Source organism: Allobosea sp. P4_E12, assembly GCF_056401655.1.
On sequence record NZ_JBFUIY010000016.1, the window covers coordinates 56,592 to 113,023 of the forward strand.

At 64.4% G+C, this 56,432-nt stretch carries 52 protein-coding genes (1 of these 52 only partly in view); 24 read left to right on the top strand and 28 right to left on the bottom strand.

The window, feature by feature from the left end; translation table 11 throughout:
- The first annotated feature begins 311 nt into the window (after positions 1 to 311).
- On the top strand, positions 312 to 776 hold the full coding sequence (locus tag AC1DW9_RS20500; protein ID WP_441491071.1) for a L,D-transpeptidase: 465 nt from the start codon (positions 312 to 314) through the stop codon (positions 774 to 776).
- Between the two features lie 83 nt (positions 777 to 859).
- Here the strand turns inward: AC1DW9_RS20500 and AC1DW9_RS20505 are convergent, their stop codons facing one another.
- The 9 genes from AC1DW9_RS20505 to AC1DW9_RS20545 all read right to left on the bottom strand — a co-directional run bounded on the left by AC1DW9_RS20505 (position 860) and on the right by AC1DW9_RS20545 (position 12,153).
- A complete protein-coding gene (locus tag AC1DW9_RS20505; RefSeq protein WP_476776365.1) occupies positions 860 to 1,570 on the bottom strand; it encodes a hypothetical protein in 711 nt (236 codons plus the stop codon).
- 871 nt (positions 1,571 to 2,441) lie between these two features.
- Positions 2,442 to 3,029 carry a protein-S-isoprenylcysteine O-methyltransferase gene (locus AC1DW9_RS20510; RefSeq protein WP_476776366.1) on the bottom strand — a complete coding sequence of 196 codons (588 nt, stop codon included), beginning with the start codon at positions 3,027 to 3,029 and terminating at the stop codon, positions 2,442 to 2,444.
- Positions 3,026 to 4,255 carry a hypothetical protein gene (locus tag AC1DW9_RS20515; protein WP_476776367.1) on the bottom strand — a complete coding sequence of 410 codons (1,230 nt, stop codon included), beginning with the start codon at positions 4,253 to 4,255 and terminating at the stop codon, positions 3,026 to 3,028. The genes AC1DW9_RS20510 and AC1DW9_RS20515 overlap by 4 nt, the downstream gene beginning before the upstream one ends.
- 335 nt (positions 4,256 to 4,590) lie before the next feature.
- The gene (locus tag AC1DW9_RS20520) at positions 4,591 to 5,319 is read right to left on the bottom strand and encodes an IclR family transcriptional regulator (protein WP_441507052.1); all 729 of its coding nucleotides are present in this window, start codon (positions 5,317 to 5,319) and stop codon (positions 4,591 to 4,593) included.
- 346 nt (positions 5,320 to 5,665) lie between these two features.
- Positions 5,666 to 7,864 (bottom strand): glycoside hydrolase, encoded by a 2,199-nt coding sequence (locus tag AC1DW9_RS20525; protein ID WP_476776368.1) that lies wholly within the window; start codon positions 7,862 to 7,864, stop codon positions 5,666 to 5,668.
- A 48-nt stretch (positions 7,865 to 7,912) separates the two neighbouring features.
- A complete protein-coding gene (locus AC1DW9_RS20530; RefSeq protein WP_476776369.1) occupies positions 7,913 to 8,596 on the bottom strand; it encodes a class I SAM-dependent methyltransferase in 684 nt (227 codons plus the stop codon).
- Between the two features lie 42 nt (positions 8,597 to 8,638).
- The gene (locus AC1DW9_RS20535; protein WP_441507055.1) at positions 8,639 to 9,649 is read right to left on the bottom strand and encodes a glycosyltransferase family 2 protein; all 1,011 of its coding nucleotides are present in this window, start codon (positions 9,647 to 9,649) and stop codon (positions 8,639 to 8,641) included.
- Positions 9,650 to 9,683: 34 nt separating this feature from the next.
- On the bottom strand, positions 9,684 to 10,754 hold the full coding sequence (locus tag AC1DW9_RS20540) for a GNAT family N-acetyltransferase (RefSeq protein ID WP_441507056.1): 1,071 nt from the start codon (positions 10,752 to 10,754) through the stop codon (positions 9,684 to 9,686).
- Between the two features lie 76 nt (positions 10,755 to 10,830).
- Positions 10,831 to 12,153 (bottom strand): lipopolysaccharide biosynthesis protein, encoded by a 1,323-nt coding sequence (locus tag AC1DW9_RS20545; RefSeq protein ID WP_441507057.1) that lies wholly within the window; start codon positions 12,151 to 12,153, stop codon positions 10,831 to 10,833.
- A 189-nt stretch (positions 12,154 to 12,342) separates the two neighbouring features.
- Between AC1DW9_RS20545 and AC1DW9_RS20550 the strand changes: the two genes are divergently transcribed.
- Together AC1DW9_RS20550 and AC1DW9_RS20555 are read left to right on the top strand one after the other, a co-directional pair.
- Positions 12,343 to 13,074 (top strand): N5-glutamine methyltransferase family protein, encoded by a 732-nt coding sequence (locus tag AC1DW9_RS20550; RefSeq protein ID WP_441507058.1) that lies wholly within the window; start codon positions 12,343 to 12,345, stop codon positions 13,072 to 13,074.
- Positions 13,071 to 14,186 (top strand): hypothetical protein, encoded by a 1,116-nt coding sequence (locus AC1DW9_RS20555; protein ID WP_476776370.1) that lies wholly within the window; start codon positions 13,071 to 13,073, stop codon positions 14,184 to 14,186. The genes AC1DW9_RS20550 and AC1DW9_RS20555 overlap by 4 nt, the downstream gene beginning before the upstream one ends.
- 45 nt (positions 14,187 to 14,231) lie before the next feature.
- Here the strand turns inward: AC1DW9_RS20555 and nadE are convergent, their stop codons facing one another.
- From nadE to asnB, 4 genes are read right to left on the bottom strand one after another with little or no spacing between them, the layout of a single operon-like run.
- Positions 14,232 to 15,239 carry an NAD(+) synthase gene (gene nadE / locus AC1DW9_RS20560; RefSeq protein WP_476776371.1) on the bottom strand — a complete coding sequence of 336 codons (1,008 nt, stop codon included), beginning with the start codon at positions 15,237 to 15,239 and terminating at the stop codon, positions 14,232 to 14,234.
- Positions 15,236 to 16,783: a class I adenylate-forming enzyme family protein gene (locus tag AC1DW9_RS20565; protein ID WP_441507061.1), complete on the bottom strand. Its 1,548-nt coding sequence runs from the start codon at positions 16,781 to 16,783 to the stop codon at positions 15,236 to 15,238. The genes nadE and AC1DW9_RS20565 overlap by 4 nt, the downstream gene beginning before the upstream one ends.
- A 25-nt stretch (positions 16,784 to 16,808) precedes the next feature.
- The gene (locus tag AC1DW9_RS20570; RefSeq protein ID WP_441507062.1) at positions 16,809 to 17,075 is read right to left on the bottom strand and encodes an acyl carrier protein; all 267 of its coding nucleotides are present in this window, start codon (positions 17,073 to 17,075) and stop codon (positions 16,809 to 16,811) included.
- Between the two features lie 23 nt (positions 17,076 to 17,098).
- Positions 17,099 to 19,036: an asparagine synthase (glutamine-hydrolyzing) gene (asnB, locus tag AC1DW9_RS20575; protein WP_441490892.1), complete on the bottom strand. Its 1,938-nt coding sequence runs from the start codon at positions 19,034 to 19,036 to the stop codon at positions 17,099 to 17,101.
- Between the two features lie 345 nt (positions 19,037 to 19,381).
- On the opposite strand from asnB, the gene AC1DW9_RS20580 reads away from it, so the two are divergent.
- The 8 genes from AC1DW9_RS20580 (at position 19,382) to AC1DW9_RS20615 (ending at position 27,432) form a co-directional block, all read left to right on the top strand.
- A complete protein-coding gene (locus tag AC1DW9_RS20580; RefSeq protein ID WP_441507063.1) occupies positions 19,382 to 20,935 on the top strand; it encodes a GumC family protein in 1,554 nt (517 codons plus the stop codon).
- Positions 20,936 to 20,944: 9 nt separating this feature from the next.
- Positions 20,945 to 22,276: an O-antigen ligase family protein gene (locus tag AC1DW9_RS20585; protein ID WP_441507064.1), complete on the top strand. Its 1,332-nt coding sequence runs from the start codon at positions 20,945 to 20,947 to the stop codon at positions 22,274 to 22,276.
- Complete coding sequence (locus tag AC1DW9_RS20590; protein WP_441507065.1) at positions 22,269 to 23,030, top strand: polysaccharide deacetylase family protein; 762 nt, start codon at positions 22,269 to 22,271, stop codon at positions 23,028 to 23,030. Before AC1DW9_RS20585 ends, AC1DW9_RS20590 begins: the two co-directional genes overlap by 8 nt.
- Positions 23,031 to 23,041: 11 nt before the next feature.
- The gene (locus AC1DW9_RS20595) at positions 23,042 to 24,286 is read left to right on the top strand and encodes a glycosyltransferase family 4 protein (RefSeq protein ID WP_441507066.1); all 1,245 of its coding nucleotides are present in this window, start codon (positions 23,042 to 23,044) and stop codon (positions 24,284 to 24,286) included.
- 299 nt (positions 24,287 to 24,585) lie between these two features.
- Complete coding sequence (locus AC1DW9_RS20600) at positions 24,586 to 25,713, top strand: glycosyltransferase family 4 protein (RefSeq protein ID WP_441491070.1); 1,128 nt, start codon at positions 24,586 to 24,588, stop codon at positions 25,711 to 25,713.
- A gap of 77 nt (positions 25,714 to 25,790) precedes the next feature.
- Complete coding sequence (locus AC1DW9_RS20605; RefSeq protein ID WP_441490887.1) at positions 25,791 to 26,168, top strand: VanZ family protein; 378 nt, start codon at positions 25,791 to 25,793, stop codon at positions 26,166 to 26,168.
- 69 nt (positions 26,169 to 26,237) lie between these two features.
- On the top strand, positions 26,238 to 27,014 hold the full coding sequence (locus AC1DW9_RS20610) for a bestrophin-like domain (protein WP_441490886.1): 777 nt from the start codon (positions 26,238 to 26,240) through the stop codon (positions 27,012 to 27,014).
- 127 nt (positions 27,015 to 27,141) lie between these two features.
- Positions 27,142 to 27,432, top strand: coding sequence for a GYD domain-containing protein (locus AC1DW9_RS20615; RefSeq protein WP_069881005.1), 291 nt, complete (start codon positions 27,142 to 27,144; stop codon positions 27,430 to 27,432).
- Between the two features lie 23 nt (positions 27,433 to 27,455).
- Here the strand turns inward: AC1DW9_RS20615 and hpaR are convergent, their stop codons facing one another.
- A complete protein-coding gene (gene hpaR / locus AC1DW9_RS20620) occupies positions 27,456 to 27,953 on the bottom strand; it encodes a homoprotocatechuate degradation operon regulator HpaR (protein ID WP_441507067.1) in 498 nt (165 codons plus the stop codon).
- A 213-nt stretch (positions 27,954 to 28,166) separates the two neighbouring features.
- Between hpaR and AC1DW9_RS20625 the strand changes: the two genes are divergently transcribed.
- The 6 genes from AC1DW9_RS20625 to AC1DW9_RS20650 all read left to right on the top strand — a co-directional run bounded on the left by AC1DW9_RS20625 (position 28,167) and on the right by AC1DW9_RS20650 (position 33,634).
- Positions 28,167 to 28,565, top strand: a complete 399-nt coding sequence (locus tag AC1DW9_RS20625) for a 5-carboxymethyl-2-hydroxymuconate Delta-isomerase (protein WP_441490884.1) — start codon at positions 28,167 to 28,169, stop codon at positions 28,563 to 28,565.
- Positions 28,562 to 30,112: a 5-carboxymethyl-2-hydroxymuconate semialdehyde dehydrogenase gene (gene hpaE, locus AC1DW9_RS20630; RefSeq protein WP_441490883.1), complete on the top strand. Its 1,551-nt coding sequence runs from the start codon at positions 28,562 to 28,564 to the stop codon at positions 30,110 to 30,112. Before AC1DW9_RS20625 ends, hpaE begins: the two co-directional genes overlap by 4 nt.
- A 124-nt stretch (positions 30,113 to 30,236) precedes the next feature.
- The gene (gene hpaD / locus AC1DW9_RS20635) at positions 30,237 to 31,217 is read left to right on the top strand and encodes a 3,4-dihydroxyphenylacetate 2,3-dioxygenase (protein ID WP_441507068.1); all 981 of its coding nucleotides are present in this window, start codon (positions 30,237 to 30,239) and stop codon (positions 31,215 to 31,217) included.
- Between the two features lie 79 nt (positions 31,218 to 31,296).
- Complete coding sequence (locus tag AC1DW9_RS20640; protein WP_441507069.1) at positions 31,297 to 32,931, top strand: thiamine pyrophosphate-dependent enzyme; 1,635 nt, start codon at positions 31,297 to 31,299, stop codon at positions 32,929 to 32,931.
- A gap of 132 nt (positions 32,932 to 33,063) precedes the next feature.
- The gene (locus AC1DW9_RS20645; RefSeq protein WP_441507070.1) at positions 33,064 to 33,387 is read left to right on the top strand and encodes a c-type cytochrome; all 324 of its coding nucleotides are present in this window, start codon (positions 33,064 to 33,066) and stop codon (positions 33,385 to 33,387) included.
- A 79-nt stretch (positions 33,388 to 33,466) separates the two neighbouring features.
- Positions 33,467 to 33,634, top strand: coding sequence for a hypothetical protein (locus AC1DW9_RS20650; RefSeq protein WP_441490879.1), 168 nt, complete (start codon positions 33,467 to 33,469; stop codon positions 33,632 to 33,634).
- A gap of 145 nt (positions 33,635 to 33,779) precedes the next feature.
- Here AC1DW9_RS20650 and AC1DW9_RS20655 read toward each other — a convergent pair whose 3' ends face one another.
- The gene (locus AC1DW9_RS20655) at positions 33,780 to 34,964 is read right to left on the bottom strand and encodes an ROK family protein (RefSeq protein WP_476776373.1); all 1,185 of its coding nucleotides are present in this window, start codon (positions 34,962 to 34,964) and stop codon (positions 33,780 to 33,782) included.
- Between the two features lie 118 nt (positions 34,965 to 35,082).
- On the opposite strand from AC1DW9_RS20655, the gene AC1DW9_RS20660 reads away from it, so the two are divergent.
- From AC1DW9_RS20660 to AC1DW9_RS20670, 3 genes are read left to right on the top strand one after another with little or no spacing between them, the layout of a single operon-like run.
- Positions 35,083 to 35,826, top strand: a complete 744-nt coding sequence (locus AC1DW9_RS20660) for a glucosamine-6-phosphate deaminase (protein WP_476776374.1) — start codon at positions 35,083 to 35,085, stop codon at positions 35,824 to 35,826.
- A gap of 20 nt (positions 35,827 to 35,846) precedes the next feature.
- Positions 35,847 to 36,878: an N-acetylglucosamine-6-phosphate deacetylase gene (locus AC1DW9_RS20665; RefSeq protein ID WP_441507073.1), complete on the top strand. Its 1,032-nt coding sequence runs from the start codon at positions 35,847 to 35,849 to the stop codon at positions 36,876 to 36,878.
- 38 nt (positions 36,879 to 36,916) lie between these two features.
- Positions 36,917 to 38,110 (top strand): ABC transporter substrate-binding protein, encoded by a 1,194-nt coding sequence (locus AC1DW9_RS20670; RefSeq protein WP_441507074.1) that lies wholly within the window; start codon positions 36,917 to 36,919, stop codon positions 38,108 to 38,110.
- A 107-nt stretch (positions 38,111 to 38,217) separates the two neighbouring features.
- On the opposite strand, the gene AC1DW9_RS20675 is transcribed toward AC1DW9_RS20670, so the two are convergent.
- The 13 genes from AC1DW9_RS20675 to AC1DW9_RS20735 form a co-directional block, all read right to left on the bottom strand.
- The gene (locus tag AC1DW9_RS20675) at positions 38,218 to 39,222 is read right to left on the bottom strand and encodes a Gfo/Idh/MocA family protein (RefSeq protein WP_476776375.1); all 1,005 of its coding nucleotides are present in this window, start codon (positions 39,220 to 39,222) and stop codon (positions 38,218 to 38,220) included.
- On the bottom strand, positions 39,219 to 40,247 hold the full coding sequence (locus AC1DW9_RS20680) for a Gfo/Idh/MocA family protein (protein ID WP_476776387.1): 1,029 nt from the start codon (positions 40,245 to 40,247) through the stop codon (positions 39,219 to 39,221). Before AC1DW9_RS20680 ends, AC1DW9_RS20675 begins: the two co-directional genes overlap by 4 nt.
- 1 nt (position 40,248) lies before the next feature.
- Positions 40,249 to 41,439: an extracellular solute-binding protein gene (locus tag AC1DW9_RS20685; protein WP_441507076.1), complete on the bottom strand. Its 1,191-nt coding sequence runs from the start codon at positions 41,437 to 41,439 to the stop codon at positions 40,249 to 40,251.
- A 266-nt stretch (positions 41,440 to 41,705) separates the two neighbouring features.
- On the bottom strand, positions 41,706 to 42,608 hold the full coding sequence (locus AC1DW9_RS20690) for a TIGR01459 family HAD-type hydrolase (RefSeq protein ID WP_441490872.1): 903 nt from the start codon (positions 42,606 to 42,608) through the stop codon (positions 41,706 to 41,708).
- Entirely contained in the window at positions 42,586 to 43,425 is an 840-nt protein-coding gene (gene phnE, locus AC1DW9_RS20695; protein WP_244523542.1) for a phosphonate ABC transporter, permease protein PhnE, read from the bottom strand. Before phnE (AC1DW9_RS20695) ends, AC1DW9_RS20690 begins: the two co-directional genes overlap by 23 nt.
- On the bottom strand, positions 43,422 to 44,231 hold the full coding sequence (gene phnE / locus AC1DW9_RS20700) for a phosphonate ABC transporter, permease protein PhnE (RefSeq protein ID WP_441490871.1): 810 nt from the start codon (positions 44,229 to 44,231) through the stop codon (positions 43,422 to 43,424). The genes phnE (AC1DW9_RS20695) and phnE (AC1DW9_RS20700) overlap by 4 nt, the downstream gene beginning before the upstream one ends.
- Complete coding sequence (gene phnC / locus AC1DW9_RS20705; RefSeq protein WP_441507123.1) at positions 44,228 to 45,025, bottom strand: phosphonate ABC transporter ATP-binding protein; 798 nt, start codon at positions 45,023 to 45,025, stop codon at positions 44,228 to 44,230. Before phnC ends, phnE (AC1DW9_RS20700) begins: the two co-directional genes overlap by 4 nt.
- A gap of 23 nt (positions 45,026 to 45,048) precedes the next feature.
- On the bottom strand, positions 45,049 to 46,038 hold the full coding sequence (phnD, locus tag AC1DW9_RS20710) for a phosphate/phosphite/phosphonate ABC transporter substrate-binding protein (RefSeq protein WP_441507078.1): 990 nt from the start codon (positions 46,036 to 46,038) through the stop codon (positions 45,049 to 45,051).
- A gap of 131 nt (positions 46,039 to 46,169) precedes the next feature.
- Positions 46,170 to 46,961 (bottom strand): DeoR/GlpR family DNA-binding transcription regulator, encoded by a 792-nt coding sequence (locus AC1DW9_RS20715; protein WP_069880992.1) that lies wholly within the window; start codon positions 46,959 to 46,961, stop codon positions 46,170 to 46,172.
- Between the two features lie 111 nt (positions 46,962 to 47,072).
- Entirely contained in the window at positions 47,073 to 48,566 is a 1,494-nt protein-coding gene (locus AC1DW9_RS20720; RefSeq protein WP_476776376.1) for a carboxypeptidase M32, read from the bottom strand.
- A 123-nt stretch (positions 48,567 to 48,689) separates the two neighbouring features.
- Positions 48,690 to 50,234: a glycerol-3-phosphate dehydrogenase gene (glpD, locus tag AC1DW9_RS20725; RefSeq protein WP_476776377.1), complete on the bottom strand. Its 1,545-nt coding sequence runs from the start codon at positions 50,232 to 50,234 to the stop codon at positions 48,690 to 48,692.
- Positions 50,235 to 50,372: 138 nt separating this feature from the next.
- Positions 50,373 to 51,149 carry a DeoR/GlpR family DNA-binding transcription regulator gene (locus AC1DW9_RS20730; RefSeq protein WP_441507082.1) on the bottom strand — a complete coding sequence of 259 codons (777 nt, stop codon included), beginning with the start codon at positions 51,147 to 51,149 and terminating at the stop codon, positions 50,373 to 50,375.
- Between the two features lie 247 nt (positions 51,150 to 51,396).
- On the bottom strand, positions 51,397 to 52,662 hold the full coding sequence (locus tag AC1DW9_RS20735; RefSeq protein ID WP_441507083.1) for an NAD(P)/FAD-dependent oxidoreductase: 1,266 nt from the start codon (positions 52,660 to 52,662) through the stop codon (positions 51,397 to 51,399).
- A 153-nt stretch (positions 52,663 to 52,815) separates the two neighbouring features.
- On the opposite strand from AC1DW9_RS20735, the gene AC1DW9_RS20740 reads away from it, so the two are divergent.
- The 4 genes in view from AC1DW9_RS20740 to AC1DW9_RS20755 are tightly spaced (at most 41 nt apart) and all read left to right on the top strand, a layout consistent with a single transcriptional unit that may run on beyond the window.
- Positions 52,816 to 53,694 (top strand): MurR/RpiR family transcriptional regulator, encoded by an 879-nt coding sequence (locus AC1DW9_RS20740; protein ID WP_113519031.1) that lies wholly within the window; start codon positions 52,816 to 52,818, stop codon positions 53,692 to 53,694.
- 41 nt (positions 53,695 to 53,735) lie between these two features.
- On the top strand, positions 53,736 to 55,319 hold the full coding sequence (locus AC1DW9_RS20745; protein WP_441507084.1) for an ABC transporter substrate-binding protein: 1,584 nt from the start codon (positions 53,736 to 53,738) through the stop codon (positions 55,317 to 55,319).
- 36 nt (positions 55,320 to 55,355) lie between these two features.
- Positions 55,356 to 56,288 carry an ABC transporter permease gene (locus AC1DW9_RS20750; protein WP_441490864.1) on the top strand — a complete coding sequence of 311 codons (933 nt, stop codon included), beginning with the start codon at positions 55,356 to 55,358 and terminating at the stop codon, positions 56,286 to 56,288.
- A protein-coding gene (locus AC1DW9_RS20755; RefSeq protein ID WP_069880984.1) for an ABC transporter permease crosses the window boundary here: on the top strand, positions 56,285 to 56,432 show its beginning. It continues 698 nt past the right edge of the window; only the first 148 of its 846 coding nucleotides appear in the window; its start codon is at positions 56,285 to 56,287; its stop codon lies beyond the right edge, outside the window. Before AC1DW9_RS20750 ends, AC1DW9_RS20755 begins: the two co-directional genes overlap by 4 nt.

Below are 56,432 nucleotides of genomic sequence, written 5' to 3' on the forward strand. Positions count from 1 at the left end.
TCGTCCTGGCTCCGCCGCCGGGGGCGCTGCCCTGGCATCGAAAACAATGTAGAATGCGACCGTGTCCACCCCGGCATGACACTCTTAACTGTCATCATGCCGCGCATGGGTGAGAGCCCGTCACTCCGACCTCATTGGTTCCCGGGAGCGTGCGTAAAACTGCGCGTTACACTTCCTCTGGAGTAAACCCAAATCATGCACTAATAATCAACCAGACCTTGGTATGAACCGATCGTTGAAGTCGTCGCGACGCAGACGATCTGAGTGCAGGAAGCTTGGCAGTGCTCCGGACATGCATCGTACTCGCGGCCATGATGGTCGCAATCCCAGTCAGTGCTCGCGAAACCGTTACATATAAGGGAGATGGGACGCCAGGCGCCATCGTCATCAAGACAAAGGAACGGCGGCTTTACCTGGTGCAGGGAGACGGAACCGCCATTCGCTACAAGGTAGCGGTCGGGAAGTCATCCAAGCAATGGCTCGGAGCGGTCGAGGTCGAGGGTAAGCATGTTGCGCCTGCCTGGTCGCCTCCCGATGAGATCAAGCGGGACAACCCAAGTCTGCCGGACGTCATCCCGGGAGGCTCCCCACGAAATCCGATGGGAGCGCGCGCGCTCACATTGTCCGGCGGAGGTCAGTACGCGATTCACGGCACTAACAGGCCGGATTCCATAGGCACCTTCGCGTCCTATGGCTGCTTTCGCATGTTCAATGACGACATCGTCGATCTGTTCGACCGCGTCGCCGTCGGTACGCCGGTTATCGTCCTGCGCTGACAGGCACGCGCGCAGCGCTTTTCGGCGTTGCCACCCGCTGCTCGTCGCGCATATGCGAATGAACAGCGGGATGACCTCGCGGCTTACTGCTGAAGGGATGCCGGCATTGCGTCGTCTCTGGCGCGCCCGGCGTTGACCGCGCGCAGGCTGGCGATGTACTCAGCCGGGTAGAGCATTGTATTGTCAGGGGCCTTCAGGCCCATGTACTGCGCAACTTCGCCAACCCATCTGTTGCAGTTATAGAGCACGGCATGCCAAGCCGTCGGCTTCCGCTGCTTCTGCCTGATATAGGCCGCTACCCGTTGATACTGGGCTTCGGTCAACAGAACCCGGTACCGCGCCGAGATGTATTCATCCTCCAGGTCGCCGTCGCTGGGGCCTGTCTCCGCTGGAACGGGAAGGACGTGCCCGACAGACCAGAGCTGCGGGCCTTCGCCGGCCGGATGCAGGCCGGCAACCTGATCTGCCCGAACCTGGCCGACTTCGCCCCGTGCGTTCAGCCGGCCATAGACGAGAAAGGTATGGCCGTAGCTCAGTGCATAGCGCGACCGAAACTCGACGAAGTACTGACCGCTTCGCTGGTCAGCCTGCCGTCGGGAGTGCCGGGATGTCGTCCTGCCGACCGAGCCGGTCGCCCGTGGGTCGGGCGCGATAGCCTCATCGCTGGCCTCGGGAGGAGGCAGGTAGCGATCCTCCTGGGCACTGGCAGGAGCCAGCCAGAGAGGCAAAGAAATGGCAGCAGCACAAGCAAAGAGAATGCTGGCGCGCGCCAGATTGTTTGATTTGTTCCGCATCGCAGAGCTCCGGTTTCCGGAAGAAGAACAGCCTCGGCGATAGGCACGACAACAGCAGTAGCCGTGTCATCAAACTCCCGGAAGAGTTTCTAATCAAATGAAGAAAACGGCCGGATTGTTCCGGCCGTTTTCAGAATATCGAGCGTCAGCCCTTCGTAACGATCGGAGAAGCAACTGGAGGGGGAGCCTTCCCCTTGCCCTTGCCAATACCATAAGTGGTGCAGCCACCAACGCCCACCAACGCAACGGATACAGCCAAGATCATAAGCTTTTTCATTGATTCGCCCTCGTTGAGAACATTGCAACTATGACTGAAACAAGTTCGGCTACTAGTGCGGATGCGCAACACCAAACCCACTTCCTTGCCCCGGATCGCGGCAGTGCGGCACAACGTCGAGTATTCCAAATATCCTCAGCACTTTCAATCGGCTAAGGCCGGGTTTTGCTGGAGCGAAGACGTTCGTGGTTTCCGGGGGCTGAACCGTCCGAAGGTGCTCTAGCGTCCTCGATGCTTCGCTCATTGTTCCCGAGCAACGCCCTTAACCGCTGGAGTTCATTCTTCGTCCAGGCGAAGTCGAGTCATGCAAAGTCGAAGCTAGAGAACTCTTAGCCCGCCGCCAGAATAGACATGGATCCTTCGCCGCACAGCGTACTGGTAGCGATAATATCGCCACCAACGCGCGACGAGCGCATCGGTATGTCACCTGACCTTCATCACTCGGTTGACCGGGCCGATCGCAAAGGTGGTTCCCTTGCGGAGTACTCGGCAAAATGCCTGGGCAGATCCGGCGTTCTCCGCCGCTTCACCCTCTTGGGAGCCAGAGCGACGGAGCCCTCTGCGCGCGCAGGTCGCGAGACTGTGACCTTGCCCTCAGGCGTGGAACCTTGGCATGACGCGCCCGGTCCGCGCCATGTAGTCGCCATATTCCGCACCGAACGCATCGAGCATCAGGCGCTCTTCCTGGCCGACGCGGAAGAAGTACAACGTTCCAAAGCCGACCAGGCCGGACAGCCCGGCGATAAAGTTGGGCAGCAGGAGAGCCTGGGCAATCGCCCACAGCCAGAACGCCGAATACATGGGGTGCCGGACATAGCGGTACACGCCCTCCGTCACGAGCCGATGGCTCTCGCGGAGATCCAGAGACACGGACCAGTTGCGGCCGAGAGCCCGGTGCGTGAGGTGGAACAGGATGAGCGCCGCGATCGTGGCGAAGGCTCCGAGCCAGGCGAGAGCCGGCTGGAACGGGTAGTTCGCAAAGCGCGGGAATCCGGTCGCGACATAGATGAACGGCAAGAGTCCAAGGCCCGTGAACGAAATGCTCAGCAGGATGATTTCCCGCAACCCGCGAGCGCTCCGGGAAACCGGGGTCCGGCGGGCGCGTCGCTCATGCGGAATGCGGATGATGTACCAGCCAACGGCAAGCAGGGCGTAGATCGCCTTGGCGATGCTCAGGGTCATCGCTTGGCGACCTCGGTGCTGTGATCGCCCGTCAGGGCCGGGGAGGGGGAAACGAGAAATCGACCGTCGGCATCGAGTGCTTGCATGGCACCTTCCTTGGCATTGACCTGTTGTTCTGCAAAGAGCGGCCCGCAGACGAACATGAAATAATCATACGGCGCGCGCCGATCATTGCCCCTGACGAACTGGCAATGCATCCGGTACCAGTTCTTGCGAATGCGGGGATAGCGGGCCGGATCAATCATGCGCCTGATGCTGACGCTGCGAATGATCGGTGAGCCCGTGGCGGCCAGACCCATCAGCGGCAGAGGATCGGCCCGGTAGAAATTCATCACGTCCGAGCGCGCCTGGTAGTCGGCCCAGAACACGGCGCGGCAGGCGCTCACGCGCTCGACCGCGGCGCGGAAACGACGGGCGGCGCGATGAAGCCCGATCTTGAGGGTCGACGATCCTACGGACAGAAACGTGAGGCGAGGACGATCGTCCTGCTCCTCGAGACCGAGCTCGATGGCGTGGTCGATGAGATCGATCGCAAGCACGGCTCCAAGGCTATGTCCGACGACGAGAATCTCGTCCACCGAGCCGCTGCCCCTGGCCTCGACAATATCGGCAGCAACGCGTCGCAGGCGCCCTTCGAGGATCGGATCGCCCCGCCGGATGTACTGGCGGGCAAAGATCCAGTCGTCAAAGAGAAGCCCCAGATAAACCCAACGATCGGCGGCGAGAAACCAGAGGAGGAAGGCGCCGATTGCTGCCAGTGCTCCAATCGCGCTGGAGTCGGTGGCTCGCGCCAGGGCCACCCCGCCAGCAAGCGAAAACGCAACAATGATCGCCAGAATCAAGAATGGATAGAGGAAGAACATCGCGTAGCGCCAACTGGCGCGCAGATAGCCCCAGAGCGCTCCGGCCACGATAAAATCGACGAAGGCGAGGAGGCCCTGAGGAATGCGCCACCATATCGGGCGCCTGTTCGTGGCCTCCACCACATCGTCCCATCTGATTGCGCAATACTCGGTTTCGACCCGCCAGTTGGGGCCGGTCGTGAGCACTTGCCAGGTCGAGACGTCATCGCTGTTGGTAGGCTCCGACGAAACCACGGCGGCCGCCCACGCACGCTCAAAACGTCGCGTTTCCCTGACAAAGCGACCATGCACGACCGCGGGCTGCGCATGATCGTAGCCGCCGATGTGATACACGCGACGCCTGAAAACATTCGAATCCGCCATCGCCGGCTATCCTGCTCCCAATGCGTGGCCTGCGCTGTTTGTTAGTGGATCGCCGGCACTTGCGCCAGCGAGCAGCGATTCAACCGAGGGCGCATGTGGACTACTCAGACGACGTCACTTTGTGCTCGCGAAAGGCGATCGGCCCCTTCGTACGAGCAGAAGCTCCCATTTCTCAGGACGTAGAGGCTCTCCGCCGGGGGTATTGGCCTATGGAATGAGTGACCACGGATGAAGTGCTCGGCGAGGGCGTGCCGTCATGAGGCGGGCATGATCGGGCAGACAGTCGCGGTCCTTCTGCCTGATTCGCTCGAACAGTGTCCGCTGCGTATAGGGTGCTACCGCCCGGTCCCAGCATAGCCGAGCCCGCGCGATATCTCGTCTGCGGCCTCCATGACCTGCTCCGCCATGAGCTTGATCATCTCGGGTGTCAGCCGGGCCGATGGCCCCGATACGCCAACCGCAGCCTCGACCACGCCGTCGGCGCGCCTGATCGGGGCCGCCAATCCATAGACGGCGCCGCGCCATTCGCCGAGGTTGACGGCATAGCCTTGCGAGCGGACCGCTGACAGTTCGGGCTCGAGCCCTTCAAGGCTATTGATGGTCCTTGGCGTGAAGGCGAGAAGATTTCGCCCAATCTCTTCGATGACATGCGAGGGTTGAAACGCGAGAATCGCCTTTCCGATCGCAACCGCGTGGGCCGGAGCCTTGCCGCCAACATCGGAGCTGGCATGAAGCGGCTCGGGGCTATCGATTTTATCGATATAGATCACATCGGCCCCAGCGAGGACCGACAGGTGTACGGTTTCGCGCGTGCGCAGGGCGAGTTCGGAGAGGTGGCGCTGCGCTTCCCGCTTCAGCTCAAGTCGGGCGAACAGGCCGACCCCCAGCCCCCACAATTTCAGTGATAGCCCACACCGCCCTGTGTCGGGCTCGCGGGCGAGATAGCCCGCATGCTCAAAGACGGCCAAAGCGCTTTGAACGTGGCTTTCGCCCAGTTCGGTCTGCTCCGCCAGATCACGAACGCTCCTCGGCTGATCGCTCTTGGCCAAGGCTTCAAGAATCATCAGGCCGTCTTGAAGTGTTCTGTCCATAGGGCGGGGCACCAGTCTCCCAGATCCGAACGGCATTCCAGACGTCAGGGCGCGTGTCGTTCACGCTCTCCTGCCGATTTCAACCAGTATTCATGTCTGCAACAGCATGAAACCTGCCCGAAACAACAGTGAAGAGCAAGGGCAGCGACGGACCGCGCGAGCCTGCCGTTGCGAGGACCGGACGGTGCTTGTACGGCCGGTGCGTCAGGATGTCGTGGCCGGCTAAGTTAAGCCCGGCGAAGAGCGGTTTCAGGTCCGGGCGCCACTCTCGAACCAGAGAGGGGGCCGGCATCGAGCGCCAGCGGGCTCGGCAGCGCCATCAGCTTTCCAGGAGCTCCAGCAGGAAATAAGTCGTCGGGCCGGTCGGGAGATCGTTCGACAGGCGAAAGGAAACCGGGCCTGCGCCACGGGTGATCGGCGGTTTCACCGTTCCGTCGAGAGAGACAGGTGAGAGCTGCCATCGCGGCGCCGTCCTGTTGATCCGCAGATCGACCTGCCCTTTGCGGATCAGGACCGGAAGCCGCCCGAAATCCTCGATGACCTTCTCCTGCCGGTCGCGGAAGGTCATGCCGGTGTTGCGGGCATCGGTGGCGAAGATCAGCAGGAAGCGGCTGCCCTTTGCGAGGGAGGCCGGCCTGTCGAGCGAGGCCAGGGCGACGAGGCCATCACCCTCCGCGGTTTCGACGCTCATCGTTCCCAGCCTGGCCGGCAGGCTCTGCGCGGAGAAGGCGAGGGCCTCCGTCGCGGGCGTCGAAACGCGCAACTGCCGGCTTGGGCGGTTCAGGACGATCTCGCCGGTGTCGCTCTGGTAGAGCCCCGCCGCGATATCGGTGGCATTTCCGTGCGGGAGCGCGCCGCTCTTCTTCAGCCTGTCGATGATCGCAGCCGTGCGATTGGCGTCGCGAGGCTGAAGAACGGCGATCTGTTCGCCGATGCGGTCGGCAGCCTGCAATCCGATCCGCCCGACCAGAGCCAGATCCGTCAGATTCTCAGGCTCGCGGGCCTGCATGTCCGGGCCGAGATCATCCTCGCCGCGAACCGCGAACGGGATCCTGATCCGGGAGGTGGAGACATCGCCGCGCCTGAACAGGAGTGCGGAGAGGGTCTCGCCGGCGCGGGCCACGGGGTCGAGTGCGATCGCGTAGGGCAGCATGGCCCGCTTGTGCGGATACGGCTCGCCATAGGCGAGGATGATCGGGCCGTGGGCGTGCCGGCAGAGCACGTCCCAGCCCTGCAGTGCGGCGTAGGCCGGAAAGACGAGCCCGCCCTCGTAGCGATAGCGATTCCAGAACAGGTGATCGTATTCGCTGACGATGAAGGGTTTTCCGAGCCAGCGCGCCGCCGCGATCATGCGCATCGCATTGGCTCCGTCGCCGACCGAGCTCTGCTGGAGCAGCTTGCTGCCGGGCGCATAGCCCCCGATCCAGTCGTGATAGGTATTCATCGTCACGGCTTCGAGGCCACGCCTGCTGAGGGCGGTCTGGATCGTCGGCCAGTTATTGTAGGTGCTGATCAGGCCCTTGTAGCCAAGCGTGCGTAGCGCCTGGCTCATCCTTGCGGCGGATTCGGTCTCGACCTCGATGAAGAAGGCCTGCAGGTCGCGCATGCGCGCGCTATCTGCGTAACGGTTGCCGGGCAGTGCGATCGAGCCATTCTCCAGTCGCTCGGTCCAGCCGAGCCCGCCCCAGGCCCTCGAAAGAGCAGCCGTCGACGCATAGCGCTTCGCCAGCCAGCGATTGAAGGGGGCCGCGAGCATCGCGTCATACGGTGGCTTGCCGGGCCGGTCCTGCACGACGCCCTCGAACTCGATGCCGTTCTCATTGACCAGGATGACCAGCGCCAGCGCATCGTCATGGATCGGCGCGATGCCGGTATGGGGATTGACCCGTGCGAGGAATTTTTCGGTGAAGGTCTTCCAATGGGCGAAGGCTGCGGCGTCGAGATGCAGCGCGAGCTTGAGGTTGCCGGCTGGATCCCAGCGGTCGTCATGGCCGCCATAGGCGCCGCGCCACGAGGTCATTCCGTCGATGATCCAGTAGATGCCATTCCGCTTCAGCGCGGCGAGCAGATAATGGATGCGGTCGAGCGTGTCGGGGTCGAAATCGAAATCCTTGCCCCGGCCAGACATCAGCGATGCGTCAAGGAAGGTTAGCCGGGCGATGTTGTAGCCGTGGCGCGCGAGCTGCTCTGCGTAGCGGTCGGCCCCGGCGCGATCAGGGAAGCCGCCCGAGGCAGGGCTCCATGCCAGAGAGGCGCAGAACAGGCGTTCCGGTTCTTCGGGCGCCTGGGCGAGGGCGAGACGGCCGTCCTGCCGCGCCACCACCCGCTGGCCCGCGCCGATCGAGCCCTTTGGCCCGATCGCCCGGCTGGGCAGGAGCGCGGAGAAGTCGAGCGGGCTGCCGGGGCGGATCTCCAGCGACACTTCGCGAACGGGCAGCCATTGGTCGGCGGCGATGGCGCAAGGCGCGGTGGCGGTAAGCGCCAGCACCGCAGCCAATGAGGAAAGCAGTCTCTTCATGCCGACCAATCCCTATCCGGCGAACCCTGGACGATCCCGCTGCGCCCTTCAGGGCCGCGACGGGCCGTGCAGGATGTAGGATTTGGTGAGGCCTGCGATCTTCTCCCGGACCAGATTCGCCCCAGGCGCATAGGAGCGGAACTCCTTCAAGGTCAGGATCTGAATCTCCTCGAAATACTCCCGGATGTGCTCCTCGGAGGGTTTGGACAGGAAGCGCCACGGCGACAGCCTGACGGCATTGCGGGCGAGCGGACGCGGCAGCCAGTGGAGGGCTGGGCAGAAGAAATGCGGTTCGATGGGGAAGACGAAGGCCGGCGTCTGGATGAAGTAGTAGTTCGAGACGCGGTTGATCTCGCGCACGAGATTGGCTCGTTTGGCCGGCGGCACGTGCTCGATCACCGAGTTGCACACCGCCACGTCGAACGACTTGTCCTCGAAGGGAAGGCGGTCTCCGTCATAGACGATGACCTTCACATCGCCGAACGAGCCGGTGAACGAGCGCGCCTGGCCGTCGTCGCGGATGTTGACCAGCGTCAGGTCCTTGGGAACGTCGGCCGGGTCGAGCTTTTCCCAGAAGTGCCTGGAGCCGCCGACGTCGCAGACCTTGAGCGAGGTGAATTCGGGGATGGTCTCCCGAAACAAGCCGCCGCGCCTCCTGCGGAAATATTCCGACGAGGAATGCACGATCCGGTCCCAGAGCGAAACGGTCTTCTCCACAGTGTCGTCGGTCATGAAGGGAGCTTTCCTGAGGTGTTCGTGGCTCGGCTGCGCCCGTCAGGCGGCCGTTCTCGCCGGTTCATGGATGATGCGGCTCTCGATCGGCGCGGCAGGGGGGCGCCGCCGCCGAAGGAAGCCCACAGGCAGCGCTGCGGCGTGGAAGAACCAGGCGACAACGGTGTAGAGCCCCATGCCGAGCCCACCCTTGCGAAGGCTCATCAACGCGACGATGCCGGCAAAGAGGGCGAGGACCAGCCCGAGAGCCAGCGCCTTGTCGGGCAGGAACAGCAGGATCGCGATGGAGAGCCCCCACCAGAGATAGACCGCGCTCCATAGCTTGAGCTCGGGGAGTTCCCGCAGGAGCTGGAAGAAATAGGGTTTGCCGAGCGACGCGCGCAGCAATTCGCCGACACCGTGCAGATACTTGTTCTTCCAGCGCCTCGTCAGGAGCCTGTAGGAATTGAGCGTATGGCCGAAATGCTGGACGAAGCGGCGGTCGAGCCGATGCAGTTTCCATCCGCGGCTCCGCAGGCGGATGCCGAGATCGATCTCCTCATGGCCATGCAGATTGCGGTCCGAGAGATAGCCGGCCTGCTCGATCGCGCTGCGCCGGTAGAGCCCGCCACCATTCATCCGGTCGATCGGGCCGGTTCTGTTCTCGGGTCCATTGCGCTGCACGCGTCTCGCATATTCGAGATTGGAGACCTGCATCTCCTCGACATGTCCGGTCACGCCGGCCACGGCAGGGTTCTCGACGAGAAAACGGATGGCAGCATCGAGGAAGCTGGCATCGACCAGCATGTCACCGTCGATCAGGCAGATGTACTCGTGGCGGGAATGCTGGAAGCCGAGCTGCGGCCCGATCCCGCAACTCGGGCGCGCCGGCGCGACGATCTGGGCGATCACGACCGGGTAGCCTGACGCGATCTCGACGGTGCGGTCGGACGAGCCGCTATCGGCGATGACCACCTCGCCCTGCAGGTCGCCAAGCGCCGCCAGTGCGCTCTCGATCGTCGCGGCGATGCGCTTCTCTTCGTTCAGGGTCTTGATGATGATCGAAACGGCCAATCGGGCCTCCAGTGTCGATACGAGCGCCACGACGTCAGAAATCGGTGAGCAGCCTGCTCCAGCTTTCCGATGCAAGGCCGCCGAAATAGATCTCGTTGCGGAGCGTGGCGTCCTTGATCTCGGCATGGCGCGTGACAAGGCAGAAATAGCCGCGGTGCTTGAAGGACAGCCAGCGCTGCCGCGATATTGCGTTCATCAGGAATGGCTGCGCCATCCCGTTCGCCTGGGCATAGCCCTCTGCGTCCAGATGCGCGAACATCTGGCCGGTGACGTCAAACTCGTGGCCCGCGGCGCATAGGAGGTTCAGGACGTTGGCTTCCCGACCCGTCTTGCCGAAGAAGAGGAAGGCGCCGATCACGCGGCCGTCCTCGGCGATTACGGTCCTGTACTGCAGGGAGCCGAGGCCCTGGTTCAGCGCGGCGACGCCGACGAGCCAGTCGAACTCGGGCTTTGACCAGACCGGCCGGATCGGAAAGCGTTCCATCATCGGGCCGGCGCAGCGGAAGAACTCGTCCGGACTGGCACTGATCGTCCGGCAGCCCGCCGCCGCGGCCGGGATCAGCGAGCGCCTTCCCCGGCGCAGCAGCCCATCGAACAGGCCGAGAAGGCGCAGGACGCCAGGGGACCGCAACAGCGGCACGTAGCGGCTCCACGCGATCGCCCCGGCAGCAAGCGGCCGGAACGTGCGCTGCCATTCGAGGCTCTGTACCGGCAGAACCACACCGCCTCCGGCAACCCAGTGATCGGCGCTGACCGGCGAGGCATTGTCGGAGAAGCAGAGATCCTGCCGGGCCGCGCGCATCTGCCGGGCAAGGCGCGCAGCTCCTGCCGCGCCCTCCTTCCCATCCGCCATGAAGGCGCAGAGAACCTTGGCGATGATCGGACGACCATGGACGGTGAATTCCATGGGAAGGGCAAGGATGGCGCTGGCAACGTTGCCGGCAGCACTGTCATAGACGATGCTGCCATGCTCCGGCCGGTAATGCGGGCTGCCGAAGAAGACCGTCTCGAGATATCCTTCCAGATCCGGCGCGACCTCGCTCTTGTGGCTACGGAAGGTCTTGCTGAACAGTCTTGCGATGATTGGGATATCGCGCTTCGTCATCGGGCGGACGCCACAACCGCGCGGAGGGCTCTCCTCGCCATTGGTCGGGCGGGATGACTGCAGATTCTGTTGCAGGTCAGCGTCCATGCGCGATCCCCGCAGAGAGACCTTGCTTGCGCGCCTCCTCCCTGTCCCTGTTCACGACATGCAGGAGTGCCCCCCAGGCCGCAGCCACCATGGCGATCTCGATCACGTAGAATGAAACGAAAGTCCCGGTGGGCGGGGCATACCAGGTCGCGCAGGCGGCAACCGCAGCGCCAATGACGCTGCCAAGTCCCATGACCGCGGCGCGGGTCGGCTGGTGGCCCGACGCTCCGAGCGCCTCAACCGCCACGGACCACATCGCCAGCGGTATCACCACCCAGCAGAGAGCCCTGACGAAGGAGACGAGCGAGACATAGTCCTTGCCGAACAAATAGGGCAGGACCGGCGCCAGCACGAAGACGGCGATCGCCGCCGCGATGCTGATCGCGGTGGCTGCAATGAGAACCTTCCTGACGCGGGGCAGGGCGTGCTGAAGGCCAGCCTCCGTCGCCTTGGCCGAACCCGGGTAGACCAGGCGATTGAGCGCCTCGACCGAGAGATAGCTGCTTTCCAGCATCCGTCGCGCCACGCTGTAGCTCGCCACGATTTCCGCTGTCGCGACGAGGCTGAGCACGAGCAGGTCGGCGTTCTGCCGGATCGCCCGCAGGATGAAGGGAATGCTGAAATAGAGCCCGAGCGGCAGCTCTTCGCGCACGATCCGGTATTTCGGCTGGCCCAGCCCGCGAATGGCGCGCCAGCATGCCAGCGCAACCAGTACATGGCAGGCAAACTGCCACAGCACCCAGGTCGCGAGCGTCGAAACACCGAAGACGATGCAGGCAAGGCAGGCGGCGATCGTCCGCGCGATGGCGAAGCTGACCACCACCGTGTTGGCCGAGCCGAAATCGGAATGGGCGATGAAGATCTGCTCGGCCAGCACGATGATGCGGACCAGCATGATATTCGTGACGAGCATCAGGGTGATCACTGCGACATTCGTCGCCGGATCGCTGGAGAGCGTGAAGAAGAAGGGCAGAGCCACCGCCCCGAGCAGGACCAGGAACACACCGCTGGCGGCCGTCAGGATGATGTTGTGGCCAAGCATGTCCGGATAGATCGCCCGGTCGCGCGCCACGCGGCGAACCAGGCATTCCATGGCACCGAGCCCGCACATATGGACCGCGATGTTCGAAATCGCGGTGATGGCGACGAAGAGGCTGAACTCATGGACGCCGAGCCAGCGGGCCAGGATGGCGAAGGTCAGAAGCTGTGCGGCGGAACTGATGACAAGGCTGCCGCCTGACGCGGCATAGGACACGAGCATAGGCAGAAACGCTCTGCGATGACTCGATCCTTTCGCGTTATCCGAAGCCATCCGGTCCTGCCTTTGACAACAACCGAGATAGCGGCACTCGGTGGCGTCCACCATCGACAATACGGCCAGTAACACGCAGAAATGATTGTGCGGTTAACACCCTCCGTTCACTTCATTTCAGCCTCCGTTTACCTGACCGCCATAGTTTCTCGCGGATGAATAAGGCGCTCAGCAAGGGAAGGGGCGTTCATGCCGCGCACAGTGTTGGATTTCGACGGCAAGCCCCGGCCCGGCCTGCATCGCTTCATGGGGGTGAGCCTGGAGCTGGCGCCTGACGTTCTCGTGCCGCGCCAGGAAACCGAACTCCTCGGCCAGAGAGCAGTCGCGATCCTTCGCGAACGGGCCGCTGCGGAGCCGATCGTGGTCGACATGTGCTGTGGCTCGGGCAATCTCGCTTTGGCGATCGCAGCCGAGATTCCGTCGGCGCGCGTCTGGGCCGCTGATCTGACCGACAGCACCGTCGAGCTCGCCCGCCGAAACGCTGAGCGCCTGGCATTTGAGCACCGTGTCACCATCAGGCAGGGAGATCTGTTCTCCGCTCTCGCAGGCGATGGCCTGGAGGGTGCCGTCGACCTGATCGTCTGCAACCCGCCCTATATCTCCACGTCGCGCCTCGAGGGGGAAAGCGCCCATTTGCTCGAGGCCGAGCCGCGCGAAGCCTTTGACGGCGGCCCTTATGGCATATCGATCCACCAGCGCGTGATCCGGGATGCCGTAGCCTTCCTCAAGCCGGGCGGCTGGCTGCTGTTCGAATTCGGCGAGGGCCAGGATAGGCAAGCGGCGGCGCTCATTGCCAGGACCAAGGCCTACGAATCCATGACCTTCGCCGCGAATGAGGCGGGAACGCCGCGGGTTGCCCTTGTCCGCAAGCTCCCGGAGTTCGGGCAGGCAACGTCCGAAGCGACAGGCCGACCGGCATGAGCGAGATCCGCCCGCTGGGCGCCGCCGATATCCCGGCGGTTACGGGGCTCTTTCAAAGGATATTCCGGGATCGCGGCGTGCCTCCGCCTCCCACGCTCGCGACCTATCTGCGTCGACACTATCTCGAAGCGCCGGGTTGCGATCCCGAGATCGCCCCCCTCGTCCATGTGTCTGGTGAGGGCGACATTTCGGGTTTCGTCGGCGTCAATGTGCTGCCGATGATTCACGGCCGCCGCAAGCTGCGCGCGGCGATCTGCGGTTCCCTGATGGTCGAGCGGCGGGTGAGCGACCCGATGGCCGGCGCGCGGCTGCTCAAGACCTTTCTCGCCGGGCCGCAGGATCTCTCGTTCAGTGAAACCGCCAGCGAGATCTCTGCGCAGATGTGGACGAGGCTGCGCGGGATCACCCTGCCGCAGTACAGCCTGGACTGGGTCCGCATCATCCGGCCATCGGCCTTCATGCTGGATCTGGCAGCGAGCCGGATCGGTGCGGTGCGGCTGCTGAACCCGGTCTCCCGGGGACTCGATCGCTATCTGCGCGGCAGGATGCAGGACAATGATCTGCGCTGGTCGGGCGTGCCGGAAAACTGGCATGTCAAAGGTGGTCTCAAGGTCGCCGAAATCGATCAGCCCGGCTTTGCCGCGCTTGTCGCTCCGCTGACGGAGCAGTTCGCGCTGCGTCCGGATTGGTCAGGCGAACAACTCGCCCATATCGTCGCCGAGGCGTCCGAGAAGCCCGATTATGGCGAGGCGGTGTATGCGTCGGTCACCTCGGCCAGCGGGGCGCCGATCGGCGCCTTTCTCTATCACGCCCGCCCGGGGCGGATCGCGCGCGTCCTTCAGGTTCTTGCCAGGCCAGGGCAGGCAGGCCCGGTCATCGATTGCCTGATCGGTCACGCGGCGACACGCGGCGTTGCCGGCTTGCGCGGCCGCACGCAGCCCGCGCTGCTGGAAGCCATGCTGGGCCGGCGCATTGCCTTCACCCACATCGCATCGACAGTCGTGCATTCGCCCGATGAGGAGCTCGTTCAGGCCTTCCGCAACGGGCAGGGCTTCCTGAACGGCTTGGCGGGCGAGCATTGGAACCGCCTGAACGGCGGCAGCTTCGACTAGTTTTCGCGCACCGAAGGCGGACAGGCCGCCGCCGGTGCGCTGGCCTCAATGTGCGATCTCGTCCACCGGGCGCACGAGCTGCGGCCCCAGGTGCAGGTAGCGGGTCGCCTTGCGCTTGGCTGCAATATCGGCCCAGACCCGTTCGACCTCGACGGCCGTCAACTGGGTGGCAGTGCCGACCTCTTCGGCGGTGAGGCCGTGATTGAGCCCGTAGAGGCACAGATCCATGCGGTCATAGGGCAGCGAGAAGTAGAACTCCTCCTGCGTCTGCTCGAGGGTGTAGGTGTCGGTCGTCGGCGGCCGCCTGCGGATCTCTTCGGGGATGCCGAGATGAGCCGCCAATGCATAGACCTGGCTCTTGTAGAGATGGGCGATCGGCTTCACGTCGGCGGCACCGTCGCCGTTCTTCACGAAGAAGCCCTGATCATATTCGAGCCGGTTCGGCGTGCCGATCACGGCAAAATTCAGCCGGTCGGCGTGATAATATTCGATCTGCTTGCGCGTGCGCTGCTTCATGTTGGTGGCGGCGACGATGCCGAGATAGACGGCAGGCGGCATGCGTAGCTTCGTCTGCCGGCCTTCGGGGTCCTGAACGACCAGATACGAGATGTTGTAGCCGTCGCCCGAGAGCGAGTTGGCGATGACGATCTTGGACGCCCAACCCGGCCCATACGCGGGTACGAGCTCGCGGATGAAGCCGTCGCGTCGTTCATAGCACCCCATGGCCTGCAGCGTCGGGCCGATATCCTCGACCGCAGCCTCGATCCCGAACGTGTCGGCGACGAGCCGGCCGAGCCGGAGGCTTTCAGGATCGGAATCGTTTTCCGGCATGAACAGGCAGAAGACGTTCTTGGCGCCAACGGCGCGGACCGCCAGCGCGACGGACACGCTGGAATCGATGCCGCCGGACAGGCCGAGCACGAGCCCGCGCTTGCGCATGCCGCGCAACTGCCCACGCAGTTCGGCGACGATCCGCTCCGTCTCCGCGGCGTTGTCGATCGTCAGCGTGGCAGCCGAGAAGGCGAGCAAGCTCGGGGCAGGGGGGAGGTTCATTCCGCTGCTCCCAGCGTTTCGGCGGCCAGCCTGCGGCTGACCTTTCCGGTATCCGTCTTCGGCAGTTCGGTGCGGAACGCGATGATCCGCGGCACCATGAAATCCTCGAGATGGACAGCGCAGTGGCGAATGATGTCCCGCTCGCTCAGGCTCGCATCCGACAGGACGACGAGGGCGGCAATGGCCTGGCCGAGCACCGGGTCGGGCACGCCCATCACCACCGCTTCGGCGATGCCGGGATGGCCGTGCAGCACCGCTTCCACTTCCTTCGGAGCGACCTTCTCGCCGCGCGTCTTGATGATGTCGTCCTTGCGGCCGACGAAATAGAGGAAGCCCTCCTCGTCCGTCCGGAAGAGATCGCCGGTGTGGAGGCGCTTCTCCCAAGGGTTCGGCCCTGGGCGCAGCATCTGTGCCGTTGCCGCCTCGTTGCGCCAATACCCTTGCATGACATGCGGGCCGCGGATCACCAGCTCGCCCGGCACGCCCGGAGCCACGCGGTTGCCCTCATCGTCGACGACCAGCGCCTCGGTGTTGGGAATGGCGATCCCGACCGAGCCCGGCCGGCGGTCGAGTTCTTCCGGCGGCAGATAGGTGCAGCGCTTGCATTCCGTCAGGCCGTACATCGAATAGAGCCGTACGCCGGGGAACAGTTCACGCAGTCGAGCGATGTGGGCGGGCGGCAGGGCTGCGGCCGTGTTCGAGAGATAACGCAGGCTCGGCAGGAACCCCGGCTCGAGATCGCGCATCTGCAGGATCATCGCGGCCATCGTCGGCACGAGCGGAAAACCAGTGACATTCTCAGTGCGAATGCGCTCGAAGATCGCCTGCGGGAAGGCGAAGGACTTTTCCAGGACGAGGGTCGCCCCAAGCTTCATCGCCATGAGGAACTGGTAAAGGCCGTAGTCGAATGCCAGCGGCAAGACGTTGAGGATGATGTCGTCGGGCGTATTGCGCAGATAGGTCGTGATCGAGTCGGCCGCCGCATCGATATTGCGATGCGTCATCATCACGCCCTTGGGCCGGCCCGTGGAGCCCGAGGTGTAGATCAGCATGGCAAGGTCGATATCGATGCCGCCATGACCGACTGAAGCTGGCGAGCCCTTCAGGCAATCCTCGAAGGACACCGCGCCTTCGAGCGGCCGGCCGGCCGGCGACTGCGTCGAAGCGACAAAGAGCGCCTGCCCTGGGACCAACGCGCGCGCCTGCGTCACAACCGGCAACAGTTTCGCCTGCGTCAGGATCGCGGCGGCCTCGCAATCGCCGATGACATAGGCCAGCTTGTCGGCCTTGGTCGAGGCGTTGATCGGGCTGAAGGTCGCGCCGGCCTTGAGAACCGCGAAGATCGAGACGGCGGCTTCCCAGCAATTGTCCATGAAGACGAGGACGCGGTCGCCCCGCTTCACGCCGCTTGCGGCGAGCGTGGTGGCCAGCCGGCTGGAAAGATCATCCAGCTCGTCATAGCGCAGCCGCCTCTGGTCGGTGACCAGCGCCGTTTTCGCAGCCTGTGCGGCGGCGTTCGTGACGAGGAATTGCTCGATCCGCATGAGCCTGTTGCTCCGCCCCTAATCGTTACGCCGTGACCGGAGCGGATACTTTCGACGCGATGAAAGCCGAGATGCGATCAAGCGAATCCAGGTTTGCGGGCACGATATCGGCATCGGCCACGGTGATCCCGTAGCGATCCTCGATGAAGGCCACGAGCTCGAGCACCCCGGTGGAATCGATGACGCCGTTCTCGATCAGCGACGCCGTACCGGCGAGCTCATGGCTGGTATCGCCGAACAGGAAGTTCTCGACGACGAAGGCCTTCACGCTGTCCCTGATTGTGTCGCTCATGTCTGTTCCTTTCCCGGCCGGTTTCAGGCGGCCTCTGATCTGCGGCCGCTCGTGCCGGTGAATGTCTGCAGCCAGAGCTGCGTCGAGAGGATGCCGACAAAGGCCGCGTTGTCGCGAAAGCCGGAGGCTGGGCGCGCGCTGCATTTCTCGTGCAGCTTTGCCACGGCCTTGGGATTGAACAGGCCGCCGGCTGCGACCTGCGCCTCGCCCATGGCTGCCCGGACATAATCGGCAGCACCCGCTCCGACGAAGGAGTGACTGTCCGGCGCGCGATAGGGCTGCTTTGCCCGTCGGCTGATCGAGGGCGGCAGCAGGTCCTTGGTCGCCTCGCGCAGGATGTGCTTCTCGACAAGCCCCTTCAGCTTCATCTCGGGGGGAAGCCCGGCGGCGAACTCGACCAGCTGATGATCGAGGAAGGGGAAACGCCCCTCGATGCCATGGGCCATCGCCATGCGGTCGCCCTGGCTGGACAGGATATAGCCCGGCAGAAGGAAGCGGGCCTCCAGATACTGCGCCTGATGCAAGGGGTGCCAGCGGCTGAAGGCCTCCGGCAGACGCGAAGCGAGTTCCTCGGCCGCGTCATAGCCCGATAGCGTGGCACGCAGGTCGCCCGAGAAGAACAGCTTCGTTGCCGCCGTGCCGTCGAGCCGCGGCCGATGCGAGAACAGCGGATCGTCGAGTGCCGCACCGTTCGCCCCGAAGAACGATGCGAGATATTCTGCGGATTGTTGCCTGAGGCCAGGCAGATAGGGATAGAGCTTGCGAAACAGGTGCGGCCTGATCCGGGAGCCGGGCTGCCTGCCGCAGAAGCGCCGAACCCGGGCCTCCTTGAAGATGTCATAGCCGGCAAAGACCTCGTCCGCGCCTTCACCCGTCAGCACCACTTTCAGCCCGGCCTCGCGCACCAGGCCGGAGAGTTTGAAAAGCGGGGCAGGTGCGGTTCTGAGGATCGGCCGCTCGGTGAAGCGGATCACGTCGGGAAAGACCGCGGCGATGTCGCCCTCGCCGCAGGCGACGGAACTGTGCTGCGTCCCGAGTGCCCGGGCCATTTCCATCTGGAAGGCGCTTTCGTCATGCTCGGCGCTGTCGAAGGTGACGGAGAAAGTCCTGAGGCCGCCAGGCGCCATGCCCGCAGCAAGCGCAGAGGTGATCGAGGAATCGAGCCCGCCTGAGAGATAGGAGCCGACCGGGACATCGGCCCGCATGCGAATCCGGGTCGCCTCGGTCAGCAGGGCGCGCAGTTCCTCTGCCGCAGCGCGTTCATCGGTGTGCCGGGATGGCGCATCCCGGTCGGGATAATCCAGGCTCCAATAAGGCCGCGTCGAGACGCTGCCCTCCTGGACGATCATGAGATGCGCTGGTTCCAGCTCGAAGATGTCGCGGAAGGCCGTGCGCGGCGCGATCGGCGCCCATAATGTGAAAATCTGGTCGAGGGCGACGGGATCGATCTCTGCACTCACGCCCGGGACCTGAAGAAGCGCCTTGACCTCTGAGCCGAAATAGAACCGATCGCCCTGCCTTGTATAGAACAGCGGCCGGACGCCCATGCGGTCCCGGGCCAGAACCATGCGGCGGCGCCGGCCATCCCAGAGCGCGAAGGCGAAATCGCCATTGAGGACGGACAGGCAATCCTCGCCCATCTCCTCATAGAGATGCAGGATCACCTCGGTGTCGCTCGACGTCCGGAAGCGGCGCCCCTTTGCGCGCAGCTGCTCGCGCAATTCGACATAGTTGAAGATCTCGCCGTTGAAGGCGATCGTCAGTTCACCCGTCGCATCGGACATCGGTTGCTGGCCATCCCCCAGGCCGACGATCGACAGTCGCGCATGTCCGAGACCTGCGTCCTTCGCCGTGAAGAGCCCTTGCTCGTCGGGACCGCGATGCGCAATCGCGGCCGTCATCCGTTCAAGGAGTTCCCTCCCATCCCGGACCGCGCCGAAATAGCCCCCAAATCCGCACATGCCGAGATGCTTCCAAGTCCTTCGTGTCCGGTTGAACTATAGCCAATCCTGGGCGAGCAAGCGTTAACGCTTGGGGATATCCATGCGAATGGTAAATTTCGAAGCACCCGGCAAAGCCCCAAGTTCTTGATTAGACTTCGGATCAAGGCCGAAGATCGACGTCCCAAGGGATCTGATGACGCAGCTGGACTTTGCCGCAAGATCGAGGGCCGGATTGTCGTTCCCGGATGCGGTGTTCTCGTTGCGATTAACGTAAAATTCAGGGCCGGAGCATACCCCTAGGGCATGTTTACGGGGGATAGGCGCGTCTCTTCCGTCTAGAGTTGCGTGCTGAGGGCGAAGCGGATGTACGGGCCGAAGGAGTCGGAGCAGCGACAAGCGCCTCTGCCGACAGGCCATTCCCGGATTCGCTCGGAATCGCTGCGCGATGATGCAGCCTCGTCTTCTGGCGCACGCTCCGATCCGTCGTCTCACTCCCCGCAGTCGAGCCGGGCGCAAGGTTCATTCGGGAGTGGAAGCCCGATTGCCCGTCTCCGCTTGCTCGCCGATGTCGGGGCCGACGACATCCTCGTCTGGCTGCGGCGGGGAATAGGCATGATCGTTGCCGCCATCGTCATCTGCGTCGCCACGGCGCTGGTCTATGCGGTGACGACGCCGCCTCGTTATACCGTCTACACCGATATCCTCATTGATCCCTCGAACCTGAACGTCGTCCGGGACGACGTCTTCACGACCAATCCGCAGCGTGATGCACAACTGCTCGAGGTCGAGAGCAAGCTCAGGGTCCTGACCTCGCGCAACGTCCTGGCACGGGTCATAGACCGGCTCGACCTGACCAATGATCCGGAGTTCGTGCAGCCTGGCTATCTGTCGGCGCTCAGGAGCCTGATCTCGTCCAGGGATGCCAGTCAGGACAATCGCCTTGCCGTGATGCGTGCGTTGGCCGAACGGGTCGAGGCGCGGCGCGAGGAGCGCTCCTTCGTCGTGGTCATGAAGCTCTGGGCGGAAGACCCCGAGAAGGCTGTCGCGATATCCAACGCGATTGTCGAAGCCTTCGAGGCCGAGCTTTTCCAGTCAGCGGCCGAAAGCGCCGGCCGGGTGGTGAAGAACCTCAATAACCGCCTGGATGAGCTGCGCCGCAACGTGACCGAGGCGGAGCGGAGGGTGGAGGATTTCCGGCGTGCGAAAGGGCTGCAGTCCAATAATGGCGAGCTCGTCAGCACGCGGCTCTCGGGCGAGCTCAATACGCAGGTTCTGGATGCACAGCAGCGCTTCATTCAGGCGGAATCGCGCTACAGGCAGATGAGTGCAGCGATCGCAGAGCGGCGGGCAGCCAGCGCGTCGATCTTCGATTCCGCGACCATGACGAGTCTGCGAGCGCAGTATAATACGCTGCAGCAGCAGATCGGGTCGATCAGGGCGACCTTTGGCGCGCGCCATCCGCAGCTGATCACAGCATTATCCGAACAGCAGGTGCTCGAAGGAGCACTGTCCCGCGAAGCCCGCCGCATCTTCGAAGGCGCGAAGGCCGACTTCAACAGGGAACAGACGACGCTCAGAGTACTGCAGGACAAGGCGGGCGACGGGAAGTCGAACGTCTTCACCGACAACGACGCCGAAGTGCAGCTGCGCGATCTACAGCGCGACGCGCGCGCCAAGGCGGCGATCTACGAAACCCACCTGGCGCGTGCCCAGCAGATCGGTGAGCGCCAGCAGATCGACACCAGCAATGTGCGTGTGATCTCGTCACCGATGCCGCCCAAGGCGCGTAGCTGGCCACCTCGTACGTTGATCCTGCTGGCGGCGGCGGTGATGCTGGGCCTTATGCTCGGGATTGCAGCGGCCCTGGCGCGTGGGGCCTGGACCTATATCCGTCACCCGCAGCCCGCGGCTGCTTGAGGGGCGGCCATGGGAAGCGCCGCCAAGGGGGAGGCAGATCGAGGAGAGAAGCTGAGGGAGACTGTCGGCACCGCCCTGTTCATGGCGATCTTCCTGTTCTTCTGGATTTCCCTCAATCCCTTCGTCGACCTGACCGGCGAGGCCGTGCTGGACCCCAGCGCCGGCAACTCCAACCTGATGAACCAAGTCGTGTCGCTGCTGCTGTTCGCGGGCACGCTCGCCTACGGTTTGCTTCACCCGATGCGCAGCATCATCCTGCAGCCGCGCGTGCTGTTGGGCCTGCTGTTTGCCTGGTTCTTCCTGGTTTCGCTGATCTCGTCCTACCCCATGCTCGGGATCAAGGGGACCGTTCTCGCCGTCATGGTGACGGTCAATGCCAGCATCTATCTGCTGCTGCCGGCCTCCGAGAGGCATTTCGCCAAGATGCTGGGCATCGGTACGCTCATCATGCTGGGGGTCAGCTATTACGGCATCCTGTTCAAGCCGCTGCTGGCGATCCATCAGGCTTCCGAGCTGCGCGAGCCGATGAATGCCGGTTTGTGGCGCGGGCATTTCCCGCACAAGAACAGCGCTGCAGCGGCAATGGTGGTCGCTTCGTTCTTCGGCCTCTTCGTCATGAATGCCTGGTCGCGGATCGCGGGCATGACGATCCTGTGCCTGTCGTTCCTCTTCCTGATCAATACCGGCGGCAAGACCTCGACGGCCATGCTGCCGGCTATCCTTCTGCTCGCATGGGTCTTCGAGAAGGTTCGCTTCCTGCGCATTCCGATCGTCATCGGCGGTGTCGGGGCGTTCAACATCTTCGCGATCGGGGCTGCGGTCTTCAGGCCGCTGGGCGATTTCATCAACGAGCTCGGGATCGATGCGACTTTTACCAACCGCGCGGATATCTGGCGGTTTGCCGTCTCCGAACTCGCGGACCGGCCACTGACAGGATACGGCTTCAAGGGTTTCTGGCAGACATCGGAGCTCGTCCACAGCGGCGGCTCGATCGAAACCTGGGCGGTTGCCGCGGCAAACGGGCACAATTCCTATCTCGACGTCGCATTGATGACGGGAATCCCCGGGCTTTTGCTGACGCTGGTCTGGCTCGTCGTCCTGCCGCTCCGCAACATTTCGCGGCTGGAACCCGACGCCGAGCACTCGCATCTGACTCGGCTCTTCACCCGCATCTGGCTCTACGCCATCTTCAATGCCGGCCTCGAGAGCCTGTTCTTCGAAGGTGGCAACTCGCTTTGGTTCACCTTGCTGTTCGCGCTTTACGGCCTGTCCCTGCAGGCCTCGGCCGCGCTGGCGCCGGAGCGCCGGACCCAGCCGGAAGGGGCCGTCGCGCATGCCTAGCGTATCCGAACGCCTTGGAGCGAAGGTCGACAGCCTGAGCAACCGGCTGATCTGGGGGCTTGCGGGCTCCAGGCGCCGCCTGGAGACGGACACCCCGCTGGTCTCCTTCACCTTCGACGATGTTCCAGATTCTGCCCGTAGCGAGGGAGCATCGATCCTCGAGAAATATGGCGTGCGTGGCACGTTCTATATCGCCGGAGGGCTTGCGGGGCAGGTCGAGCCGAACCGGGTGCTGATAACACCGGACGGGTGCCGGGATCTCGCCGAACGCGGTCACGAAATCGGCTGCCACACCTTCTCGCATCGCAGGATCCGCGACATTCCCGGCGCCGATCTGTCGCGCGATCTGGACCGCAATGCCGACTATCTCGCGCAAGCCGGCATTTCCGCGGAGCCGGCCAATTTCGCCTTTCCCTACAATGCGGCATGGCCTCTGGCGCGACCCGAATTCCGCCGGCGCTTCCGCACATGCCGCGGGGCCGGCGAAGCCATCAATCGCGGTGCGGTCGATCCCCTGATGCTCAAGGCCGTCGAGATTCGCCAGCCCGATCCGGAGGCGCGCGCCCTGACACGCTGGATCGACGAGGTGGTCGCCATGCCCGGCTGGCTCGTCTTCTTCACGCATGACATCGCACCCAACCCGACATCCTATGGGTGTACGCTGGGCACATTCGAGCATCTGGTGCGTCACGCGGTCGAGCGCGGATGCGCGGTCCAGCCTGTCGATCGCATTCTGGATCGGATCGGCTGGTGAGGAGCCGGGACGTGGCAAAACCCCAACCTGCCGGGAAGCGCCTGCTGGCGATCAATAACTATTTCTACCGCCGCGGCGGGGCCGAGGCGGTCTTCTTCGACCACATGACCATGTTCGAAAGGATCGGTTGGGATGTCGTCCCCTTTGCCATGCAGCATGAGGACAATGAACCCTCGCCATGGTCAGACTATTTCGTGTCGGAGATCGAATATGGTCGCCAGACGAGCCCGTTGCGAAAGGTCGTCCAAGCAGCAAGCATCATCTACTCCGTCGAAGCGCAACGGAATATCGCGCGACTGATCGAGCAGGCGCGCCCCTCGGTCGCCCACGCCCATAACGTCTACCACCACCTCTCCCCGGCGATCTTCTCCACCTTGAAGTCAGCTGGCATTCCGGTGGTGATGACGGCGCATGACCTGAAGCTCGCCTGTCCGTCCTACAAGATGCTGCGCGATGGAAAAATCTGCGAGGATTGCCGCGGCGGCCACATCTACAATGTCCTGCGCCATCGCTGCATCAAGGGATCCGTGCCGTACAGCACCCTGGTCCTGGCGGAAACTCTGGTGCATCGCTCGCTCGGCCTTTACCGGGACAAGCTCGACCGCATCGTCGTTCCCAGCCGCTTCTATCTGGAGAAGCTGGTCGAATGGGGCTGGCCCCGCGAGCAGCTGGAATACATACCGAATTTCGTCGATGTCGAGCGTTACAGCAGCGACTGGGAGGAGGGCGATTATTTCGTCTTCGCCGGCCGCCTCGCGCCCGAGAAAGGGCTGGCGACCTTGATCAAGGCCGTCGCTCTCTCGAAGCAGCGGCTCATCGTGGCCGGCACTGGGCCCGATGAAGCGGCCCTTCGCCAGTGCGCCGATGAAACCGGCGCGGACGTGAGCTTCGTGGGGCACTTGTCAGGGCAGGACCTGCACCGCCTGATCGGACAATCCCGAGCGCTGGTGCTGCCCTCCGAATGGTATGAGAACGCCCCGATCAGCATCCTGGAAGCCTATGCGCTGGGACGTCCCGTGCTGGGTGCCGCCATCGGCGGCATCCCGGAGATGATCCGGGAGAAAGAAACCGGAATGCTGGTGACCTCGGGAGACGCGCAGGATCTCGCGCAGAAACTGGGAGATCTGGCCGCGCTCCCGGCGGCCGAGCGCGCGAGGATGGGAGCGGCGGGGCGCAAATGGATCGCAGCCGACTTCTCCGCCGCCGCCTTTCGCGACCGGACGCTGAACCTCTATGCCGCGCTCGGGGCCGCCTGAAAGGCGACGAGGCAAAAAGCGATGTAAAGGTTAATAATTGGAAAACACGCCGCGCGCCGGGCTGTCTATTGCGGATGGCAGCCCGCATTCTATAAAATTCATCGAAATCAGGTAGAGGGATTTTCCAGAACACCGGATTCCACTCTCTACCTTCCCAAGAGGAATCTCTCCGAGGTCCGGCGCCGAGCTGAAAGCGCAACGGTCTTCGGCATTGTCGTTCAAGACCGGCCGGGCAGCAATCGGCGGAGGCGTCATTGACCAGTCTTCCTCTTGAGGTGCCTCCCGCACAGCCGGTGGCTATGGCAAGTCAGGATATTCCACGGCGTGTCATTTTCCTCGGACTCCGCGGCATCCCCAATGTTCAGGGCGGCGTAGAGAAACATGTCGAGATGCTGGCCGGCGAGATGGCCGCATGCGGCTGGAACGTCGAAGTCATCGGCCGGCACCGTTACCTGCCGTCTCCGCCTTCTCCCGCGAACGGTATCCGTGTCTTCTCGCTCTGGGCCCCCCGCAAGATGGCGCTGGAGGCCATCGTCCATACCTTCCTGGGCGTCTGTTTCGCGGCGGTGCGCCGGCCGGACATCCTGCACATTCATGCGGTTGGCCCGGCATTGATGGTGCCTCTCGCCCGTCTCCTGGGCATGAAGGTGGTCGTGACCCATCACGGCTATGATTACGACCGGCAGAAATGGGGCGGCGTTGCCCGGCGCGCCCTAAGACTTGGCGAGTATCTCGGCATGCGCCTGTCCCATGGCCGGATCGCGGTCTCGCGCGAGGTCGCCCAGACCATGAGCTCCCGCTACGATACGCCGGTCAGCTTCGTGCCGAATGGTGTGGCCATCTCCCGGGGCGCGCATCGGACTGGCGTCCTGGCGGAGTTTGGCCTGCAGCCCAAGCGTTATGTCCTGCTTGCCGCCCGCCTCGTTCCGGAGAAGCGGCAAACGGACCTCATCGAAGCATTTGCGCGGAGCGGGCGCTCCGACCTTCGCCTGGTCCTGGCGGGTGGAGCGGAGTTTGAAACCGCCTATTCCCTGCAGGTCAGGGAGATGGCCCAGGCCGTGCCCGGCGTCGTCTTGACTGGTTTCCAGTCCGGCGACAGGCTTGCCGAACTCTTCGCCAATGCCGCGCTCTTCGTCCTGCCGTCGAGCCATGAGGGGATGCCGATCGCGCTCCTGGAGGCCATGGCGTCCGGCCTCCCGGTGCTCGCCAGCAATATCGCCGCGAACCGGGAACTTGGCCTGCCTCCGGAGGATTACTTTCCGCTTGGCGATGTCGATGCGCTCGCCGCGGCGATAATGGCAAAGATCGCCAATCCGATCAGCGAGGAGCAGGCCCGCTCCCAGATCAAGCGGGTGGAGCTGGCCTATAGCTGGCCGAACGTCGCCCAGAAGACGCTGGAGGTCTATCGGGCGCTGCTGGCGAAATAGGCGGGCTTCCATTGTGAGCGAGAGCGCGCGATAGAGCGCCAGCAGCTCGCCGCCCCACAGCCAGAGATCGACGGACCATGACATTCAGGATAGTTCTACGCGCCCTGGCATGGTTCACGCTCGCCTTCATCGCTTACGCAACCTTGTCCGCGATCGAGCTGCGTCCGAGAATCGGCGATGCCGTTCATCTCGAACGGTTCGGCGCATTCGGCCTCCTAGGTTTCCTCTTCGCCACCGCATATCCCCGGCGAATTGGGATCATACTCCTGCTGACCATCGGGATCGCAATAGGGTTGGAGCTCTTCCAGATGCTGTCACCCGACAGGCACGCGCGGCTGGGAGATGCCCTGGTCAAGATCGCCGGAGGTGTGAGCGGCGTCGCGGCGAGTTGGCTGTCTGCCCGCCTGCTGCCGCGGCTCACAACCTACCTGGATCGTGAGCGGCTCAGGGGGTAGGCGTCTCGCTGCATCCGCGGCAGCGTCGGCCAGCATGCTATCATTGTTGTGAGGAGGGTGATGCTCTCGATGATACAACTGATTGCAGCCTATTCGGACGCAGTGATCCTGATCATTTGCGGATTGTCCACTGCGGTACTGGGAGTATTGCTCGCCTCCATTGCCCGTCGCCTATGGTTTGCCCGGCCTCGGGACGCTGCCGACGAGCCCAACAAGCTCGCCGAGGTCGTTCATGGCAGTCTGCTGGCGTTCTCGGTTTTCGTGCTCGCCCTGATGCTTGCGGATGTCCGTGTAAATCTGGCGCGGGCTGATGACGCGGTTTCGCGTGAGGGCTCCTATATCGCGCGCCTCGATCGGGATCTGGCGAGTCTCGACGGGAGCGAGCCCGAGGCGGCGCGGAAGGCGCTGCGAGACTATGTCGGTGCCGTGACCCGCGATGAGTGGCATTCCCTCTCGACCGAGGATGCCGGGCTTTCTGCGACCGCTGATCGTGCGCTCGCTGCGTTGGTCCTGCAGGTGCGCAAGGTTGCGGCGGAGTATCGGGATTCGGCCTCCTCGCTGCGCGGATTGCTGGACAGGCTGGAGGAATATCGCCAGGGGCGGCTCGAAACGGCGACCAAGAGCGTGCCGGGGATTTTCTGGTGGATGATCCTGATCTTTCTGCTCGGCGCGATGCTGATGAACGGCCGCTTTTACCTGAACCCTGCCGCTCTTGCCCTGATCGCGGCGCATATGGGCGCAATCGGCATGGTGCTCGGCCTCATCATCATCATGGACGAACCGTTCAGAGGCGAAACGAGCATTTCATCGGCGCGGGTGAGCCAGGCCATCAAGAGCCCGCAATAGGCGAGGCGCTCCCAGGCGGAGCTGGACGCGCGTCTCGCAAGGCAGGCACGCCATTCCCCCAGGTACAGATCGACTGGCGTCTCCAGCTGTGGTGCATTGCGCCGGGGCTCAAAGGGAGGAGCGCGTCATGGCTACCTACGTCGTCCTCGCGAACTTCACCGATCAAGGCATCCGTAACGTCAATGACAGCGTCAAACGCCTGGAAGCATTCCGGGAGATGGCGAAATCCAAGGGGATCACCGTCAAGGACGCCTATTACACGCTCGGCAAGTATGACGTCCTCGTCACCGTGGATGCTCCCGACGAGATGAGCGCCACTGCGCTCAGTCTTGCCGTTGCCAAGCTCGGTAACATCCGCAACCAGACGATGCGGGCTTTCACCCCGGCCGAGATGACCACGATCCTCGGCAAGGTCTAAGGAGGCCGGAGCGCGGCGCGTCGTCAGGTCGCGCTGCGCTTCCGTTTCAGGGGAATCCTTCGCTTCTTTCGCGTGGTTTCCCCTGGCGGGGGCGGCTTGCCCGCACTCTCGTCATGGGGTGCGACAGCGCTGGCCACGCCCTCCAGCTCGCGCAGCAAGGCCTGCAGAGTCGCGAGTTTCTCGTCGCCAAAGCGGCTGGTGATGTCGCGGTAGATCGCTTCCGAGACCGGCGTCACCGTTTCGATCAAACTGGCGCCGGCCGGGCTGATCGAGATGATGGCGCGACGCAGATCACGCTGATCGGCCCCTCGCGTGATGAGGTGTCTGGCCTCGAGGTCGACGAGGATCCGCGACAGGCTCGGCGCGAGCAGGAACGTTGCGCGCGCGAGATCGGTCACCTCCAGGCTGGGCACCGAGTTCAGCGCCCGCAGCACCCGCCATTGCTGCTCCGTGATTTCATATTGCCGCAGCGACGGCCGAAAGCAGCGCATGACCGCTTCGCGCGCCCGCAGCAGGGACATCGGCAGGGATTTCGAGAAATGGCGAAGATGGACACGCGTCCCACCTTGCGAGGACTCATCGGGGGGTGGAGCGGGGCTTCTCAAACGTGGTCCCTTCCGGGGCGGTGCGCAGGATCAGAGCAATGCCACCATTCTAGCGGTTCGCGCCGGTAATCGCTTGCTCAAATTAATTTAACACGTTAATTTAATTTCGAACACGAGGCGGGTGCGCGGATGCCGCATATCATCGTCGAATATTCAGCCAATCTTGAGCCGGCGCTGTCGCTCCGCCGGCTGGTCGACGAATTGCACCATACAGCGCTCGCAACCGGGGTTTTCCCCATTGGCGGCCTGCGGACGCGGGCCGAACGCCGCGATATCTTCGCGATCGCCGATGGCGATCCGACCCACGGTTTTGTTGCCGTTCTGGCTCGGATCGGGGAGGGTCGGGATGCCGCGACGCGCCGGCGGGTCGCCGAAGCGCTGATGGCGACGCTCGAAGCGCAAACCGCCGACCTGTTCAGCAAGATCGGGCTCGGTCTCACAGTCGAGGTCCAGGAGATCGACGGGACGGCCTCGCTCAAGACCAACAATCTGCATGAACGCCTCGCACGCAAGGGAGGCCTCGCATGAACCGGGCCATCGATCCGAAATTCGCCAGCAATCTGATCGGGGCCGAGCGCGCCATGGCGCGCTTCCTCACCGGCGGGGTCGTTCCGCATGTCATTGCCGGAGAGCGCGTGCTCTCCGCCACGAGCGCCACCTTCGAAACGCTCGATCCGGCCACCAATGAGCATCAATGCACCATCGCCTCCGGTGGTGCAGCGGAGATCGACCGTGCGGCCCGCGCCGCCGAGGCGGCCTTCAAGGTCTGGCGCGATGTTCCAGGCGCGACGCGTCGCAAGATCCTGCATGCGATAGCGGATGCGATCGAGGCGCGAGCCGAGGAGATCGCCTTCGTCGAGAGTTGCGATACTGGCCAACCGATCCGCTATATGGCCAAGGCTGCGCTGCGCGGCGCCGAGAATTTTCGCTTCTACGCCGATCGTGCCACCGAGGCGGGCAACGGGCTTTCGCTGCCCGATACCGACCATATCAACTACACCATCCGCCAACCGATCGGCCCCGTCGGCGTGATCACGCCGTGGAACACGCCTTTCATGCTGTCGACCTGGAAGATCGCGCCGGCACTCGCCGCCGGCTGCACCGTCGTCCATAAGCCGGCCGAGTGGTCACCGCTCTCCGCGGTCATCCTGACCGAGATCATGGATGAGGTGATCCGCGCCCACGGATTGCCCGCGGGCGTCGTCAATCTGGTGCACGGGCTCGGCGAAGAGGCTGGCAAGGCCCTGACCGAGCATCCCGCGATCCGGGCAATCGCCTTCGTCGGCGAGACCACGACCGGCTCGCACATCATGGCGCAAGGCGCAAAGACGCTGAAACGCGTGCATTTCGAACTCGGCGGCAAGAACCCGGTGATCGTTTTCGACGATGCCGACCTGGACCGCGCCCTCGATGCCGTGCTGTTCATGATCTACTCGCTGAATGGCGAACGCTGCACGTCGTCCTCGCGCGCGCTGGTCCAGCGCTCGATCTATGACAGCTTCAGCGAAAGAGTCGTCGAGCGTGTCCGGCGTATCAAAGTCGGCCACCCGCTCGATCCGGCAACGGAGATCGGGCCGTTGATCCACCCGCGTCATGCCGAAAAGGTCCTGTCCTACCCTGCGCTCGCGCGAGAGGGCGGGGCACGCGTCGCCTGCGGCGGCGGGCGGGCGATGGAGGGGGCCGGCAATTATGTCGAGCCGACGCTCTATGTCGACGCTGCAGCTGGAATGCGGATCGCCCAGGAGGAGATCTTTGGTCCTGTCCTGACCATGATTCCCTTCGAGGATGAGGCCGATGCGGTTCGGGTCGCCAACGATGTCCGCTACGGGCTCGCCGGCTATCTCTGGACCCGTGATATCGGCCGCGCGCACCGTGTCGCTCGCGATCTCGAAGCCGGCATGATCTGGGTGAACTCCGAGAATGTGCGGCATTTGCCGACCCCGTTCGGAGGCATCAAGAGTTCCGGCATCGGCCGTGACGGCGGCGACTATTCCTTCGATTTCTACATGGAGACGAAGAACATCGCGGTCGCCTATGACAGCCACAAGGTCCCAAAGCTCGGGCTCGGAGGCTGACCGGTAACGGGAAGGATCGAAGCGGGAACGGCGGCCGTGGTCGCAGCCGTGCCACCGGCTTCACAGCATCAAGCCCTCGAAAAGCAGGCCGGCAGCAGGAATAAGATACCAAGGAGGAAGCTCTATGCCTGTCCCGCAGCCGGTATTGAATCCGCCCTTTCAGGTGGTGCGGCTCAATCACGTCGTCCTGTCCGTGTGCGATCTGGCGGCTTCGCGAGCCTTCTGGTCCGATACGCTTGGGCTGCTAGTGACGGACGAGAGCGAGAGCCGAGTCTACATGCGTGCGATGGAAGAACGTGGACACCATTGCATCGTCTTGGAGAAGGGTGAAAGCCCGGTCGCAAAGGTACTCGGTTTCAAGGTTTTCTCGGAAGAGGATCTGGACAAGGCACATCATTTCTTTCGGGCGAACGGCCTGCCGGCCCGGTTTGTCGAGGCGCCGTTCCAGGGCCGCACGCTCAGGACTGTCGACCCGCTCGGCGTCCCGCTGGAGTTCTATTTCAGCATGGACAAGCTTCCGTCGGTTCACCAGAAATACGCGCTCTACAAGGGCGTGAAGCCGCTCCGGATCGACCATTTCAACTGCTTCTCCGACAATGTCGACGCGTCCGTCGCGTTCTATAACGCGATCGGATTCCGAACGACCGAATACACGGTGAACGAGGATGGCAGCCGGCTCTGGGCGGCCTGGATGCACCGCAAGGGTGGCGTTCACGACATGGCCTTCACCCATGGGGTTGGGCCGCGCCTCCACCATGTTGCCTTCTGGGTGCCGACGCCGCTCAACATCATCGACCTGCTCGATCTGATGGCGACCACCGGCTACGTCACCAATATCGAGCGCGGCCCCGGACGGCACGGCATCTCAAATGCCTTCTTCCTCTATATCCGCGACCCCGACGGTCATCGGATCGAGATCTATTGCTCGGACTACCAGACGGTCGACCCCGACCACGAACCGATCCGTTGGGATCTGCGCGATCCGCAGCGCCAGACGCTCTGGGGCGCGCCAGCTCCGCGCTCCTGGTTCGAGGAGGGCACGCTCTTCGCTGAGACGCCGGTGCGTCAGCCCTCCTTCCAGGCGTCCCCGATCATCGCTGCGTGAGTTAACGGGGCGCAGGGGCGGGGACTCCACTCAAGGTGACGGCCCGTTGGGCGGATCTGCAGGACAAGGTGAGGCGGATATGGTGAGAGCGACTGGCGGCGAGGGACTTGTGTCCGGGCTGATCGATCATGGCATCGATACGGTCTTCGGTCTTCCCGGGGCACAGATCTACGGCCTGTTCGACGCGCTCGAGCGGAACAAGGACAGGATCGCAACCATCGGAGCGCGTCACGAGCAGGCCTGCGGTTACATGGCCTTCGGCTACGCAAGGGCCACCGGACGGCCCTCGGTCTGCACCGTCGTGCCCGGCCCCGGCATCCTCAACGCCGGGGCGGCCCTGTTGACGGCCTTTGGTGGCAACGAGCCGGTGCTCTGCCTGACGGGGCAGGTGCCAACCCCCTTCCTCGATCGTGGTCGCGGGCATCTGCACGAGATGCCGGACCAGCTTGCGACCCTGCGCGGCTTCACCAAATGGGCCGAGCGCGTCGAGCACCCGGCGTTGGCGCCGACAGCGGTGTCTCGGGCCTTCCAGGCGATGCTCTCGGGACGGCGCGGTCCGGCCGCGCTGGAAATGCCCTGGAACGTCTTCACGCAGCCGGGGGAAGTGCCGGTCACCTCCGTGCTCGATCCCTCGCCACCGCCACCCATCGACGCTGACGCCATTGACCGCGCCGCAAGACTGATCTCGGCGGCGAAGGCGCCGATGATCTTCGTCGGCAGCGGCGCGTTCGATGCCGCGGATGACATCCTGCAACTGGCCGAACTGATCGATGCGCCGGTCGTCGCCTTCCGCAGCGGTCGTGGCATCCTGTCGAATGACCATGAACTCGGCCTCACCATGGCTGCGGCCTATGAGCTCTGGCCCCAGACCGACCTGCTGATCGGCATCGGTACGCGCCTGGAACTGCCGGGCTGGCGCTGGTCACATACGCCGCCGAACCTGAAATCGGTTCGCATCGATATCGATCCGGTCGAGATGCGCCGCTCCATTCCCGATGTCGCGATCCTGGCCGATGCCCGTGCGGCCACGGCTGCGCTCGCCAAGGCAGCCGGGCGGCTGCCGCAGAGCCGCCCCGGCCGCCGCGCGGTGATCACGGAGGCGACCGCGGCGGCTGAAGCCAAGATCCAGGCGATCCAACCGCAAATGGCCTATTTGCAGGTCCTGCGCGAGGTGTTGCCGAGGGACGGCATCGTCACCGACGAACTCTCCCAAGTCGGCTTTGCCTCCTGGTACGGCTTCAAGGTCTATGAGCCCAGGACCTATCTGTCCTCCGGCTATCAGGGCACGCTCGGCTCAGGCTTCCCGACCGCGCTTGGCGCGAAAGTGGCGTGGCCGGATCGGCCCGTGGTCGCGATCACCGGGGATGGCGGTTTCCTGTTTGCAGTCCAGGAACTGGCGACGGCCGTGCAATACGGCATCGGCGTCGTTACGCTGGTCTTCAACAACAGCTCCTACGGCAATGTCCGGCGCGACCAGCTGACGGGCTTCGAGGGCCGGCTGATCGGCTCGGACCTCGTCAACCCGGACTTCGTCCAGCTCGGCCGGTCCTTCGGGGTCGAGGCAGTGCGGGTCGACACGCCCGAAACCTTCCGCCCTGTGCTGGAGAAGGCGCTGGCCGATAATCGTCCCGCGTTGATCGAGATCACCATTCCGCGCGGCACTGAGGCAAGCCCGTGGCCGTTCATCCATCCGGCACCACCGGCAGCGCGCTAGCGAGCCTGCAGGTACGAGCCAATGCGCACCCCCCACATTTCTCGGGCGGAGCTTCCGCGATCTTAACGCTTACCGTGCGACAGGCTCGCCCATGGCTTTGCGGCGAAGGCTGCGATGGGAGGAGCCTCGATCATGAGCTGGTTCAGATTTGGCCTGGGGATGACGGCTGCGGCCTCGCTCACGGTGGCCGGGTTGATGATGGTTACGCCGGTGGCGTCTGAGCCACGGACATCCCCGCTCGAAGATTGTGCTGCCTGCCATGGCGCGGACGGCATCGCCCGCGACACCGAAGTGCCGCATCTGGCAGGGCAGAACGAGCGCTATCTGTTCAACCAGATGATGGCCTTTCGCAACGGCAAGCGGGCTCACAAGGAAATGCGCTACATGGCGCGGCACATGTCGGTGAACGAGATTGCGGCAATCGCGGCGTATTATGCAGCCCTGCCGACGCGTTAGCGGAACATATGCGCCGGTTTTCGGTTATAATCAGGTTGGGTCAGACTCTTTCATGACCCGGACGTAGCGCGGGGCTGCCATGAAACAACCGATCGTAATTCACACCGACGAGGATTATGAGCAAGCTCAGCTGCGTGTTGCGGAGCTTCAGGCTGCCTCCGATACCAGCACCAAGGAACAGGAACTGCATGCGCTCGCCGAGGCGATGCTCGCCTGGGAATTGCGGCGCGAAACCGCCGAGGATTGACGCCAGGACAGGCGCCGAGACAGGCGCTAAGGACTAGACAGGCGCGAAGACATCGGTCCGACAAGTCGATTGCGGCTTTCGGAAGAGCGGGTGCAAAGGCAGCAGGCGAGGCCGTTGGGCCGGCCGATATCCGGTCCGCTGACGGTCAGGCGCCTTGCAAGAGGTCTTCCAGCGCCTTGCTGAGCAGCGGCGTCGCCGCTCCATGGACTTCATATTGCCGGCTTGAGCGGTCGCTGACGAGTTCAGGCATCATCAACCCGTGCATTGTTCCCTCGGCCCTAAACAACCCGTCGAAATGCGCCCATAGCTGCGCATTGGCGACGAACGGGCCGGTTACGATGATCCGGGTGGGAAACAGCAGGCGGCTCGCATTGGCGAGTGCGCGCGCCAGCAAACGCGCAGCCGTGTCGATCTCGGGCAGGCTGGTCAGGTCGCAACGCGCCAGTTGTCGGTAGAGGCGGTTCTCGTCCTCCGCGAGATCGGGCCAGCGCCGGCGCAGTTCCGGCAGGAGCGACCAGAGCGCCGCGCCCGTTTCCAGGCAGGCGGTGTTGCCGCAGCCGCAACGGCGGCCGTCGAGCGCGGCGAAGCGCCAGTGCCCGACTTCTCCGAAGGAGCCGCCGGGCGGCGCGAGCGAGCGTCCGCCGATGGCGTAGCCCAGTCCGATGCCCCAGCCCCAGTGCAGCAGGAGCGCGCCATCCGAGAACTGCTCCGAATCCTGCGCCATGCGCGCGCGCAATTCGGCGTCAAGATTGCGACAGACCACAACGGGGCCAACCGCTTCCCCGAGCGCAATACCGACATCGAGGCCGCGCAGGTTGGGCCAGCGCGACGACATCAGCCATTGCTTGCGCCTGAGATCGAGCAAGCCCGAGAGCGACACGGCGGTGCCGGCATGCTCCATGCCGCGCGGCATCGCGGCGAGCAGATCCGCGCCAAGCCCGGCCATCACGCCTGCGACAACCCTGTTATCTGCGTCCGAGGCAATCTCGACGACGCGTTCTTCAAGCAACTGGCCGTCGAGATCGACCAGAGCGCCGACCAGCGATTGGCTCGCGACATAGATGACGGAAGCACCGACGCGGCGTGGATTGGCAAAGAGAATTCCGGCCGGACGGCCGCGGCCGGCTTTCTGCCCCGCGGTTTCCAGCAGCAGACGGCGTTCCACCAGATCGCCGACGAGGCGCGATGTCGTGGTCGAGCGTAGCCCGAGCGCAGCGCCGATCTCAGGCCGGGAATGGGCCTGGCCGCGTGCAACAAGCGTGAAGGCGCGGGCGCGGTCGCTGCCGTGCCCGTCGGAGAACAGCATCTGGTCGATGGCTGGTAGTGTCATGGGCATCCATATTTTAGAACCTGATGGTTCTGAAATTGAGATTGCATTTTACAGAGGCGCTCATAAGCTCGATCTGAGAATTTTGAAACAATTTGCTCTGTCCGGGTTCAGAAATAGCATGATCGATATCAACATCGTCGCCGACAAGGAGACCCTCGGCGTCCAGGCTGCGGCCCGTGGTGCTGCGGCCATTCGCGAAGCACAGGCGCGGCACGGTCATGCGACGATCATCGTCGCGACCGGGGCCAGCCAGTTCGAGATGCTGAACCATCTCGTCATTGCCGAGGGCATCGACTGGTCGAAGGTCACTGCCTTCCATCTCGACGAGTATGTCGGCCTCGGCCAGGAGCACCCGGCGAGCTTCCGTCGCTATCTGCAGGAGCGCTTCGTCGCCCCGCTGGGTGGCAAGGTCGAGTTCATCCCGGTCGATGGCGAGGGCGATGCCGAGCAGGAGGCGCGCCGGCTCGGCGAACTAATCGCGGGACTACGCATCGATGTCTGCTTCGCCGGCTTCGGCGAGAATTGCCATCTTGCCTTCAACGACCCCCCGGCCGATTTCGAGACGGACGAGCCCTACATCGTGGTCAAGCTCGATGGCGCCTGCCGCCAGCAGCAGTTCGGCGAAGGCTGGTTCCCGAGCCTCGAAGCGGTGCCGGAGCGCGCCATCTCGATGAGTGTCCGCCAGATCCTGAAGAGCGAGTTGATCGTCCTTTCGGTGCCCGACGAGCGCAAGGCGAAGGCGACGCGCGATGCGCTGGAAGGTCCGGTGAGCCCGCTCTACCCCGCCTCGATCCTTCAGACCCACAAGAACACGGTGCTGTTCCTCGACCCGCCGGCTGCCTCCCTGCTCAAGCGGGGCTGATGGTGGGACAGGGTGCGATCATGCTGACGGCCGGCCTCGTCGATCTCCAGGTCAACGGCTTTGCGGCCGTCGACTTCAATTCAGGCGCGGTGACGGCGGCCGAGATCGACCGGGCGCTCGAGGCGATGCTTCGGACGGGCGTGACCATTTGCCTGCCGACGGTGATCACCGCCCATCCGCATGAACTGGAAGAGCGCCTGCGCGCGCTCGATGCCGCGATCTCGGCGAGCCGCCTCGGCCCGCTGATGTGCCCGGGCTACCATCTCGAGGGGCCCTTCCTGAATCCGGCTGACGGCTATTCCGGCTGCCACCCGGCCGCCGCGATGACCGCAGCCGATCCCACCCTGGTCGATCGCCTGGAAGCAGGGCTCGACCGTCCGATCCTGATGGTGACGGTCGCTCCCGAGGTCGAGGCCGTGCCGGCCCTGATCGCGGCGCTGCATGGCCAGGGCAGGATCGTCGCTCTCGGCCATACCGCTGCTGATTTCGATCAGGTCGCTTCCTCCGCCGCGGCGGGCGCGACCCTGTCCACCCATCTCGGCAACGGCATGCCGCAGGTCACGCATAAACTCGCCAATGCGATCTTCGCGCAGCTTGCCGAGGACGGGCTTTGGGCAAGTTTCATTGCCGACGGCATCCATGTTCACCCCAAGGCACTGAAATCGCTGTTGCGTGCCAAGGGACTTAACCGTTCGATCCTTGTGACCGATGCGGTTTCGGCCGCAGCGGCGAAGCCCGGCAACTATCCCTTCGCCGGCATGAGCGTGGAGCGGAAGGCCGACGGTTCCGTGCGCCAGCCGGGAAGCGTCTCGCTCGCCGGCTCGGCGCTCTGCCTCGATCAGGGGGTGCGCAATGTCGTGGCCTGGGGCCTGGCGACGCCGGAGGAGGCGGTCGCGATGGCCTCGAGCCATCCGCTGGCGGTGCTCGAGCCCGCCTTGCGGGCGAGGGGGCTGGAGCTGCCACTAAGCGAGGTCGAGTGGTCCGCTGATCTCGCCGTGCAGCGCGTGCGCATCGGGCCCGAGGAACGCCGCTACGACGCGGTCAAGATGTAGACAACCCAACGATCAGCCTAACCAAAGAGGGAGAGACCATGAGCAAGGATTTCAAGGGAATTGACCGCCGCACCGTGCTGGGCGGCCTGGCCGCGATGGCGACGGGAGCACCGGCGGCCTTTGCGGCTTCGCCGCCGCTGCCGACCTCGCCGGTCGGCATCAACATCATCGATGTCGGCGGTGCGCTGGCCTTGATGCAGAAGGCGTTCGAGGACTATCGCGCGGCCAATCCGAAGCTGGTCTCGCGCATCACCTTCGTGAAGGCGCCGGCGCCGGAACTCGCCAGCAAGATCAAGGCGCAGCAGGAGGCCGGCCGCGCCGATCTCGATCTCGTGCTGACCGGCAGCGACGGCCTCGCAGCGGGCCTCGAACAGAAGCTCTGGCTCAAGATCCTGCCCGACTTCGCCGACAAGTTCCCGAATATCGAGGAGAACTACGAGCCGGCCGCGCTCAATCTGCACCGTGCCCAGGGCGACGGCTTTGGCGTCGTGGTCAACTACTACCCCTCCGGCCCGCTGCTCGAATACGCGCCGGAGCGCGTCAAGAACGTGCCGACCACGGCCGACGAGCTGCTCGCCTGGGCCAAGGCCAATCCCGGCAAGTTCATGTATGCGCGCCCGACCAATTCCGGCCCGGGCCGTACGTTCATGATGGGCCTGCCCTATATCCTCGGCGACAAGGACCCGCAGGATCCGGTCGGYGGCTGGGACAAGACCTGGGCCTATCTGCAGGAGCTTGGCCAGTACATCGACTATTATCCGGCTGGCACCGGCGCGACGATGAAGGAGTTCGGCGAGGGCTCGCGCGACATCATCATCTCGACCACCGGTTGGGACATCAATCCGCGCGCGCTCGGCATCGTGCCGAAATCCGCGATGATCGGCACGTTGAAGGGCTTCCACTGGGTTTCGGACGCCTTCTTCATGTGCGTGCCGAAGGGCGTCCCGAACGATCGCCTCGCCGTGGTGCTCGATCTGATGGCCTATGTGCTGACGCCGAAGGCTCAGGCCTATGCCTATGACGAGGGCTATCTCTATCCGGGCCCGGCGGTGAAGAACGTGCCGCTGTCGCTGGCACCGGAGAGCAGCCAGAAGGTGATCGCCGAATTCGGCCGGCCGGAATATGCCGACCTGATCGCGAAGAATCCGATCGAGCTGCCCTTGAAGCCCGACAAGATGGTCGTGGCCTTCCGCAAATGGGACGAGATGGTCGGCGCCAAGCGCGCCCGCTGAGCAGGCCAGTCGAACGCGACTGTCCAGCACACGACAAGAACATCCCGGGCGCCTGCAGGGCGGCCCGGGATGCCATGATGACCGGATAGGATTTTAGAGGCGACGCCTCAACGCCTCGCGGCCGCGAGGATGCTGTCGACGAGCCGCTGCGATGCCAGCGCCTCGTTGCCCGTCACGACGGGCTCGCGCCCGGTCGTGACCGCATCCAGGAAATCGGCGATCACCGCACGGTGCGCATCATGGGGGAAATCCATGATATTGGCGCCGCTGCCCGTGCTGCCCTCCGCCTCCACGATCTCCTTGCGGCCGTCGAGGAAGGAGAGGCTAAGCGTGCCGCCAATCAATGTCGCGAAGCCCTGGGTCCCGATGATCTCGATGCGCTCGGGATGGCCGGGATAGGCGGCGGTCGTCGTCATCAGCGTGCCCGGTGCGCCATTGCCGAGCTCAAGCAGCGCCGAGGCGAAATCCTCGGTCTCCATGCGGTGCAGCTTCGTGGTCCGCGCCTGCGCCGCGACCACTTGGGACACACCCACCAAAGAGCGGAACAGGTCGAGCGAGTGGATCGCCTGGGTCAGGAGCACGCCGCCACCGTCACGCGCCAGCGTGCCGCGGCCGGGCTCGTCGTAATAGGCCTGCGGACGCCACCACGGCACGCTCAGGAAAGCGGCCTCCACGGTTCCGAGTTCGCCGGCGGCCAGTGCAGCCTTGAGGCGCAGGCTCGCAGGCCGGAATCGGTGCTGCAGCACGACCCCGAAGACTTTGCCGGCACGGCGCGCGGCTTCGACCAGCGCCTCGCCGCGCGCGACCGTCAACTCCAGCGGCTTCTCGACCAGCACATGCTTGCCATTCTCGAAGCAGCGCGCGGACACGTCGAGATGACTGCTCGGCGGCGTCAGCACAATGACGGCCTCGACCGCTTGATCAGCCAACACGGCATCGAGATCGGTCGTCACCGGAAAGGCGAACTGCTTGCGGTAGGCCCCGGCTCGCTCTGCCGAGCGACTGACCGCCCAGCGTACATCGACCCTCTCTGCGAGGTCGATCAGGCTGCGGGAATGCGGCAGGGAAGCTGGCCCGAGGCCGACGATGGCAATGCCGATCTTGCGGGTCACGAAGCAGTCCTTTCGCTCGCGCGGGCGGGCAGCCGCACGGCCTTCGCCTGCGCTTCCAGCGCCAGCCGGCAGACCGTGAAGGCGTGTTGCTGAGACATCGCGCTCTCGGTCCTGCCGGCGATATCCGCCACAAGATTGCGGAAGTAGGTCAGCGGCTCACGGGAGGCATCGATATGACGGGTGCCGTTCCCATCGACCAGGAAGAGATGGTCGGTGCCCGGCCGGCCTGCGATATCGACATATTTGCGCAGTTCGATCGTGCCTGCCGTTCCGAGGATGGTCAGCCGCCCGTCACCCCACGTCGGAAGCCCGTCAGCGGTGAACCAGTCGACGCGGATATAGGCGCCGGCTTGCGGGCTGCGCAGCAGGATCTCGCCGAAATCCTCGAAATCCGGCAGCTCAGCGCTGCCGAAATGGCCCGTTCCCGACGCCACGATCTCCGCATCGCGCGAACCGGTGAAGTGCAGGAACTGGTCGATCTGGTGCGAGGCGATATCGGTGAGGATGCCGCCGAAAGCGCTCTGGTCGAAGAACCATGACGGCCGGATCGCGCGGTTAAGTCGATGCGGGCCGACACCCAGGGTCTGTACCACACGCCCGATCGCGCCGTCGGCGATGAGCTTGCCGGCGATGATCGTCGAAGGCACCAGGAAGCGCTCGGAAAAGCAGATCGAGAAGATCCGCCCCGTTCGGGCGACCGTCGCCTCGACATCGGCAAGCTGCGCGAACCTGGTCACGCCCGGCTTGTCGACCATGACGTCCTTGCCGGCCTGCATGGCCCGGATCGCAATCGCGGCGCGCTCCGAGGGAATCGCTGCGCTGGCGACCAGATCGATCGAGGGATCGTCGATCAGCCGGTCGGCATCCATGGCCTGGAGCTGCGGAAAGCGCTCGCGGAAGCCGGCAACGACGCGCTCGTCGCTGGTGCGCGGATCGAAGCCGGCGCAGACAGCGCCGGCTTCGAGGAGACCTTCGACCATGTTGTAGATATGGCGGTGGTCGAGGCCGATGGCGGCAAAGCGCATGCTATTGGGGTGCTCCGTGGCCAACGCCGATCTCCTGGTCCCAGCGCCGGAAGGCGGCGACGAGCCGTTCCGGAGTCAGAGGCGGGCGGGTCGGCAGCTTGGCGATCAGCTCGTCATAATGGGCGCGCCCGAATTCCTTGATGACGTCGCGGCTTTCCTGCGGCGCCATGGCGAGCGTCACGCCCTTCACGGCCGGGCCGGGATAGAAATAGCCCTTGTCATAAGTCGCGGCCTGCGGCTCGGGCTTCAGCATGAACGACATCAGCGCCAGGATGACGGCGACCTTGGCCTCCGGCACGCCCTTGGGAATGCACATGAACTGGGTGTCGGGAATCCAGTGAGTGTTTTCCAGCGCGAAGACCTCGGCCTCTTTCGGCACGATGCCGAGCACGCGGGGGTTGATGTCCCAGCCGAGCGTCGAGACGATGACGTCGCGCGTGCCTTCGCCGAGTTCCTTCATCGTCGCGGCCGTGCCGCCGGGATAGTAGTCGATGCCGGTGCCGAGCTCCTTGAGATAGGCCCAGGTCTTGTCCCAGCCGTTCATCGGATCGCTCGGATCCTTGTCGCCGAGGATGTAGGGCATGCCCTGGAGGAAGGTCCAGCCAGGCCCGGAATTCAGCGGGCGGGCATAGGTGAAGCGCTTGGGATTGGCCTTCACATAGGCCAGCAGGTCGGCAGCCGTCCTGGGCACGGTCTTCAGCCGGGCCGGGATGTATTCGAAAAGCGGCCCCGACGGGGAATAGACGACGGCGACACCTTCGTTCTGACCGAAGTTGCGCTGCATCATCAGCGCCTGCTCATGATAGACGTCTTCAGCCTTCGGCAGTTGCGACGGATAGGACTTCCAGACGTCGATCCACAGTCCCTGCTGGATGCCGTCGGACATCGCGCCCGGCCCGGTCAGCACGAGGTCGAGATCGACCCGGTTGGCCTGCTGCTGCGCCTTGAGCTTCGCCGGCAGCTCCGGCGAGGGCGCCCGCGAGAAATTCACCCGCGAGATCAGCTTTGGGTTTTCCTTGGCGAAGCGTTCGATCGAAGCCTGGGTCAGCTGCAGGTTGCCGGCGACGTCGATGATGTTCAGCGCAACCGGGCTGGAAGGCAGGGGCAGGCCCTGGGCGAAGGCGCCTGTCGCCTGGAGAGCGGCAAGGCTGGCTGCTCCATGCAGCACGCCGCGGCGTGTGATTTCGGTCATGGTCTCTCCCTCGATAGGCCTGCTATCCGCGCAACCAGACCGGACGCGCGCCGAGGCCTTGACATGTATACTAGTACACCAATTCCGGGCCGACTAGTTGAGGGAGCTTGACCTTAAGGAGGGGGACGGCTTCGCGGAGAGCATGACGGCGCGCGCCGCCAGGCCCTCAGGGCTTGGCAGCCTGCAAGCCGATGGCCTGAGAGCCAACGGATCGTCTGGCGGTGATGTGGACGGGGGTTGGCAGCGGCCGTGTCAGGGCGCGGCAATCACCACGCGAAGGAGGGCACGACGTAACCGGGCATCCATCCGGCCGTTGCAAAGAGCCTGGCGCAGCTCGCATGGTCGACCGTATCCGGTGTCGGCCAACCCAGATCCTGCCGATGAATGCCGCCGGCAATGAAGGCGACATCGATTCCGGCACCGGTTGCGCCGGCGACGTCATGCTCAAGCGAGTCGCCGACCGCGAGCACACGCCGCGGAGCCAGGCCGAGCCGCTGCAGGCTGCTGCGATAGATGCGCGGTTCGGGTTTGCCGTGATAGCGAACCCGCCCGCCAAGCCCGGCATAGCACCGGGCGACAAGTCCGGGCGCCTCATGCAGCGTGCCGTCGGCATGAACGCGGTAGAGATCGGGATTGCCGCAGATCATCGGCAGATCGCGGGCCACTGCAGCCTCGAGCGCCGGGCGCCAGCCGGCCAGCGATTGCTGCGGCGGGTTCATGCTCAGCATGAACAGGAAGTCGGCGGCCTCGGTGCTCTCGACCCTGGTCAGGCCCAGACCCTCGATCAGGTGGTCCTCGCCGTCGCGCGCAAACAGGAAGCAGCGGCGGCCGAGGTCGCGATAGAACGGATCCTGCTCGGTCAGCAGCGCGTCGCGGGCGTCGTCTCCGGCCGAAACGACATGGTCGAACAGCTCGCGGGCAAAGCCCATCCGGGCGAGTAGCTCCTCGTTTTCCCGAGCCCCACGGCCGGAATTGGAGAGGATGATGATCGCCTTTCCCGCCGAGCGCAGCCTCTGCAGGCAGTCGACTGCGCCGGGATAGGGGGTCGTGCCGTCATGCAGCACCCCCCACTGGTCGAGCAGGAAGCCGTCATAGCTCTGGGCGACCTCGGCGAGGCCGGAGAGATGGCTGACGGCGGCTCCGGTTTCAGGTGATACGTGAACGGACATAGGCGGAAAGCGCCTCGCTGATGATGATGATCGCCAGGATGGCAATGAGGATGACCAGGACCTGGCTCCAGGCGAACTGGTTGATCGAGGCGTAGAGCAGAAGCCCGATGCCGCCGGCGCCGACAAAGCCGAGCACGCTCGACTCCCGCACATTGATGTCCCAGCGATAGATCGATGTGCCGATCAGAACGGGCAGGATCTGGGGCAGGATGGCGATGCCGTAGATCTGGAAGGTGCCGGCGCCGGTGGCCTCCACCGCCTCGATCTGGCCGGCCTCGACCTCCTCGATCGCTTCGGCGACGAGCTTGGCGATGAAGCCGACCGAGCGGGCTGCGACCGCGCAGATGCCGGCAACCGGGCCGGGGCCGAAGATGGCGACGAAGAGAAGCCCCCAGATCACCGTGTTGATCGAGCGCGACAGCACGAGGATTGCGCGCCCGAGAAGCCAGGTTCCCTGGTTCAGCGTGGTGTTGCGTGCGGCCAGGAACGCGACCGGCAGCGCGAGCACGATCGAGATCATCGTGCCGAGCGTCGCGATATGGATCGTCTCGATCAGCGGACGCACGACAACCGGCAGATAGGACCAGCGCGGTGGCCACATCCGCTGGATCAGGTCGGCCGCCTGTTCATGCGCATCGGCAAAGAAGGCCCATTCGATGTCGAGTGCCGAAACCGACCAGACGGCTGCGAATGCGCCGCCGAGGAGCCAGAGCCACTGCGTCAGCCGCTCGCGCGGCGTATGGCGTTCCCACTGGTCGGGATAGATGCGCTTGGGCTGAGCCCCGCCATCCCGGCGCTGGTTTGCATTCGCCTTCACCTGAGCCTCCGCCGGGCCCAGTCGCTGAACCACTCGCCGAGCGCAACGAGCGCCGCGATGGTGAGCAGGATGGCGCTCGAGAAATCGAAATCGTAGCGGGAGAACGAGGCCGAGAGCGTCTGGCCGATGCCGCCGGCGCCGACGATGCCGATGACGGTGGAATGGCGCAGATTGGCGTCGAGCCGATAGATCAGCACGCCGAGCGATTTGACCATGACCTGCGGCACCACGGCGTAGCCGACGACCTGGCCAAAACTCGCGCCGGTGGCACGGATGGCCTCGACCGGGCCTTCCTTCATGTTCTCGATGTCCTCGGCCAGCATCTTGCCGAGGAAGATCGCCGAGGAGAAGGCGAGCGTAAGCAGCCCTGCGACGGGGCCGAAGCCGAACAGCTTCACGAAGAAGATCGCGATGATGACCTCATGGAAGGTCCGCCCGATCACGATGAAGCCGCGCGCCAGAAAATAGAGCGGGCGCGGCGAGAGATTGGCAGCGGCAGCCAGCCCGATCGGGATTGCGAGCAGGGCGCCGACGATCGTCGAGGCGATCGCGATCTGGATGCTCTCCACCATGCCCGAGAGCAGCATCTCCCAGCGCGAAAAATCCGGCGGGAACATGCGCGCGAAGATATCGAGCGCGCGCGGCAGGCCGGCGAGGATGCGGTTGCCGTCGATATTGAGGTCGGACACCGACCAGATCACATAGGCAACGACGGCGGCCCAGAAGATGAATCGGCGCCGGCGGCTGCCGAACAGGCTCGGCGGCCGCCATGTGGTCGGATAGGCGGGGGAGGCGGTGGCGCTCATGAGGCGGAACTAAGCGCCGGCGCGGGTTCGTCGTCGCCCTCACCGGGCAGGATCCAGTCCTCGTCGCCATAGATGACCGAGAGAACCTCGTCCGTCAGTTCGGCCGGCCCGTCGTCGAAGACGACGACGCCGTCGCGCAGGCCGATGATGCGGTCGGAATAGGCCTTTGCCAGCGCGACGTCGTGGATATTGATGATCGCTGGCGTTTGCCGTTCGGAGACCAGTTCGCGCACCAGCCGCATGATCTGGCGGGCGGTTTTCGGGTCCAGGCTGGCCGTTGGCTCGTCGAGCAGCAGCAGATCGGGCCGTTGCATCAGTGCGCGTGCAATGCCGACGCGCTGCCGCTGCCCGCCCGACAGGGCGTCGGCGCGCTGATTGTGGTAGCCGTCGAGCCCGACGCGGTCGAGAAGCGCGAAGGCCGACTGGATATCCTCCGGCGGAAAGCGGTAGCGCAGCGAAGCGAACAGGCCGACATAGCCGAGCCGGCCCGAGAGCACGTTCTGCATCACGGTCAGCCGCTCGACCAGATTGTACTCCTGGAAGATCATGCCGATCCGCCGCCGCGCGGCTCGCAGCCCCTTGCGATCGAGAGCCACAATATCCCCGCCATTGAGCAGGATGCGCCCGGCCGTCGGCTCGACCAGCCTGTTGATACAGCGGATCAGCGTGCTCTTGCCCGCGCCCGATGAGCCGATGATCGCGACGACCTGCGGACGGTCGATGGTGACATCGACGCCAGCCAGGGCGCGTTTGCCCGTCGGGTAGGTTTTTTCGAGCGCCTCGATCCGCAGCAGCGGCGTGCCGGAAGGGGTCGTCATCAATCCGGCTTCAGCTTGGAGAGGCCGTCCTGGGTATAGACGATGCCGGTATCCCGCTGGATCGTCCGGATATCGGCCCAGTCGGCCTTGTAACTCAACGCCTTGAAGCCCTTCTCGTCCTTGAACTCCTTGGCCAACTTGGAGTTCTTGAAGTCGAAGGTCGCGAATGCCTGCTTGATCTTGTCCTGCAGCTCGGGCGCGAGGTCATGCGAAATGCCGAAAGCGGTCCGCGGGAAGGGCGCCGATTCATAGACGATGCGCAGGTCGTCGGGCTTGAACATGCCGCGGGCTCTCATGCGGTCGACCACGCTCGATGCGACGGGAGCGGCGTCATAATCCTTGTTCACGACGCCCATGATCGAGTTGTCGTGCTTGCCGGAGTACAGCACCTCATAGTCCTTGCCCGGCTCGACCCCCTTGTCCTTGAACAAGACGCGCGGCGCGGTGTCGCCGGAATTTGAGGAGGGCGCGACATGGGCGACGCGTTTGCCCTTGAGATCGGCAATGCTCTTGATCGGACTGTCCTTCGGCACGATCAGCTGCAGCGTATAGCCGACGCCGCCGTCATGGCGCTCCATGGCAACGATCGGGACGAAGCCGGCAAGATTGACCGCGAACGGCGTGGGGCCGCTGGCGACGCCCGCGATATGCAGGCGGCCCGAGCGCATGGCCTCGATCTGGGCCGCATAGGATTCTGCCGAGAACCAGCGGATACGCTTGCCCGTGACCTTGCTGAGATGGGCCAGGAAATCGGAGAAGACGTTCTCGTACACGGCCGGGTCCTCGACCGGCGTGTAGGAGAAGACCAGCGTATCCGGGTTCTTCTGCTGCGCCTTGTCGCTCGGCGTATCCGCGAGAAGATCGTTATCCGCATCGCAATAACGCGCATCGAGCGTGCCGCGATTTGCGCAACTCTGTGCATGGGCGGGCGATGCCAGGGCGAGCCCCATGGCTACCGCGCCGAGCGCGGCCAGCGAAATCCGAACCATCCGTTCCCTCCAGATTCTCTGCCGCATCTTCTGGCGGCCTGAGCGGCCGGTGCGGTTGATCTGAAATGATCATAATGCGCGGGAACGATCATGCAATCATGATTTTGCCGGCTATCCTCTCAAATCGTGCATCATGCCACGACGCAGCGAACGCCAGCCGTGTCGAACAGGCGGCGCAGGGGCTTGGGCGGCTCGTTATCCGTCACCAGAGCATGGAAGGCCGAGAGCGGCGCGACGCGGGCAACGCCGGCCTTGCCGAACTTGGAAGCATCCGCGACCGCGATTCCATGGCGGGAATGGGCCAGCGCCACCTGCCGCACCGCGATCTTCTCCAGGTCGAAATCCATCGGCGCGCCGTCATCGTCGAAGCCGCCGAAGCCGATCACCGCATAATCGACCCTGAACATCTTGAGGCTTTCGGTGGTGACGCTGCCGACGAGCGAGCCGTTCGCGCCACGGACGCTGCCGCCCGTCACGAACACGTCGAACTTGCCGTGGGAGCAGAAGATCATCGCGACGGAGACGCTGCAGGTGATGATCCGCAGAGTCATCTTGCTCAAAAGCGCCCGCGCGACGGCTTCGACCGTCGTTCCGACATCGAGATAGACCGATGCGCCGTCGGGAATCATCTCCGCCACCGCTCTGCCGATCCGCTCCTTGCCGGCGGGAGCCGTCGTCAGCTTCTGCGCGTAGCCGGGGCGGAACGTGCCGTCCGTCAGGCCGGCACCGCCGTGGAAGCGGTGCAGGTAATTGGCCTGCTGCAGCTTGATGATGTCGCGCCGGATCGTCTGGCTCGACACTTCGAATTCCCTTGCGAGCCCGTCGATCGTGACGAACCCGAGCTCCTGGACCGCCGCAAGCACGCTGCGCTGGCGGCGCGTCAGGGCAGCGGGTTTCGGGGAGGCTGCGCCGCGCGCTGACATGTCGACCTCTTGCACCTGGACGAAGAGAGCCGGGCGCGGGAGCGCCGCGCGCGGCCTGTTCGCGATTGTGGAAGATATCTTACATTTCTGCCAGCTCTATTGCGGGCGATGTCACCCTTCTCCGACATAGCGTCGGCGCAGATGCGCCTTGAACACTCCAGCGTCGAGCGGGCGGCCGGTGGCGCGGGTCAGCAACTCGTCCGTCTCGTAGAGCGAGCCCTGGCTGTGGATGTTGGTCCGCAACCAGTCGAGGAGCGGGGAGAAATCGCCGCGCCCGATGGCGGGCAGGATCTCCGGCTGGGTCCGGCAGGCTGCGTCGAAGATCTGCGCGGCCGTCATCGCACCGAGCGTATAGGTCGGGAAATAGCCCCAGCCGCCGCTCGGCCAGTGCACGTCCTGCAAGCAGCCGAGACGGTCGTCCGGCGGCGTGATGCCGAGCAGCTGCCGCATCTGCTCGTTCCAGGCCGAGGGCAGCTCCGAGAGCGGCATGGCGTCCGCAATCAGGGCCTGCTCCAGTCGATAGCGCAGGATGACATGGGCGGGATAGGTGACCTCGTCGGCATCGACGCGAATGAAGCCGGGCTGGACCCGCGTCGCATTGCGCCACAGGGCCCCGGCGTCCCAGGCCGCACCGCTCGCGCCAAAGGCCTCGCGCATCAGCGGTGCCGCGAAGCTCATGAATTCATGGCTCCGGCAGGCCTGCATCTCGATCAGCAGCGACTGGCTCTCGTGCAGGCTCATGCCGCGCGCATGGCTGACCGGCTGGCTCAACCAGGCTTGCGGGCGGCCCTGCTCGTAGAGGGCATGACCGGTCTCGTGCAACACGCCCATCAGGGCCTTGGTGAAGTCGGCCTCGTCATAGCGGGTGGTGATACGCACATCATTGTCGGCACCCCCGCAGAAGGGATGTGTCGAGATGTCGAGCCGGCCACGCTCGAAATCATAGCCGAGCGCCGCCATCATCTTCAGGCCGAGCCGGCGCTGCGCCTCGATCGGAAAGGGCCCTTCCAGACTCGGGGCGGCAGGCCGCCTGGCCTGCGCTGCCAGCGCCTCCTGCGTGAACCCCGGCAGGAAGGCCGCGAGATCGTCGAACAGCCCGTCGATCCGCTGCGCGCGGCCGCCGGGCTCGTAATCATTCAGCAGCGCATCATAGGGCGAGAGCCCGAGCCGCTCGCCCTTGGCCCGCCCGATCTCGCGCTGAAGCTTGAGCACCTCGGCCAGAAAGGGCAGCAGGCCGGCAAAATCCGAATCGGCCCGGGCCTGGCGCCAGCGCATCTCACAGGCCGAAACTGCCTTGCTCGATGCTTCGACCAGATCGCTGGGCAACGCGGTCTCGACCGTCCAGCTGCGCCGGATCTCGCGCAGATTCGCCCGCTCCCAGGCGCCAAGCGTCGTATCGGCCTCGGCTTCTGATAGCCAGTCGCCGATACGCAGCTCGGTCACCATGCCGTGGCGCAGCACATGCAGCAACGCCATGCTCTCGGCCCGCGTATCGGCCGCTCCCTTTGGCATCATCGCGTCATTGTCCCATTGCAGGATGCCAATGGCATTGGACAGGGCGGCGACGCGGCTGAAATGGGCGGAAATCTCGGCATAGGCAGTCATGGCGGAAACTCGCAATCCGGTAGCCGTAGGGCAGGGCGCAAAGTGGTGCGTCATTCCCAGGGCTTGATCAAGCGCACGGGAGCAGGCGGGCGCCTCACAAGCCCATGGATGAACTGCAGGAGATCAGCCTCGCGTCGCAGGGGCGAGGCGTGCTTCCGCGGTCGCGGTCATGAAGGCGTCGAGTGTCCGGGCGCCGGCCTCCGACAGCCTCAACCCGAGCTTGCTCCGGCGCCAGAGCACATCCTCGGCCCGCTCGGCCCATTCCGCACGCATGAGGTAGCGGACTTCGCGCTCATAGAGATCGGCGCCGAAATGCTGGCCAAGGTCAGCGAGCGAGCCTGTGCCATCAAGGATATCGCGGGCCCGGGTGCCGTAGGCACGGGCGAGCCGGGTGACGGTCTCGCGCGGCAGCCACGGATGCGCGGCACTGAGCGAGGCTGCGAGCGTATCGAAGCCGGTGACCGGAAAGTCGCCCCCCGGCAAGGGGCCGCTGACAGTCCAGCCGGGCTGCGTCGCCCAGCCCGCATGCGGCGCCAGGCGCGCGATTGCAGCCTCCGCCAGCCGGCGATAGGTGGTGATCTTCCCGCCAAAGACCGACAATAGCGGCGCCTCCCTCTCGGGTGCGTCGAGCGTCAGGACATAATCGCGCGTTGCTTCCTGAGCCATGGAGGCGCCATCGTCATAGAGCGGCCGAACGCCGGAATAGGTCCAGACGACGCCCTCACGCGTCACCGGCTGCTTGAAATACTCGCTTGCCGCCGCGCAGAGATAGTCGATCTCCTCGGCCGTGGCCGAAGCGGTCGCGGGATCGCCGTGGTAGTCGCGATCGGTCGTGCCGATCAGCGTGAAGTCGCGCTCATAGGGAATGGCGAAGACGATCCGGCCGTCGGAATTCTGGAAGATATAGCAGCGGTCATGCTCGTAGAGCTTGCGCACCACGATATGGCTGCCCTGGACCATGCGCACGGCGGCCTGCGTGTTCGAGCGGACGATCCCGTTCAGCACCTGCCCGACCCAGGGCCCGGCCGCATTCACCAGGGCCTTGGCGCGGACGCTGTTGCGCACGCCGTCCCGCACGGTCGTGATTCGCCAGGCGTCACCCTCGCGCTCGGCATGGAGCACCTTCGTGCGGGTGTGGATGTCCGCGCCGCGCGCTGCCGCGTCGGCTGCGTTCAGCACGACGAGCCGCGAATCCTCGACCCAGCAATCCGAGTACTCGAAGGCTTTCACCAGCTCCGGCTTCAGCGGCTCGCCCTGCGGGGCGTGCCGGAGGTCGATAGTGCTGGTCGGCGGCAGGAGCTTTCTGCCGCCGATATGGTCATAGAGGAAGAGACCAAGCCGCAGCAGCCAGGCCGGGCGCAGGCCCTTGTGATGCGGCAGCACGAACCGCAGCGGCCGGATGATGTGCGGCGCAAGCTGCCAGAGCACCTCCCGCTCCATCAGCGCCTCGCGCACCAGCCGGAACTCGTAATGCTCGAGATAGCGCAGACCACCATGGATCAGCTTGGTCGAGGCCGAGGAGGTCGCGCTGGCGAGGTCGCTCTGTTCGAACAGGATGACGGAGGCGCCGCGGCCGGATGCGTCGCGCGCGATGCCGCAGCCATTCACACCACCGCCGATGATCGCGAGATCATATGGCTGGGCGGCAATCTCGGGAACGGCGGTCACGGCGTCTCTCCGGCTGGCGGGTGATAGTTTCAGGTTTGATTTCGTTTTGATGATGATTTTTGAATAGGTGAACCTAAAAGCGAAAGCAATGGCTCGGCCAGCACGGCGCGTTCGCCCGAATAGGGGGCGAGTTGCGGCTCAATCCCGGCGGCCGACTTCGACGAGTTGGACGGCCTCACCTTTGCATAGGGTTCGCAACGCGGGCGAGGGCAGTTCGTCGGTGACGAAGACATCGACCTCGGAAAGGTGCCCGATGCGGATCGGGGCCGCCCGCTCCAGTTTCAGCCGGTCGGCAACCAGCATCACCCGCCGTGCATTATCGATGATCGCGCGCGAGATCTTGACCTCACGGAAGTCGAAATCGAGCAGCGCACCGTCCTCGTCGATGGCCGAGGCCCCGATCACGGCATAATCGACCTTGAACTGGCTGATGAACTCGGCCGTGCTCGAGCCGATCAACCCGCCATCCGTGCGCCGGACCGGCCCGCCGGCCAACACTACGTCGATCCTGGGCTGCCGGTACAGCAGCGTCGCGACATTCAGGTTGTTGGTGATGACCATCAGGTCCTCATGTTGCATCAAGGCGCGCGCGACCTCCTCGGTCGTGGTGCCGATATTGATGAAGAGCGAGGCGTTGTTGGGAATCAGCCGGGCGGCCGCTTCGCCGATGGCGCGCTTTTCGGCCTGCGCAATGAAGCGGCGGGCCTCGTAGGCGACGTTCTCGACCCCCGAAGCGATGACGGCGCCGCCATGGATGCGGGTCATCAGCCTGCGGTCACACAGCTCGTTGAGGTCCTTGCGAATCGTCTGGGGGCTCACATCGAAGCGAGCGGCCAGCTCGTCGACGCCGACCTTTCCCTGCAATCGCGCCGTGGCCAGAATCTCGGCCTGCCGAGGGGTGCTGAGCTGATCCATGAGCCTGTCACTGCAAGTGTGATTGCGATTAGCTTTCAGTTTGCAACAAAATCACGCAAAATGTGAATGTCTGATTACGCTGCGCCAGACTCGCCCCGCCGGATCAGCGAGTCTTGAGGGAGCCCCGGAGCTGTCATGCATCAGGACGCCGATGCTGGCGCCGGAGTAGGTGCCATTTCGCGGCCGCTCCAGGCGCTGCTGGCCGCCCCATGATCGCAGCGCAACCGAGCAAGCCTTGGATCCCTATTCAGCCACGTTGGGTGAAGCGCTCGGCGGCGTAGGGGCGCGGATCGGTGAACGGCTCTTCGCCGGTCATCATTTCTCCTAGCAGGCGACCGGTGACGGGCCCGAGCGTAAAGCCGTGATGCGCGTGGCCGAAGGTGAACCAGAGCCCGTCATGCCGTGGCGCCTTGCCGATGATCGGCTTCATGTCGGGCAGGCACGGACGTGCCCCGCGCCAGGGTGCGGGATCCACCGCCTTGCCGAGCGGGAAGATGCGCCGTGCGATCTGCTCCGCCTGCTTCATCTGCCGCGTGTCGGATGGGGCGTCACGGGCCGCGAGTTCGATGCCTGTGGTCAGGCGGATGCCGCGCATCATCGGCGACAGCACGAAACCGGCCTCGGCATCGCAGATCGGGTGGTTCAGCACAGCATTGCCCTGCGCCTCGTAATGCATGTGGTACCCGCGCTTGTAGGCGAGCGGGAAACGGTAGCCGAAACGCCGACAGAGATCGTCCGACCAGGGGCCGAGCGCGATGACGGCCGCTTCGGCGCGATACTGCGCACGCGGTGTCGTAATCGCCCAGGCCGCGCCGTTCTGTTCCAGGCCCTTCGCATCGCCGGTGACGAGCTCGCCGCCACGCGCCGTAAAGAGCTTCGCATAGGCGCGGGTCACGGCGCCGGGATCGCTGACGGTGACCGGATCGCGCCAGTGCAGTGCGCCGGCGATATCGCCCTGCAGGGCCGGCTCCCGGCGATTGAGCGCCTGTCTGTCGAGGACGTCATAGGACAGTTGGAACGGACCAAGCTCGGCCGCGCCTTCGGCTGCACGTTCGAAGCTGCGCGCTGACCGGTAATACTCGATCCAGCCTTCGCGACGCATCAGCGGCTCGACCTCGGCCGGCCCCGCGAAATGCTCATGCTCGCCGATGCAGCGCTCGATCAGCGGCAGCATCTCCCGGGCGGCGCGGTTCAATCGCTCGCTTGCCGAGTGCCACCAGTACCGGGCGAGCCAGGGCAGGATCTGCGCCAGGAAATCCGGCTGATAGCGGACCGCGACCGAGCGGTTCGAGGCATAGGCCAGGATCGTGGAGAGGTCCCGCGGGAAGGCATAGGGAATCACCGAGGAACGCTCGATCAGGCCGGCATTGCCGTGGCTGGTTTCGGCGCCGGGCAAGCCCTTGTCGATCAGCGTCACCGCACGACCACGAGCCTGCAGATGCAGCGCCACGCTGACTCCGACGATGCCCGCGCCCAGCACGATGACGTCGGATTGCTTGATCGTTTGGCCCATCGCTCCTCGGCGGCATCACTCGCGTCGCGCTCGACCCAAAGGCCGGGCGACCCGTTCGAGAAGCCTCATTTTTCAGAGATATGCAAGAAAAGAAAAATCGTTTGACACTATGAAAGAAAAATTTCTTGATTGCGCCATCAACCGGGCAAACCCATGACCCAGACGCTGCGCCAGAGACTGCAGGCTTGCCTTGAAGACGGCTCCAAGGCCGACAAGGCGCTCGCGAGCTACATGCTGGCGCGCCTGAACAGCGTGCCGTTCGAAACAGCTGGGAGCCTGGCCGAAAAGGTCGAGGTCAGCGAGCCGACGGTTGGGCGCTTCTGCCGTTCGCTCGGCTACAAGAGCTTCAAGGATCTCAAGGAACAGCTCAGACAGGATATCGGCGACCGGCCCTGGCTGATCAGCGACCGGTTGCGCGATTTCCAGCAGCGCAGCCTGGCCGGCGAGGATCAGCTCGCCCGCGGCCTGCAGCTCGAGATCTCCGGCCTGGTGGCCATCTACGAGCTGGCCCAGACGGATGAATGGAAGCGGGTCGCCAGGCGGCTTGCCGCGGCTTCGGCCGTCTATGTCACGGGCTTCCAGACGGAGCGGGGCCTCGCCCAGTATCTCGCCAACCAGCTCCAGTACCTACGCGAGGGCGTCCATCTCATCGATCTTGCAGGCGGCAATTTCGCCGAGCTGCTGCTTTCGGGCGGACCGTCGCCCTGTCTCGTGATCTTCGAGGCCCGCCGCTACTCGCGCATGGCCAAGCTGCTGGCCCGCGAAGCCAAGCAGGCCGGCATCCGGACCACGCTCGTGACCGACGCGTTCTGCGACTGGGGCCGGGACCTCGTCGACGAGGTTCTCGTGGTTTCGACCGAGTTCAACCAGTTCTGGGACTCGACCGCGCAGATGGCGAGCCTCGGCAGCCTCCTGGTCAACAGCGTCTTCATCGAACTCGGCCCGTCCGTCGAGGAGCGCCTGAACAGGATGGCGACGCTCTACAGCCGATTCACGGGGCATGTGGGGGATGGTTCAGGCCCCGTCGAGTGAACGAAGACCCAACATCAATCAAAAAAGAGGGGAATGGCGTCATGACGAAGATGAAGGTGAGCGGAGCTGCCTTGGCTCTCGCGCTGGCCGGGACGGCGATCTCGGGAGCGTTGTCGGCTGTCGTCGCGCAGGAAGCGACCTTCGTGCTGACGGCACGCTGGGTCGGCGCGCCGACCTACAATCCGATCAAGGCGACGAAGCTGAACACGGCGACGACGCTGATCTATGACCGGCTGGTCCTTCAGGATGCCGACCAGAGCTTCCACGGTCAGCTTGCGACGTCGTGGGAGACTTCGGCCGACGGCAAGCAATGGACCTTCAAGCTCAAGCCCGGCGTGAAGTTCCACAATGGCGAGCCCTTCAACGCCAAGACGATCGAATGGTGGGTGCCGCAGTTCAAGGGCACCGAGAACGCCTTCACCGTCGAGGCGATCGAGCGCGTCGAGGTCATCGACGACCTCACCGTGCGCTTCCACATGAAGAACCCTGACCCGAACCTGCTCTCGAACCTCGCGAGCTCGTTCATGTGCATTCCCGAGCCGAAATCCTATCAGGCGCTCGGCGACAAGTTCGGCGTCAGCGAGGCCGTCGGCACCGGCCCCTACAAGCTGCAGCAGTTCACGGTCGGCCAGCAGACCGTGCTGGTCCGCAATGACGACTATGCCTGGGCCTCCGACCTTTCGAAGAACCAGGGGCCGGCCAAGTTCAAGAAGCTGACCTTTCGTGAGATCGCAGAGGAATCGACCGCCTATCTCGAGCTGAAGACCGGTGGCGCCGACCTGATCGTCGCCGTCCCCACGGACTTCCTGCCGCGCATGCAGGCGGACAAGTCGATCAAGGTGGTGACCATCCCGGGCACCGAGCTGGTCTACATGCCGATCAACACCAGCGTGGAGCCCTTCACCGACATCAAGGTTCGCGAGGCGACCGCCTTCGCCGTGAACCAGGCGGAGATCATGAAGAGCCTCTATGGCGGGCTCGGCGAAGTGGCCGACACCTTCCTGATCTCCTCGCTGCAGGAGTCCAAGGTCGATCCGAAATACAAGATCAGCTACGACCCCGAGCGCTCGAAGCGGCTTTTCGACGAGGCCGGCTGGAAGCTCGGCCCCAACGGTATCCGCGTCAAGGACGGCAAGCCGCTCCAGGTCAAGTTCTGGGCCCAGAATGGCACGGAATTCAAGCGACTGGCCGAGGTTCTTCAAGCCCAGCTCAAGGCGGTCGGCATGCAAGCCGACATCACGATCCTCGATTCCAGCACGATCAATTCGCAATACCGCAAGAAGACCGACCACCAGCTCGCGGTCCGCGCCTATCTCTGGACCAATGCCGATATCGTCGACTGGTTCTTCAGCGCCAAGCGCCTCGGCTATCCCAATGTCTCGATGTTCAACGATCCCGAGGCCGAGAAGCTGAACGACATCGCAATGAACAAGTCGCGCAATTGGGATGAGCGCGTCGTCAACTTCACCAAGTACCACGAATACGTATTGTCCCAGTATCCGTTCGCGCCGATCTACCAGCCGGTCCAGCTCTTTGCTCACGGCAAGCGCGTCACCATGCCGGAGAAGATCCGCGGTTCGGGTCTGTCGAGCCAGTCGATCGTCGATATCGAACCCGTCAACTGACGGGTTCGCGGACCGGTTCGAGCGGGAGAGGGCGCCGTGCTTCAATTCGCGATCAAGCGACTGCTTCTGCTCGTGCCGGTTTTCCTGGCCGTGTCGCTGGTGATCTTCCTGATCATCCATCTCGTGCCGGGCGACCCGCTCGACCACATCATCCAGGTCGGGTCGTCGCCCGAGCAGCAGGCGCAGATGATTGCGCGATACGGGCTGGATCAGCCCCTCATTGCCCAATATCTGCGCTGGCTCGGCAAGGTCGTCACCGGCGACCTTGGTGATGCGATCGTGCTGCGCCAGCCGGTGGCGAAGCTGATCGCCGAGAACCTGCCGCACAGCCTTGCTCTCGGCGGGCTCGCCTTCATGTTCTCCACGATCATCGGCATCACGGTCGGCGTGCTCGCCGCCTCCTTTCGCGACAGCCTGTTCGACCGGGCCGTGATGGGGCTGATCCTGCTCGGCTCGACCCTTCCGAGCTTCTGGCTCGGGCTGCTGATGATCCTGATGTTCGCGGTCCAGTTCGAGTGGTTCCCGGTCTCCGGTGCGCGCAGCTGGGAGGCGCTCGTCCTGCCCGTGCTGACCATCGGCATCGGCGGCACTGCGCTGATCGCCCGCGTCACCCGTGCGGCGATGATCGAGACGGCCAATCGCGACTTCGTTCGCGTGCTCTACGCCAAGGGATTGCCGTTCTGGCGCATCCAGCTCCGCCATGTCCTGCAGCATGCGTTGATGCCGGTCGCCACCATCCTTGGCCTGCGCATCGGCTGGATCCTCGGCGGCGCGGTCACGGTCGAGTTCGTCTTCGCTCGGCCGGGGCTGGGATCGCTGCTGATCACCGCGCTCGGCCAGCGCGATTATCCGCTCGTCCAGGGCTGCCTGTTGATGCTCGCCATCGCGGTGATGCTCGGCACGCTGCTCGGCGACCTTGTCCAGGCAGCCATGGATCCGCGGCTGCGCGAAGTGATGGGTGCCCGATGAGCCGGTCTTCGCTGCCCGCGCGGATCGCGCGTTCGCCACGGGGAGCGCTCAGCGCGCTCTTCCTCCTCGGGCTCGTGCTCTGCGCGCTGCTCGCCTACTGGATCGCACCCTATGACTATGCGAGCCAGAATCTGAGCCTGGCGA

Bases quoted from the DNA above. Each gene is read 5' to 3' on its own strand.
- AC1DW9_RS20500 (WP_441491071.1), top strand. From the start codon at position 312: ATGATGGTCGCAATCCCAGTCAGTGCTCGCGAAACCGTTACATATAAG.
- AC1DW9_RS20505 (WP_476776365.1), bottom strand. From the start codon at position 1,570: ATGCGGAACAAATCAAACAATCTGGCGCGCGCCAGCATTCTCTTTGCT.
- AC1DW9_RS20510 (WP_476776366.1), bottom strand. From the start codon at position 3,029: ATGACCCTGAGCATCGCCAAGGCGATCTACGCCCTGCTTGCCGTTGGC.
- AC1DW9_RS20515 (WP_476776367.1), bottom strand. From the start codon at position 4,255: ATGGCGGATTCGAATGTTTTCAGGCGTCGCGTGTATCACATCGGCGGC.
- AC1DW9_RS20520 (WP_441507052.1), bottom strand. From the start codon at position 5,319: ATGATTCTTGAAGCCTTGGCCAAGAGCGATCAGCCGAGGAGCGTTCGT.
- AC1DW9_RS20525 (WP_476776368.1), bottom strand. From the start codon at position 7,864: ATGAAGAGACTGCTTTCCTCATTGGCTGCGGTGCTGGCGCTTACCGCC.
- AC1DW9_RS20530 (WP_476776369.1), bottom strand. From the start codon at position 8,596: ATGACCGACGACACTGTGGAGAAGACCGTTTCGCTCTGGGACCGGATC.
- AC1DW9_RS20540 (WP_441507056.1), bottom strand. From the start codon at position 10,754: ATGACGAAGCGCGATATCCCAATCATCGCAAGACTGTTCAGCAAGACC.
- AC1DW9_RS20545 (WP_441507057.1), bottom strand. From the start codon at position 12,153: ATGGCTTCGGATAACGCGAAAGGATCGAGTCATCGCAGAGCGTTTCTG.
- AC1DW9_RS20550 (WP_441507058.1), top strand. From the start codon at position 12,343: ATGCCGCGCACAGTGTTGGATTTCGACGGCAAGCCCCGGCCCGGCCTG.
- AC1DW9_RS20555 (WP_476776370.1), top strand. From the start codon at position 13,071: ATGAGCGAGATCCGCCCGCTGGGCGCCGCCGATATCCCGGCGGTTACG.
- nadE (WP_476776371.1), bottom strand. From the start codon at position 15,239: ATGAACCTCCCCCCTGCCCCGAGCTTGCTCGCCTTCTCGGCTGCCACG.
- AC1DW9_RS20565 (WP_441507061.1), bottom strand. From the start codon at position 16,783: ATGCGGATCGAGCAATTCCTCGTCACGAACGCCGCCGCACAGGCTGCG.
- AC1DW9_RS20570 (WP_441507062.1), bottom strand. From the start codon at position 17,075: ATGAGCGACACAATCAGGGACAGCGTGAAGGCCTTCGTCGTCGAGAAC.
- asnB (WP_441490892.1), bottom strand. From the start codon at position 19,036: ATGTGCGGATTTGGGGGCTATTTCGGCGCGGTCCGGGATGGGAGGGAA.
- AC1DW9_RS20580 (WP_441507063.1), top strand. From the start codon at position 19,382: ATGTACGGGCCGAAGGAGTCGGAGCAGCGACAAGCGCCTCTGCCGACA.
- AC1DW9_RS20585 (WP_441507064.1), top strand. From the start codon at position 20,945: ATGGGAAGCGCCGCCAAGGGGGAGGCAGATCGAGGAGAGAAGCTGAGG.
- AC1DW9_RS20590 (WP_441507065.1), top strand. From the start codon at position 22,269: ATGCCTAGCGTATCCGAACGCCTTGGAGCGAAGGTCGACAGCCTGAGC.
- AC1DW9_RS20600 (WP_441491070.1), top strand. From the start codon at position 24,586: ATGGCAAGTCAGGATATTCCACGGCGTGTCATTTTCCTCGGACTCCGC.
- AC1DW9_RS20605 (WP_441490887.1), top strand. From the start codon at position 25,791: ATGACATTCAGGATAGTTCTACGCGCCCTGGCATGGTTCACGCTCGCC.
- AC1DW9_RS20610 (WP_441490886.1), top strand. From the start codon at position 26,238: ATGATACAACTGATTGCAGCCTATTCGGACGCAGTGATCCTGATCATT.
- AC1DW9_RS20615 (WP_069881005.1), top strand. From the start codon at position 27,142: ATGGCTACCTACGTCGTCCTCGCGAACTTCACCGATCAAGGCATCCGT.
- hpaR (WP_441507067.1), bottom strand. From the start codon at position 27,953: ATGTCCCTGCTGCGGGCGCGCGAAGCGGTCATGCGCTGCTTTCGGCCG.
- AC1DW9_RS20625 (WP_441490884.1), top strand. From the start codon at position 28,167: ATGCCGCATATCATCGTCGAATATTCAGCCAATCTTGAGCCGGCGCTG.
- hpaE (WP_441490883.1), top strand. From the start codon at position 28,562: ATGAACCGGGCCATCGATCCGAAATTCGCCAGCAATCTGATCGGGGCC.
- hpaD (WP_441507068.1), top strand. From the start codon at position 30,237: ATGCCTGTCCCGCAGCCGGTATTGAATCCGCCCTTTCAGGTGGTGCGG.
- AC1DW9_RS20640 (WP_441507069.1), top strand. From the start codon at position 31,297: ATGGTGAGAGCGACTGGCGGCGAGGGACTTGTGTCCGGGCTGATCGAT.
- AC1DW9_RS20645 (WP_441507070.1), top strand. From the start codon at position 33,064: ATGAGCTGGTTCAGATTTGGCCTGGGGATGACGGCTGCGGCCTCGCTC.
- AC1DW9_RS20650 (WP_441490879.1), top strand. From the start codon at position 33,467: ATGAAACAACCGATCGTAATTCACACCGACGAGGATTATGAGCAAGCT.
- AC1DW9_RS20655 (WP_476776373.1), bottom strand. From the start codon at position 34,964: ATGACACTACCAGCCATCGACCAGATGCTGTTCTCCGACGGGCACGGC.
- AC1DW9_RS20660 (WP_476776374.1), top strand. From the start codon at position 35,083: ATGATCGATATCAACATCGTCGCCGACAAGGAGACCCTCGGCGTCCAG.
- AC1DW9_RS20665 (WP_441507073.1), top strand. From the start codon at position 35,847: ATGCTGACGGCCGGCCTCGTCGATCTCCAGGTCAACGGCTTTGCGGCC.
- AC1DW9_RS20680 (WP_476776387.1), bottom strand. From the start codon at position 40,247: ATGCGCTTTGCCGCCATCGGCCTCGACCACCGCCATATCTACAACATG.
- AC1DW9_RS20685 (WP_441507076.1), bottom strand. From the start codon at position 41,439: ATGACCGAAATCACACGCCGCGGCGTGCTGCATGGAGCAGCCAGCCTT.
- AC1DW9_RS20690 (WP_441490872.1), bottom strand. From the start codon at position 42,608: ATGTCCGTTCACGTATCACCTGAAACCGGAGCCGCCGTCAGCCATCTC.
- phnE (WP_441490871.1), bottom strand. From the start codon at position 44,231: ATGAGCGCCACCGCCTCCCCCGCCTATCCGACCACATGGCGGCCGCCG.
- phnD (WP_441507078.1), bottom strand. From the start codon at position 46,038: ATGGTTCGGATTTCGCTGGCCGCGCTCGGCGCGGTAGCCATGGGGCTC.
- AC1DW9_RS20715 (WP_069880992.1), bottom strand. From the start codon at position 46,961: ATGTCAGCGCGCGGCGCAGCCTCCCCGAAACCCGCTGCCCTGACGCGC.
- AC1DW9_RS20720 (WP_476776376.1), bottom strand. From the start codon at position 48,566: ATGACTGCCTATGCCGAGATTTCCGCCCATTTCAGCCGCGTCGCCGCC.
- AC1DW9_RS20730 (WP_441507082.1), bottom strand. From the start codon at position 51,149: ATGGATCAGCTCAGCACCCCTCGGCAGGCCGAGATTCTGGCCACGGCG.
- AC1DW9_RS20735 (WP_441507083.1), bottom strand. From the start codon at position 52,662: ATGGGCCAAACGATCAAGCAATCCGACGTCATCGTGCTGGGCGCGGGC.
- AC1DW9_RS20740 (WP_113519031.1), top strand. From the start codon at position 52,816: ATGACCCAGACGCTGCGCCAGAGACTGCAGGCTTGCCTTGAAGACGGC.
- AC1DW9_RS20745 (WP_441507084.1), top strand. From the start codon at position 53,736: ATGACGAAGATGAAGGTGAGCGGAGCTGCCTTGGCTCTCGCGCTGGCC.